The organism is Halosolutus amylolyticus (genome assembly GCF_023566055.1).
GTDB classification, from domain to species: Archaea; Halobacteriota; Halobacteria; order Halobacteriales; family Natrialbaceae; genus Halosolutus; species Halosolutus amylolyticus.
In genome coordinates, this window is record NZ_JALIQP010000001.1 from 1070786 (window position 1) to 1125483 (window position 54698).

Sequence of the window (54698 nt, forward strand, 5' to 3'; positions counted from 1 at the left end):
TGGACGGAGATGTAGGTGCGCCGCCTTAGCTCAGACTGGGAGAGCACTCGACTGAAGATCGAGCTGTCCCCGGTTCAAATCCGGGAGGCGGCATACTTTTGCGGCGAGCAACACCTCGAGCCGTGCATGCGATCCGGGAGGCGGCATCCCGTTCCTATGCCGTTTCCGTTCGATCTGCACTCGATCGACGATCGGGATGACTGCACGGCGAGAGCGACCCGCCCCGGCCGTCACTGTACTGCGGCGATCGTCCGGGGCGCGACAGGACTCCGCGCTCGATGCCGTGTCCGGAATCCACTCCGGTGACGCGATCAAGTATCGAAATGGATACAGGAATCGCGTTCAGCGAGCGTTCTTGTCGATTCACTCTGTAGTTCGACTCGATGACTGACGGAGGACCGCGGATCGGCATCGTGACCGGGACGAGGGCACCCGAACTGACCGACGACGGGCGCGCCGTCGCGTCGGAACTCCGCGATCGGGGGTACGAAGCCGAACCCGTGATCTGGAGCGAGTCGGGGGTGGACTGGTCGCGGTTCGACGGCCTCGTCGTTCGATCGTGCTGGCAGTACTACGAGGACCCGGACGCGTTCCGCGCGTGGCTCGGGACGGTCGAGCGAAACGGCGTCGTCGTGGTCAATCCCCCAGACGTGATCCGGTGGAACGTCCACAAGTTCTACCTGCGGGACCTCGAGACGGCCGGCGTCTCCGTCGTCCCGACCGCGTACGTCGATCGGGGTGCAGACGTCGACCTCGGGACGGTGCTGGCCCGGAACGACTGGACGGACGCCGTAATCAAACCGGCGATCGGGACCAGTTCCAGCGGCGTCTGGCGGGCCTCGACGCCGATCGGACCGGACGCAGCGGACCGATTCGAGGCCCAGCGCGCCGAACGCGATCTCCTGGTCCAGCAGTTCGCACCCGAGGTACTCGACGGTGAACTCTCGCTGATCTTCTTCGGGGGCGCGTACAGTCACGCCAACCGGAGCGTGCCGGCAGACGACGACTTCAGGGCGCATCCGGATTTCGGCGTCTCCACCGCGGCGATCGATCCGGCGGCCGATCTCGTCGCCCAGGCCCGAACTGTCCTGGAGGCCGCCGCTAACGTCCACTCGATCGACCCGTCGGAATTGACCTACGCCCGCGTCGACGGGGTCGAGCGAGGCGGGTCGTTCGAACTGATAGAACTCGAACTGATCGAACCGTACCTTGGTCTCTCGCGGACCGACGGCGCGCTCGATCGGTTCGTCGACGCGATCGACGCGGCACTGTGTCGTCGCTCCGACTCGATCGCCCGCGCCCTGTCGTGACCGGGGCTGCGTCCGATCGCCGCGTCGATGGACGGGACTGGTGCGAGACGGGCGAGAACGGCGGACGCGATCGACGAGGACGAGCGACGGACGAGTGGTCGGCCCTGACTGGACCCGCGGTCACAGCGGCGCTGCACAGCGACCACAGTACCGAAACGCGGGGTCGTTTTTCGCACCACAGTGACGACACGTCAGGCGCGTCCGCTCCGCCGCGTCCTCCTCGAGCGGAGCGGCGGGGCCCCGGTCGTACTCCTCGTCTTCGGTGTAGCGTTCGATCTCCCCGTTCTTCCACTTGCGCCGTCGCTCGAGCCCCTCCCGGAAGATCCGGGCGAGAACCGGGATGCTGACCCCTAACGCGAACAGCAAGAGGACCAGTATCACCGCGGCGTAGAGCTGTCCGGGAGCGACCACACGGTACCTACGACCGCCGATCGGTTAGGTACTGTGTGCGATTCCCGAACAGTATCCCGGCTGGACTCGTCCGTGAGCGGCCGGAATCGTTATAGTATGGCCCGCTGATAGAAGTTGAAGATGAAGGCAGGAGTCCTCGGCATCGTCGATGGCACGTTCGACGTCGTCGACTCGTACACCGAGACCGTCACGGCGGACGGGGCGGAACTCGATCGCTGTCTCGAGATCGATCGCGTGTTCTCTCTGCCGTCCGGAGACATGGCATTCGCTGGTCGTGCCGCTGCCGAGACGCGGACGGATCGGCCCACGACGACGATCGAGAGCGGGGCGATTCACGTCACCGAACGACCGCGGATCGACACGAAGTACACCGAATTCGTCGGCGTCCCCGGCGAGTTCGTCGCCGTCGACAGTGGCGACGGTACGTTCGCGTTCGACCTCATCGGGGCCGAGACCGACACGAGCATCGAGCGCGCGACGCTGGACCTCGACGGGTTCTTCGCGGCCCGCGAGTCGGCGACGCCGTGGAAAGCCGGGTTCCACGGGACCGGCGACAACGGGATGAACGGGATCTTCCACGGCGAGGATCTGCGGACGAGCCACGATATGGACGGCCTCCTCGCGAACTCGAGTCTGAATCAGGTCGGTCTCACCTACGAGTACGCCGGAGCCGACGTGAAGATGACTGGGTCTCGAAGCGGCTACGTGGAGATCTACCGGCCGTCCGAGTTCGACTCCGGGCAGTACCTGACGTACCTGCGCGAGGAGATCCGTCCGTACGTCCGGTGAGTCCGGCTCGATCAGTCCGTCTCCTCGATCTTCTGTCCCCAGAATCCGGGATATTTGGTCACCGTGACGTCGCCCTCGACCCGGGTCTGACAGGCCAGTCGGAGGCCGCGGTCGGGATCGTGCGGCGGGAACGAAAGTCGCTGTTGCTCCCGATCGGTGGGGTCGCTGACCGCCCCGTCGACCGCGACGGCACACGTCCCACAGGTGGCCTTCCCGCGGCAGTTCACGGTATCGGCCATCCCGTTGTGCGGACTCTCGCCGGCCTCGAGAAGCACGTCACGGAGGATCTCCCCCTCGTCACAGTCGATTCGTTGGCCGCGGAACTGAACCGTCGGCATGCCAGCGAGTACGTGCTGTGTGACCGTATGTCTTGGCTGTCGCCGTCGCGGCCGTCGTCGGTATCGTCTTTTTCGCACGGTCGGCCCTCCCAGCCGGCACTCCCACCGACGTCTTATATTTCGACCGCGGGCGAACGACGCCGTATGCAACCGTCAGCGCCAGCCACGCGACGAACGATCGTCGTCGGACTGGGCGCGCTCGTCGCCGGGTGCCTCGACGACGGGACGGAGGACCCGACCTCGACCGAAGACGACACCGACGGTTCGAACGCGACCGGCGGTGACGATGAGGACACGTCCGAAAACGGCGTCGACCCCACCGGCGACGTCGAGCAGGTCGGCGACCTCGCGCTCACGAGTCCGGCGTTCGACGACGGCGGTCGGATTCCCGAGCAATACGGCTACGAGGCCGAGAACGTTAATCCGCCGCTATCTATCGAGTCAGTCCCCGAGGATGTCGACTCGCTCGCACTGATCGTGGACGATCCGGACGCGGTCGAACCGGCCGGGGAGGTGTGGACGCACTGGCTCGTCTGGAACGTCCCGCCCGACACGACGACGATTCCGGAGGACTGGGAGGTTGAGGACGCCGCGGAGGGGACGAACGACTTCGGCGAGGTCGGCTACGGGGGGCCAAATCCGCCGGACGCGGAACACCGCTACCGGTTCAAACTCTTCGCGCTGGAGACGACGCTCGACCTGCCACCCGAAACGGACGCCGACGGCCTCGCGGAAGCCATGGACGGCCACGTGATCGCGGCGACGAAACTCGACGGGACGTACCCGGCCTGAGTAATCGAGCCCGATCGCCGACGCGTGTTCCCGGCGGGTGAACGCTCAACGGTTTTCCGTCGCTTCGCCGTACCGGCGGTGTGAGCAGCGACACCATCGCGAATGAGAGCGACACGTTCGAGATCGGTGAAACGACCGTCCATCGCCTCGGATTCGGAGCGATGCGCCTCTGTGGTGACGAGATCATCGGCCCGCCCGAGGACGAGGAGCGAGCGCGCGAGATGCTCCGGCAGGCGATCGACCTGGGCGTCGACTTCGTCGACACGGCCGACTCCTACGGCCCCGGCGTGAGCGAACGCCTCATCGGCGAGACGATCGGCGATCGCGACGACGTGCTGGTCGCGACGAAGGCCGGTCTCCTGCGCAACCGATCGGGCGAGTGGATCGCCCACGGCGATCCGGACTACGTCCGGAACCAGGTGCTGGCGTCGCTCGATCGGCTCCGGACCGACACGATCGACCTCTACCAGTTCCACCGCCCCGATCCGGACACGCCGTTCGAGGACTCCGTACAGACGTTCGCCGAACTCCAGGACGACGGCCTCGTCCGCTCCGTCGGCGTCAGCAACGTCTCCGTCGAGCAACTCGAGACGGCCCGCGAGCACGTCGACGTCGCCACCGTCCAGAACCGGTACAACGTGGCCGATCGGTCGAACGCGGACGTCCTCGAGGTCTGTGACGAACACGACATCGGATTCATTCCGTGGGCTCCGATCGACGGCGACGACCTCGCCGAACACGGCGACCGCCTCGACGACGTCGCCGAGAACCACGACGCGACGCGACGACAGGTCGCGCTGGCGTGGCTGCTGGAGCGATCGGACGTCGTGCTCCCGATCCCGGGGACGTCGGATCCGGCCCACCTCGAGTCGAACCTCGCGGCCTCGCAGGTGTCGCTGACCGACGACGAGGTGCAGGCGATCACCGGGGCGGCGGACTGATTCCACGCGGCTTCGATCCTCGCGTTGCGGCCGTCGAACCGGTGTCGAATTGCGCGCCGCTTCTCCCGTATCATACGGTTTACTGTACGTCAGTTCCGGCGCAACCGCCGCCCGGATCGCGGTTGCGCCGGTACATCGGTACAGCAATCCGTATCAGCCGTCGAATCGATCGGCGATCCGGTGCGTGAGATCGGTGAGGTAGATCGATCCCCAGACCGCCGCGACGGCGGCGCCGACGACGTCGTAGACGAGGTCGACGATCGTGTCGTTCAGTCCGTGCTGGGCGAGAACCGCGTCGAGGCCGAGCAGGGCGGCGCTCCAGTCGATGGCGAACTCCATGAGTTCCCAGAGGACGCCGAACGCCAGCACGAACACGAGAATGAACGCGAACAGCATCGACGTCGGGAAGTACACCTCGTCCGTGTGGAGGTCGATCGCCCGGACGACGGCGTAGCCGCCCGCGGCGACGATCGTCGCGGAGATCGTGTGCGTGAGGCTGTCCCACGGTCCGATCGCTCCGTACAGGCCAGCCGACCCGAGCGCGTGCAGGAAGACGGCCGCGGTCAGCCAGAACACGAGTTCGGGTTCGAGCGGCAGCCGGTAGTCCCGCTCGAGGACGGCCGGGAGGAACGTGATCGCCAGCGCTATCGCCCCGTTGGCGACCGTCGTCAGGTCGCGAACCACGAGTCCGTAACAGAGAATCAGTGCGAGTGCCGCCTGCATCGCCCGGGAGAGTCGCCGCACGGTCCGTTCGGGCACGTCCAGTCGATCGCGGACCAGCGAGGGGACGGGGTCCGATTCCGACTCGGACGCCGATCGCTGCGGCTCGGACGACCGGTCGGCCGTGCCCGTCGTGGAGTCCTCGGCGAGGCGGTCCGTCGTGGACCGACCGTACCGATCGAAGACGACGCCCGCGAACAGGCCGGCGACCGCCGCGTAAGCGAAGTCGTACATCAGCGCCCGGTTGGCCGCGTCCTGCGATCGCCCGTCCAGCACGTACGCCGTCCCGAACGCGACGTCCGAGACCCACTGGGCGACGTTCCACGCGCCCGCGACGGCGAGCGTCGTGAGCACGACGAACGCGATCGCGAACCCGTGGTTCATCCGGACCGCAGTGAAGCGATCGATCTCGACGGCGACGACGAGTGCGACAGCGGCGACGGCGACGTAGACCGCGATCGTCGTCAGGAACGATTCGTCGAGGATCGTCGCGTCGACGACGGGAAGCAAGACGAGCACCAGCAACTCCCAGGGCGGCACCGCCAGCGGATCCCGGAACGCGGCGACCGGAGCCAGCACGATCGCGATCGCGAGCCCGGTGAAGGCGAACCAGCGGTACGACGCGGCCAGTGCGTGGTTGACTGCCAGTACGGCGAGGATGGTCGTGACGATCCAGCTCAGGATCGCGTTTCGGTGCGGACTGTCGACCATCCCGTCGAGTCGGGCGTCCGCCATACGCTCGCTACGGGGCGGAGCCTCTAAACGCGCGACCTTGCGCGACCCGCGTCTCGTGGTGCGTGCGACCCGACGATCGCTCCCGGTGTCCGCTCACTTGCCCACGAATACCGTCTTCAGGCGGCTCCCGCAGTTCGGACAGCACAGCGTCTGCCACTTCGCCGGATCGAGCCCGCCGATCGTCTTCGTCCGGCGGGCGTCCGCGAAGGGGACCACGGCCCCACAGGTGTCACACTCGAACTCGTCCCCGGTCTCGTCGTGATCGGACATCGACGGTCTGGACGGTACGGGGTCGCCGGTGTTAGCGTTATCTGCGGCGGGTCGATTTTGAGGGCTGGACGCCGACGATCGCGTATGGGCTACGACACCGCGTCGAAGACGGACGTCGACTCCGTCGTCCCCGAGGAGTGGGGCGGCATGTGGTTCCTGAAGGACGCACTCGATACCGACGAACTCGGGTTCACGGTGCTCGAACTCGAACCCGGCGGCAAGGGAAAAGAACACGACGAGACGGAGAGTGGACAGGAGGAGGCCTACTACGTCGTCGAGGGAACCGTCGAGGTCGAACTCGCCGACGAGACGGTCTCGCTCGAGGTCGATACGGATTGCTGTGACGATTCACCGGCGCAACCGCGATCCGGGCGGCGGTTGCGCTGGAACTGACGTACAGTAAACCGTAGAGGAGGCGATCCGGCTCGATCCCGACGAACGCCGCCAGATCCACAACCGCGGCGACGATCGAGCCACACTCCTGCTGGTCGGCGCACCGCTCTGACATCTTCCCACGGCTAACGCTGTGGGGATCCCCTACTGGGGCTGTATCCACGGCAACCCGTCGTGCAGCACTGACGAGCCGGTTGCCGCCCGTTCGCCGCCCGATCGACCGATCGCCCGCCGGACACGACGGAAGAGTGATGAGTTCGTGTGGGAACACTTGGATATGGTCGCAGTCGACGACGTCGAACTCGAACACGGGCTGGCCCGGGTCAACGGGGTCAAGATCCACTACGTTACCGCCGGCGACGCCGACGGCCCGCCGCTGGTCCTGCTCCACGGCTGGCCACAGACCTGGTACGAGTGGCGTGCGGTCATCCCGGATCTCGCGCAGGAATACACCGTCATCGCCCCCGACCTCCGCGGTCTCGGCGATTCGGGTACGCCCCGATCGGGCTACGACAAGGACACCGTCGCGACGGACGTCCGGGAACTCGTCGCCCACCTCGGCCACGACGCCGTCCTGCTCGTCGGCCACGACTGGGGGATGTCGACGGCCTACGCCTACGCCGCCCAGTACCGCGACGAGGTGCGCGCGCTGGCCGTTCTCGACGCCGGCCTGCCGGGAATCAACGAGGAGCACAAGCGACGGCTCTGGCACACGCGCTTCCACAGCGTTCCCGACCTGCCCGAGCAACTCGTCGCAGGCCGGGAGCGGCTGTACCTCTCGTGGTTCTTCAAGGAGGGCGCGTACGATCCGTCGGCGATCGACGCCGACGCCCGGGACGAGTACGTCCGCTGTTACGCCCAGCCTGGCGGCCTCCGCGGCGGCTTCGAGTACTACCGGGCCTACGAGACGGACGCCGAGCACAACCAGCGCCACGCCGAGGACCCGCTCTCGATCCCCGTCCTCGCGCTGGGCGGGACGGAGTCGTTCGGCGAATTACCGATCCGGGACATGGAGGCCGTGGCCGAGGTCGTCGACGGCGAAGTCGTCGATCGGGCCGGCCACTGGATCCCCGAGGAGCGGCCCGGGTGGCTGGTCGATCGGCTGACGTCGTTCTTCGGGGACGCGACGTAACGACGCTGCTCGCTCCCGTCTCTCTCCTCCGCGGTCGATTGCCCCCAGGCCAAGACATACCCGGCGGTACGCACATCGACCACACATGAATCATCGACGACTCGGTTCGACCGGGTACGACGTCTCGGAGGTCGGACTCGGCACGTGGAACATCGGCGGGGACTGGGGCGAGGTCTCGGACGAAACCGGTCGCGACGTCGTTCGCGCCGCCCTCGACGCGGATATCGACTTCATCGACACCGCGGACGTCTACGGCGACGGCCGCAGCGAGCGACACATCGGCCGCGTGCTCGACGAACGCGACGCGCACGACGACGTCGTCGTCGCGACGAAGGCCGGCCGACGGCTCGACCCGCACGAGGCGGATCGGTACACGTACGACACCCTCTCCGCGCACGTCGATCGGAGCCGCGAGTACCTCGGCGAGGACACGCTGGATCTCCTGCAATTGCACTGTCCGCCGACCGAGGCGTACTACCAACCGTCGACGTTCGAGGCCCTCGAACGGCTCCGAGACGAGGGGAAGATCGCCTACGCCGGCGTCAGCGTCGAGAAAGTCGAGGAGGCGCTCAAGGCGATCGAGTACGACGTCGTGGAAACGGTCCAGATCATCTTCAATCCGTTCCGCCAGCGCCCGACGGAGTTGTTCTTCGAACAGGCCAGGAAAGAAGACGTCGGCGTCATCGTCCGCGTCCCGTACGCGTCGGGACTGCTAACCGGCGCGCTCGATCGCGAGCAGTCGTTCCCGGAGGACGATCACCGCAACTTCAACCGCGAAGGCGAGGCCTTCGACGTCGGCGAGACGTTCGCGGGAGTCCCCTACGAGACCGGCCACGACGCCGTCGAAGCGCTCGAGACCCACGTTCCCGAGAGCCTCTCGGTGGCCGAATTCACGCTCCGCTGGATCCTCGACCACGAGGCCGTCTCGACGGTCATCCCGGGCACCACGTCACCGGAGCACGTCCGTGCGAACGCCGCGGTCTCCGATCTCGAGTCGCTGTCCAACCAGGCTCACGGCGCGACACGGGACGTCTACGAGAGGCACGTCGCCGAGCACGTGCACCATCGCTGGTAGGCCGGATCGATGCCGCGCTGATACCACCGTCGACCGGTTTTCGGATACCGGCCGCGACCCGCGCGGAGTTTCACTCATCGATCGCGATACGGCCCGCCCGGACGCGGTACGAGCGCGGAGCATCGGTCCGGAACGAGCGTCCCAGCCGTTACTTCCGCGACGATAACCAGGGGTTGACCGCGACGTTTTCGCTCACCGGATCACCGTCGCCGATCGTTCGTCCCTTCTCTCGGTTCGGCAAGTCGTCCGGAGCGTTTCCGCGATCGCGATCGGATTTCCGTCCCGGTCGCGGTCTCTCCGGTCCGCTCGGCGCACCCCAGTAGTTCCGCCCGGCGTCGAGTTGGCCGTTCGCTGCGTTTAGCGCTCCGAACTCTTCGTTTCCGACGACGTTGTTCGATCGGGCTTCGATCGTCCCCGCATCGACTTCGCCGACGGCGGCGAGTCCGTACTCGTTTCCTTCGACGTCGTTTTCGCGGATGAGGACGCGATCTACGTTCGCGGGGTCGGCGGCGTTGATCATGACCCCGATCGCGTTCGACCGAACGTCGTTCCCTCGAACGTCGAGGTTCGACAATCCGGATTCCACTCCCGAACCGGCGTAAACGGCCGCTCTTGCGCCGGAAATTTCGTTCCCCGATATCGTCGTGTCTCGAACCCACGCTTCACCCCCCGGCCCAGGGTTGACGGCGATCAGCACCGCGCGGCCGCCGTCGCAGTCGTAGATCTCGTTGCCGCGAATCGTGACGTCTCGAAGTCCGGTCGACGCGCTGTCCGCTTCCACGTCGCCGAGTATGGAGAGGAGTCGAATCGATCCACCTTCGAAGCGGCCGACGAGTTCGTTCGACGCGATCGTCACCGACTCTTGGACGCTTTCGATCGGATCGTTCACCCTCGCGTGGAGTCTGATCCCTCGTTGGGAGTCGCCACCGGCGACGATCCGATTCGATTCGACGATCGAGTCGGAGACGTTGTCGAACCGGACGCCGTCAGCGTCGACGTTTTCGATCCGGTTTCGTCGCACCTCCCAGCCGGACATATTCTCGGTGCCGCCGTCGAGCGCGCCGACGCCGTTTCCGGTGAGATCGTGGAGGTAGCAATCGCTGACGAGTACGGACGACGTCTCCCCGTCCGCCTTCACGCCGGTTCCCCAGCTCGATGTTCCGTATCCGCGGACCTCGAAGCCCTCGATGACGACGGCCCCGTCGCTTCCCGGATCGACGAGCCGAAAGCCAGCCGCGTCGTCTCTCCCTTCCCCGTCGAGTACGGGCGCATCTGAACCGGGCCCGACGTCGCTACTCGAACCCGGATCGCCCACGATCCGAACCGGCTTCTCGATCCACACCTGCTCGCCCGCATACGTTCCCGGCTTCACGACGACCGTTCCGCCCGGTTCGACGGCACGGACCGCGTTCTCGATCGTCTCGTAGTCGTCGGGAACCGTGAGCGTCGATTCCGCGGCGGCGGTTCCCGCTCCCACGGCTGCGACTGCACCAACCATAGCACTCTTGAGCACTGTTCGCCTATCTATACTGTACTTTAACATGTCAGTACAACTCGGTAACTAAGACTTAAAGTCTCCGGCGGATCCGGTGCAACGGGTCGGCGTTTCGTTCGGCGACCGGGTCTCATCGCCTCACCCCTTCGATCGCGAATCTACTGTGCGAGTCGTCCGTTTTACTCCCCTGACGACTTCCGCGGTTCGGGAAGGTGCTCGTCGAAACGACGACGCTGCTCCGGGCAGTCACTCCGTTCACGATGACGCCACAGAAGGTCCGGGTGCGAGAATCGAACCGAAGGAAGACGATCGCCTCGCTTCGCTCGGCGCTGCGACTTCCAGGGTTCGATCTCGATCGGACTTTTGACTCCTCCGTGAAGTCGTCGTCAAAAGGTCCGGGTGCGAGAATCGAACCCGCGTCTCAGCCTCCACAAGGCTGAAGGATAACCACTACCCCAACCCGGACACGCGTACATCTCTCTCTAAACGCGGATGGCCTGAAATACGTTACGACTCGGGGACGGGAGTGTGCGACTCCGTACCGCGGGTTTTGGTCCGTGCGATCGTCACTCGCCCGCGACCGGGACGCTTTTCGGCCCGACCCCCGTAGGACCGCCAACGCGTGGCCATCACCGACAAGATCTACGTCAAGAACCACCGCCAGCTCAGCTCCCAGCTCGAGACGAACATCCCCAAGGGCGCGTTCAAAGGGGCGACGCTGGACATGCTCTTCCGCGGCGACGGCCTCGAGAAACTCGACGAGACGACCCGCGATCGAGTGCTCGACTTCGCCGAGGACTTCCTGGACTGCGACTGCGACGACAACCCCTACTGTGGCTGTCCGGAGCGGAAGTTCATCCGGTACCTGCTCGAGTTGCGCGCGCAGGGACTGGGACCCGATGCGATCGTCGACGTGATGACCGACGACTACATGGTGTACGCCTATCCCGGGGACGTTCTCTCATTCCTCGACGACGGCGTTCGAACCCTCGAAGCGGCGGAATCACTCGCGCGCGTCGACGGGGCCACCGAGAAAGCCGACGAGATCCGGCAGTCGAAACGGGATCTCGCGCGGTAGCCCCGCAATCGCGATCTCTCACGGGTGTCCCGTCCGGTCCCGGACTCGATTCGTATCAGTTCGACACGGACAGCCGATCGGCTACCGGAGCTGTGAGGGGCCGTCGGTCTCGTCGAGGTCGTCGAGCAGGAGCACTTCGTTTTCCTCGTCATCGAGACGGTCCTGCAGGTCGGTGACGTAGGCCTTGTATTCGTCGAGTTGCTCCCGGAGGTGGTCGGCCTCGAGTTCGAGCCGCTCGTGTTCGCGGATGAAACTCTTCGAGACCTCGACGGTCGGTGGGAACGCGAGGTCCCCGTCCCCCTCGCCCCCGCCATCTGCCCCCTCGAGACGGGCCTCCGGCACGACCGCGACCTGTCCGTCGTGTTCGACGAGCTGATCGACGTAGTCCCGGAAGACCGCGGACAACGAGATGTCGCGCTCTTCGGCGATGTCCTGGAGCGCCTCGAACGCGTCCTCGTTCACGCGAAACGAGATCGTCTTGTTCTTGTTGCCCATTGATTCGGCTAGTTGACGTTCACCATACTTAATAATTTGTCGGACGGCCGCAGTCGGTCGTCCGGCACCCGAGAGACGGCGCGATCCCACTCGATCGTGGCGGGGATCGATCCAAAAAACCGCGCGGCGTGGTGGTGTGTCAGTCGATGCGATCGGTCAGGCCGTCGCGTCCGTTTCGATCTCTTCGAGGCTCTCGAGCGCCTGGATCACGTCCCGGCGGTAGTTCTCGACGGGCGAGTCGTACCGCTCGCGGGCCATCTGGGCGTACTCGTTCGTGGGCGCGGTCGACCCGCTCTCGGGCGCTTCCTGCTCGGCTTCCCACTCGCGGAACGCCTCGATCCGATCGAGCGTGCGCTCGGCGGTTTCGACGACCCAGCGGTCGCGGGTGTCGTCGTCGACGACCGCGATCGACTCGGGTCGTACGGAGACGTTGACGGTACCGTCGTCGGTCTCGTAGGTGCGGGGTTTGCCGACGATGGAGACGTACGCCGGCGGTTCCGTGTCCCGCAGCACCGAGGCGGCTTCGGGCTGGTACTGGCCGGCGTAGACGAAGAACGTCCCCGTCGGGTCGACGACGCGGCCGCGCCAGTACTCGCTGTCCTCGCCGACGTCCTCGGTCTCGGTCAGGGTGCCGACGATGAACACGCGGTTCGCGCGATCGCCCGTCGGGAGGAGCGCGTAGTTCGGTGCGCGCTCGTCGTCGCTCTCTTTGAATGCGTACGTCGCGTCGTTGAATTCGGAGGCGAAGACGCGGCGGGCGACTTCGCGAGTGAGTTCTGCCTGGCTCATGTCACATCGACCTCGCTTTGATCAGCAGTTCCTCGGGATCCGTCGGCCCGTCGAGTTCGGTGACGTCGTCGGCCAGCACGTACCGGCCGAACGTCGGCCCCTCGATGCGGTAGTAGGTGCCGACGACCTGGTCGCGGATCTCGTCGGCGACGACGGTGGTGTCGAGCGCGTCCATCGCCATGTCCTTGGCCTCTTCGAGGCTGATCCCGGTCAGGTCCTCGGTGGCGTCCTTGTCGAAGATGACCTCGTGGGCGTCGATGCCGTCGTCGACGACGGCCTTGATCCGGAGGTCGAACTCGCCCTCGACCTCGCCGTGTTCGTTACAGCGCCCGTTCTGGAGGACCCGGGTGCAGTCCTCCTCGGGACAGCGCTTGATGAGGCCACTGCCGCTTTGCATGTCCACGAGTGCGCCTTCGATCTCGCTGGTGTCGTTGCCGACCTCGATATCCTCGTCGAGTTCTTCGATGACCGTCGTCGAGTTGAGTTTGACCGAGTACCGGCCCTGGTACTCGTCGGTGACGACGTTGCGCAGTTCGTAGACGCCGCCCTCCTCGAGTGCGGGGAGGTCGGACTTGGCCCACTTGGTGAACTTGATGGTCCCCGTCGGATCGCCCAGTAGGCCGACCTGTGCGACCGAATCGCTCCGTGGATCCCAGAGTTCGATGACCTTCGCCGTGAGGTCGATCCACTGCTCCGGCTCGTCGACGGCTTCGATCTGGACCGCCTCGCTCGATCCGCCCGAGAGGTCCTCCCGATCGAGCCCCGCCTCGTCCAGGTAGTGGTTGGTGACGCTCCGGCGGGCCTCGTCGATCGGGACCGTGTACTCGTCGACGAGCGTTCGCAGGCGCTCCTCGACGTCGTCGACGCTGATGTCGAGATGGTCCGAAAACTGGTCGTGTATGTTGTCCGCGTGCTGTCGTACGTCGCTCATGGTGTCACGCCTCCTCTTTGGTTTCACTGGGAGGCATACGCCGGTTCGTTCCCGATCGTATTTAAAATACCGCCACCGGAGCGAAAGTGAAGCGGACCGCGATTCACGGGCGAACGGCCCGCCGCGACGGTGATTCGGGCGTGACCGCCGTTCGACGGCGCGATCGATTCTCGGGGGACGCGATTCGTTCCCGAACGACCAAACCTGTTTTCGTGCTGGCCGTTAACGACCCGGGCATGGACGTTGGACTCATGGTGACGGCCTTCGGCGACGTGGATCTGGCCGACGTCGCCGTGCGAGCGGAGGAACGGGAGTACGACGCGGTCTGGGTCGGCGAACTCTGGGGAGCCAGCGGCGTCGTCCAGCTGACGGAGATGGCCTGTCGGACCGAATCGATCGACCTCGGGTCGGCGATCCTGAACGTCTATTCCCGGTCGCCGGCCGTCCTCGCGATGACGGCAGCGTCGCTCCAGGACGCCTCGGACGGACGGTTCACGCTGGGCCTCGGAACCAGCACCCCGAAGGCGGTCGCGGACCTCCACGGGATGTCGTTCGATCGCCCCGTCCGCCGCGCCCACGAGACGATCGAGATCGTCCACGAACTCACGGCGGGGACCGGCGACCCGGCCGCTTACGATGGCGAGGTGCTCTCGGTCGCGGACTTCCCGTCGATCGACGCCGATGTCCCGATCTATCACGCGGGGCTGGGACCGGCGAACCGCAGGGTAGTCGGGCGGCTCTGTGACGGGTGGATCCCGCACAACATTCCGTTCTCCGAACTCGACGACGCGTTCGAGGTCGTCGCCGACGCGGCCCGCGAGCGCGACCGCGATCCGGCGGCGATCACGATCGCGCCCTACGTCCCGTCGGTCGTCAGCGACGACCCCGAGGAAGCCCGGGACGTGCTCCGACGACACGTCGCCTACTACGTCGGCAGCGGCGAGGGGTATCGACGAGCGGTCGCGACGCGCTTCCCCGGGGCCGCCGATCGGATCGCAGAGGCGTGGCGAAACGGCGAGAAACGGGCGGCCGCCGGGGCCGTCACCGAGGAGATGCTCGCCGACCTCGGCGTCGCGGGGACGCCCGAGGACGCCCGCGAACAGCTACGGCGCCTCGTCGCGGAGACCGGGATCGACCATCCGATCGTCGTGATCCCCGAACCCGCCTCGAGCGACCAGACCGAACGGACGATCGACGCGCTCGCGCCCGATCGCGCGTAACGGACTCTGCGTCGTCGTCGCGGACCGCGAGGTCGGCGTCATCGGTCGGGTTGCAACGGCGTCCGCTGGTGCTATACTGTTTTCAGCCGGCATCTCGGATCGATCCGGTTCACCAGTCTCGGGTTTCCCAGAAGAAATCCTGTCCAGAACGCTGAAAAACAGATGGGTGGTTTTCGAAGATTCAATACCCTGGTGGTATTCTCCCAGATGTGCCTATCGAAGGAAAAAGTTATTCAATAGTCGGGACTGACGTGTGAATACTCACAGGTGACGTGACATGGTCAAAATGGAAACGGCGGAGCTGGAGACCGACCTGAGTCTGTTCAAATACGACAACCTCGAGCAGTTGCCGCCCCGGTACCGGGACCTCGAGGAGGGAGAACGGACCGAACGCATCGAGGCGGCGCTCGAGGAACTCGGCGACGACGTCGTGATCCTCGGACACAACTACCAGCGACGCGAGATCGTCGAGCACGCCGATTTCGTCGGTGACTCCTACCAGCTCTCGAAAGAGGCCGCGAACGCGGACGCGGAGTACGTGATCTTCGGCGGCGTCACGTTCATGGCCGAGAGCGCGGACATCATCACCGACGACGACCAGACCGTCATCTTGCCGAGCATGGAGGCCTCGTGTCCGATGGCCGGGATGGCCGAGGCCCTGCAGGTCGACAGCGCGTGGGCCGAGATCACCGCGGCCGCGCCCGACGAAGAGATCATCCCGATCACCTACATGAACTCCTACGCGGACCTGAAGGCCTTCTGTGCGAGCCAGGGCGGCCTCGTCTGCACCTCCTCGAACGCGCACAGGGCGTTCGAGTACGCCTTCGATCGGGGTGACAAGGTCCTCTTCCTGCCCGACAAGCACCTCGGGGAGAACACGGCGCATCGGCTGGGCATGCAGGATCGGATCGCCGAGTGGGACCCGTGGGATCCCGACGGCAAGGACGCCGAGGAGGTCGCCGAGAGCGACATCATCCTCTGGGACGGCTACTGCCAGGTCCACGAACGGTTCCGCGAGGACCACATCGAAGACGTCCGTGAGGACCACCCCGACGCAAAGGTCGTCGTCCACCCCGAGTGTCGCCGCGAGGTCGTCGAGGCCGCCGACGTCGTCGGCTCGACGAGCACCATCTGCGAGACGATCGAAACGGCCGACCCCGGCGACACGTGGGCGATCGGGACCGAGATCCACCTCACGAATCACCTGCAACGGTGGCATCCCGACGTCGAGGTCCTCCCGCTGTGTGGCGACGCCTGCATGGACTGCAACGCCATGCGCCAGATCGACCCCAACTACCTCACCTGGGTCCTGGAAGAGCTCGTCGAGGGTCGCGAACGCAACGTGATCGAGGTCGCCCCCGAGGAGAAAGACCTCGCGGAACTGGCGCTCGATCGGATGCTCGAGATCTAACGACCATGACTGACACACCGGACCACGAAACCGCGGACGTCCTCGTCGTCGGCAGCGGTATCGCGGGCTGTGCGGCCGCGCTACAGGCCGCACGCGAGGGAGCCGACGTCCTGCTGGTGACCAAGGCCGAACGGCCCGACGACGCCAGCACCGACTGGGCCCAGGGCGGCATCTCGACCACCCGTGGCGAGCCCGAGAGCCTCAAGGCGGACATCATCGAGGCCAGCGACGGTACCGCGGACCCCGACGCGGTGGACGTCCTCGTCGAGAACGCCGACGACGCCGTCGAGGACGTGCTGCTCGACACGCTCGGAATCGAGTTCGACGAGACCGCTGAGGGGGACTTCGACTACACGCGCGAGGCCGCCCACTCCGAGTACCGCATCCTCCACGTCGACGCCGCGACGGGGACGCACATCCTCCGGCCGTTCCTGAACCACGTCGACGATCACGATCGGATCGAGGTCCGGCAGGACACCGCCGCGCTCGAACTGATCACCCACGAGGGGCGCGTGTACGGCGTGATAAGCGACGAAGAACCGACCGGCAAGCCGATCTACGCCGGCGCGACGATCCTCGCAACCGGCGGGATCGGCGCGCTGTACACCCGATCGACCAACCCGGACGACGCGACCGGCGACGGGATCGCCATGGCCGCGCTCGCGGGCGCGGACGTGGAGGACCTCGAGTACGTGCAATTTCACCCGACCGCGTACGCAGGTGACGATCCGTTCCTGCTATCGGAGGCACTTCGGGGTGAAGGTGCGGTTCTCCGCAACGGCGACGTCTCCGAGTCGAAAGACTCGGAGGCTCGGGAGACGGAGTCTCCCGGTGGCGATCGGTTCATGGACGACTACCACCCGCAGGGCGACCTCGCCCCGCGGGACGTCGTCGCTCGCGCCGTCGAGACCGAACGCGAGGAGACCGGCGAGGTCGTGCTGGACGTCAGCCCGCTCGAGTTCGAGGCGGAGTACCCCGCAATTGCCGAGAAGTGCCGCGATCGGGGCATCGAAGGAGACGAGATCCCCGTCGCACCCTGCGAGCACTTCCTGTGTGGCGGCATCGACGTCGACGATCGCGGCCGAACGAGCCTCGATCGGCTCTACGCCGCCGGCGAGTGCGCCCGGACGGGCGTCCACGGCGCGAATCGCCTCGCGAGTACGAGCCTGCTCGAGGGGCTCGTGTGGGGCCTGCGCGCGGGCAAGGACGCCGCCGGACTCGAAGCCGAGCCGGAGGTCGTCGAAGCGCCCGACCTCCTGGACCGGGACCCCGACCTCCCGGATCGGTTCGCCGCCGAGAAGTTCACCCGCCTCCGGCGGACGATGGACGAGTACCTGGGTCTCGAGCGCGACCCCGAGGAGATCGCCCGGGCAAGCGCCGTCCTCCGGCGGCTCAAGGGCGAGGTCGACGCCTACACGCGGACGCGAACCGCGCGCGACCTCTACGAACTCCGGAACGCGAGCGTCGTGGCGCTGTTGATCGCCCGCGCGGCGAGCGAGAACGCCGAGTCGATCGGTTGTCACTACGTCGTGAGCGACGGGAACGCCGAACCGTCGGCGGAACGGCCGGCGGACGACTGACAACGGACTCCACGCCGAGGAGGCGGTCCCCCGGTTCGACGAATGATTTCTCGAGCAGGTCGTCTACGTCCAGGCCGACTGGCTGATCTTCGTTGTGTATCAGGATCGACGCGTGGAGAGCCGTCGAGTCTGTTGGTGTGTACTCGTTTCGGAAACAACGGGAAAACTATCCGTCGATCGAGAAGACACGTCTAGATCGTCACGTATCCCCTGTATAGAAAGAAGGATCCGAAGAGGAGGAAGGCGACGATTGCTATCCAGACGATCGCCCGATCGAACGCACGGAGGACGAGGGGATTGTGTTCGAACGTCGCGGGAGACGATTCGCGAACCGCTATGGCTCTCAGTTCTGTATGCAGATACCACCCGGCGACACTTAGCAGAAAGACTCCGATGCCCATAACTAGCCAATTAATCCTCGGGACGTGACCGATGGTCTCGTAAAGCCGATCGATCATCCACCGACGTATTGTATAACTGGTACGTAAAGGTGCCGAACACTACACCGATGTCATTCCATGTGCCGCTTTCAGAGGTTCGCCGCCACCCGGATCGGCGCGTGGCGGGCGCCCGAGTCGATATTTACGATCATATGCCGCTGGATGAACAGGTCAGCAAAACGTCTGTCCTCGAACTCAGGCGGGTTCGTTCCGAAACCGTTCGACGGACTCCTCGACGCGATCGAAATCGTCGTCGGTACCTACGAGAAGCGTTCCGTCGACGGCAGCCGCGGTCGCGAGGGCGTAGGCGCCATCAAGTGCCATCCCGTGAGCCTCCTTCAGAACGGCGCCCCTCTCCCAGCACTCCTTCGGATCGTAGGCCGTAACGCCCACCTCCTCGAGACGCTCGAGACTCGCCCGAACGTCGCCCGGAGACGCCCCGACGACGCATATCTGGCCATGGAGAGTCGGCGGCCCGACACCGTCCACTACCGGATGCCGTCGTTCCGCACCCGATCGGACGGCCGAAAACAGGTCGTTTATCCGGTCACGAGTCGCACCTCGGGCACATGATCACCGACGCACAGGTCGAACGCTGGCTCCGCGAGGACGTCGGCCACCACGACGTCACCAATCAGGTACCGGGCGAGACGAGCGGTCGGCTCGTCGCGAAGGAGGACGGCGTCGTCGCCGGCCTCGAGGCCGCGACCGTCGTCTTCGACTACCTCGGGGTCGACGTGCTCGAGGCGCTCCCGGAGAGCACGGCCGTCGAACCGGGCGACGAACTCCTCCGCGTCGAGGGGGCCGCACGCGAGGTCCTCCGGGGCGAACGCGTCGCCGTGAATCTGGTGGGCCACGCCTCCGGGATCGCGACCCGCACGCGGAGCGTGGTCGACCGGGCCCGAACCGAGTCCGACGACGTCCGGATCGCCGCAACCCGGAAGACCACGCCAGGACTGCGTGGCCTCGAGAAACGCGCCGTCGTCGCGGGCGGGGGAGATACCCACCGGCTCGACCTCTCGCACATGGTGATGGTCAAGGACAACCACGTCGCCGAGATGGGACTCGAGGGCGCGATCGAGCACTTCCGGGAGCGGACCTCGTTCGCGACGAAGATCGACGTCGAAGTCGAGACGGTCGACGACGCACCGCGAGCCGCCGCGGCGGGTGCCGATATCGTCCTGTTGGACAACATGTCGCCCGGGGAGACCCGCAACGCGGTCGATCGGCTCCGTGCCGAGGGGCACGACGACGTGCTCGCCGAGGCCAGCGGCGGGATCACCCTGGAAAACGTGGCCGACTACGCGGCCACGGGTGTCGACGTGATCTCGATGGGGAGCCTCACGCACTCCGCGCCGTCGCTGGATCTGTCGTTCCGGACCGGCAAGTAGGCAGTCCGGCCGCGCCCCGATCGCCCTACGCCGACCCGGCCCGCGATCCGGTCAACGACTTCTCCATCGAGACGACGTCCGATCCCCAGGCCGGCTGCTCCGGGCGATCGACCGGTTCGTAGCCCCGACTGTGGTACCACTCGAGCAGGAACGGGTGATCCTCGAACGTCGTGAGCCGGAGCCGATCGTCGCCCCGCTCTCTGGCGAGCGCCTCGGCTCGATCGAGCAACAGGGTCGCGATTCCCTCCCCCTGGCGCTCCGGGACGACCGCGAGGCGTTCGACGCTCGGGACGCCATCGTCGACGAGACGAATCGTCCCGATCAGCGCCCCGTCGTCCACGGCGACGAGGCTGACGCCGTCCCGGTCGAGCCACCTGGCGATCGTCTCGGCGTCGACGTCGGCCAGACGGGTCCGGGAGCCGCGTTCGGGAGCCGTCGCGTACGCCCGCCGGTAGCAGCGGGCGATCGCGGCCGTGTCGTCGCGGATCGCACGACGGATCTCGGGGACGCTGGTCACGGGTGAAGAGAGACGTCGGACGGGTAAAACCGTCTCGAGAGCCTCAACTGCCGGCTTGCCCCTGCATGTCGATCCCGTATCGAAGCCGCACCGCACCTCTCACCGATGCCGGACGACCTCCCGCTGACACCCGACTCGGGCTGGAACGCACTGTCTCTCGACGGCGAGTGGACCGTCCCCGGCGATCGAGACGCGATCGACGTCGAGAACCCCTACACGCGCGAGCCGCGGGCGGAACCCGTTCTGAGGGGTCGATCGGTCCCGCGCGATCGCTCGTCACTCGAATAACGAGAGGAACCGGCCCCAGCCCCAGATCGCCAGCGCGACTACGACCGCGATCAGGAAGCCGATCAGGGGTACGGCCTCGATCGCGGGCCCGCCAGGCGGCACGAGGGAGTCGAGCCAGCCGTACCGGTAGAGGATGGCGAGGCCCACGACGACGAGGACGGACCCGACGACGATCGTCGCCGCCATCCGGTTGTCCTCGACGCGCGATCGATCGCGGTCCGGAGCGCCCATGGTGTCCGTCGCGTGCGGAGTCGTGCCGGTCGCGTGAAACGGTGCGCCCTGCACCCTCCGGCCGATCGGTGGGGGGCTAATCCGATCGACTCGAACGTATCGTCTGGATTCTTACTGCGATCGATCGTCGACGTGACGCTCGCAGAGGACCTGGTAGACGGTCCCGTCCGTCTTGACGTCCCCACCAGGGGTCTTCTTCACGATCGAGATGCCGTACTCCGCGTCCGCGTCGCAGTCGATGCAGGTTCCGCGCGGTCCAGTTACGCCTTCGGTCTTGTGTCCCTGCTCGCGGATCTCGGCGCAGTCGCGACAGAGCCACCACTTGCGGTCCGGCTCCGAGAGTTCGAAGAGCCGATGGGCCATCGTGTGCTGGCTGAACTGTACCGGCGCTCCACAGAAGCGACAGTTCATACGTGAGGACGCCAGTAGCACGGCCAAAATGGTTCTCCACGAATGCTAATGGCCGGTCTGTGAGCGGGTGGACTGGGGTCCGAACTACGTGACGACGAGGCTCGCTATCGCTCGGCAGCTATCTCTCGTATCGCGTTTTCGCATCTTTCGAAGATCTCCTCGTTTCGTTCCGCCACGTATGGACCGAACTCGTCATCAGCAGCGAGTGGCTCGATGATCTCGCCGTTTGCCCTCCCGAGTACCACGACGGGAGCCAACGTCTCCGGATCGTTCAACTGGATCACGGACTCGGATTCAACGCCGTCGACCGAATTGTACGAATTCTTGACGGTCGCCGCGTACATCTCTTGATTCTCGTAAATGTGTCGCAGATTGTATTCGGTTCCGGCGAATCCGAGCGTAAATCGCACGAGATTCGTGGGGTGGTCGTGCGAACTCCCATCGAAAAAGAACTCCCTCATCTTGTTGAATTGACGGATGATCTCGTTCGCGCCAGTCGCCTGCCGCACTGCATATTCGGACTTCAACTCGTAGACGAATCCGTTGGCGTTCGGCCGATCGTCGCTCTCCTCGACGATGTACAGGTCAGCAACCCCACGGTTGCCGTAGTGGTTGTAATGGGCTTCGGGATAGGCGTCGAAGTCGTACTCCATGATCTCGCTCAACTGTCGATGTTCGTCGATGATCGAGTTGGCGAGTTCGTCCTCCGTAATTCCCATCGACAGACACTCCTGCTGGAAATATAATCAATGGTGGCGTTGTGGGACGGCCGATCGATCCGCGTCGTTACCGCAACGGGCGTCGATTCGATCCGTTCGGTTACGACGCGGTCTCCGTCGAATCCCGCCTCTCGAACGTATCACTCGCGGGTGCCAAAGTGCGAGGAAAGGGATTTGAACTACGCCCGAGAACCTGCTCGCTCTGCTCGCAGAACCTCGGTCTAGTTCAAATCCTTCGTTCGATCACTGTCGCTCGCGGGTTGCTCGCGACCATGATGCGAGGGAAGGGATTTGAACCCTCGGACCTCTACAGGAGCGGGTCTTAAGCCCACCGCCGTTGGCCTGCTTGGCTACCCTCGCACAGAAACGCACCCGGATGTAGTGGCCCACCGGGAATGTGCGTTTCGATGTTCGGCCCGGCGCGCGACGCTACCAGTCGACGCTCAGCGTCCCATCGCCGTGCGGATCGGGCGCGATCTCCTCGTCGGTACGCCGATCGACGACGTGGATACAGCCGTCGTCTTTCTTCGCGGGGCAGACCTCCGCGGCGCGGACGTTGTGGTCGAGGTCCTCCTCGCCGATGAAGTAGGTGGTGGGCTGGGCCATGCCGGACTCGATCGACATCTCCCAGGTGTCGCTGACCTCCGCGCACTTGCCCGCGCCGAAGCACTTGTTCGCCTCGAAGATGATCTTGTAGGGCTTTTCCTCGATCGGCGGGGCGTCGCCCGAACCGACGTCGCTGGGGTCCTGTATCTCGGCGTCCAGGTCGCTCATTACGTATCCCTTCGCGTGCGTCGTCTTTCGCGTTACGGTCGATCGGCGGTGCGGGGTCGGGCCACGGGTCGGGCGGGTGCAGTCACCGGGTCGCTCCGGACTCGGGGTCCGCGCTCGCCGCCGGCCTCGGCAAGTCGTAGGTGACGCCGGTCAGGTCGGTCGAGACCCCCCACAGGCGTCGCGCGGTCGCTTCGTCGTACGATCGGTCCGACGAGGCCTGTCGTTCGGGCGCGCCGCGCATGTTCAGGAGGCCGCCGGGGCCGTAGTACGCGCCGCCCTCGACGTCCGGCGCGGTCGCGGCGTACAGCGTCGGGAGCGCGCCCTTCGCGGCCGACTGGGCCATCACCGCGTTCATGACTCCCATCGCCGCTTTCCGGAGTCGCTGGCCGTTCTGTTCGGGGCCGCGAAACTGCAGATTCGTGTCCGCGTAGCCCGGATGGACCGCGACGCTCTTCGCGGTCGCTCCCGCCGTGAGCAACCGTCGCTCGAGTTCGTACGCGAACAGCACGTTCGCCAGTTTCGACTTGCCGTAGGCGTCCCACGGGTCGTAGGAGTCCTCGCCCTGCAGGTCGTCGAAATCGATCGCGCCCCGTTCGTGCATCCCGCTCGAGACGGTGACGATTCGCGACTCGTGTTCGTCGTCGCCCGCCGCGAGGAGGGTCTCGAGTACCAGTCCCGTGAGCGCGAAGTGGCCCAGGTGGTTGACGCCGAACTGGGTCTCGAACCCGTCGTCGGTCTCCGACCGCGGAATCGCCATCACGCCCGCGTTGTTCACGAGGACGTCGATCGGGTCGTCGCCGAGACGATCGGCGAACGCCCGGATCGAGTCGAGACTCGCCAGGTCACACGCTTCGACGCGCAGGTCGGCGTCCGGAACGTCGTCGCGGACGTCGCGGGCCGCCGTCTCGCCGCGATCGGTACTCCGGCAGGCCATGATCACGGTCGCGCCGTTGCGCGCGAGTTCGCGGGTCGCCTCGAGGCCGATCCCGCTGTTCGCGCCCGTGACGACGACCGTGCGGCCCTGCTGGTCGGGAACGTCGTCGGCTGTCCAGCTCATGGGCCGCTTACGGCCCGTCCACTCAAAATCGGTTGGGCACCGGCGATTCGCGAGGGCACGCCGGCGAGTCGCCGACTCACCGATCGTCGTCCATCGCGGGGAGCGTGAACGAGAACGTCGAGCCCTCACCGGGGTCGGACTCGACCCAGATGTCGCCGCCGTGGCGTTCGACGATGCGTTCACAGAGGGCCAGCCCGATGCCCGTTCCCTCGTACTCCTCGCGGCTGTGGAGCCGATCGAAGATGGTGAACACCCGGTCCTGGTCGTCGGGATCGATCCCGATCCCCTCGTCCCGGACCGAGATGACCCACTTCCGGCCCCGTCGCTCGGCGTCGACGTGTACCCGGGGCGTCTCGTCGCCGCTGTAGGCGATCGCGTTCGAGAGGAGGTTCTGAAAGACCTGGCGCAACTGGCTGGCGTCGCCCTCGACCCGGGGCAGGTCCGCCGTCGTGATCTCCGCGTCGCTCTCGTCGATCCGGAGCGACAGGTCCGCGAGCACCTCGTCGACGATTGCGTCCAGGTCGACAGGTTCGAACGGATCGCCGCGCGTTTCCACCCGCGAGTACTCGAGGAGGCCGTCGATCATCTCGCGCATCCGCTCGGCCCCGTCGACGGCGAACTGGAGGAACTCCTCGCCGTCCTCGTCGAAGGCGTCGCCGTACCGGTTCTCGAGCAACTGGAGGTAGCTCGTGACCATCCGGAGGGGCTCCTGGAGGTCGTGGCTGGCGGCGTAGGCGAACTGTTCGAGTCGTTCGTTGGATTCTTCGAGTTTCCGTTCGTACTCCCGGCGTTCGGTGACGTCCCGGACCACGAGCATACCCGCGAAGATCTCGTCGGCGGCGTTCCTGACGGGGAGGGTGGAGGCGTACAGGTGGCGGTCGTGGAACTCGGCCTCGAACGAGTTGGCGTCGCCGTCGAGCGCCGCCTCGAAGTGGGGTTCGATCTCCTCGAGCAGGTGATCCGGATAGATCTCGTACAGGCTGTTGCCGACGCGACCCGCGCTCGAGAGACCGACCTCGTCGAAGAGGTGTCCGCCCGCGGCTGTGTACTCCAGATCCTCGTCGAACAGCGCCACGGCGCCCTCGGGGAAGTTCTCGACGAGCGTCCGGTAGCGGCGTTCGGACTCCGCGAGCTGGCGCTGGGTTTCCGTGCGCTCGGTGACGTCGGTCACGGTGACGACCCCGCGGGTCACCACGCCGGTCTCGTCCCGGATCGGCATCCCCTCCACTTCGATGATCCGGGGTTCGCCGTCGGCGCCGTCGATCTCGTAGACGTCCGGTTCCCGCACCTCCTCGCCGCGGAGCACCCGGCTGAGCGTCATCTCCTCGGGGGCCACTCGCTCGCCCGTGTCGACCCGCCTCACCGAATACCGGTCGTACTCCGCGACGGAGTCGGCGTCGAACACGTCTCCGCCCCAGATCTCCCTGGCGGTATCGTTGGCCTCGACGAGCCGTCCATCGGCGTCCGCGACTACGACGCCCACGGGGAGGATCTCGAACAGCGTCTCGAGTTGCTCGTTGTTTCGTTGCAGTTCCAGTTCGGCTCGCTTTCGCTCCGTGATGTCGGTGAGTGCGCCCGGGAACCGGACCGGATCGCCGGTCTCGTCGCACTCGACCCGGCCGCGAGCGACGACCCACCGGAGTTCGTCGTCGGCGTTCCAGACCCGGTACTCCGTCTCGTACTCGCCACAGGATTCGACCGCCGCCTCGATCTCCCGTTCGACGCGGTCGCGGTCGTCCTCGTGGATGGCTGCGATGAACCGATCGAGGGAGACGCCCTCGCGGGCCGCGTCCGGATCTACCCCGAACGTCCTGGCGAACGACGGTCCCACGACCATCTCGTCCGCCTGGATATCCCACTCCCAGGTCCCGACCGCGCCGGCCTCGGTTGCCGCCTCCAGTTGCGACTTTGCGTCCTGCAGGTACCGCTCGCGTTCCGTCTGCTCGGTGACGTCCTGGGACATCCCCAGCGCGGCGACCACGTCACCGTCGTCGCCACGAACCGGGACGATCTGAAAGTTGTAGACGCGATCGTTGGACGCGGCCTCGAACTCGCTCGACTCTCCGTTCAGTGCGGCCTCGTAGCGCGGGGCGAGTTCGTCGGCCAACTCCGGGGGCAGGACGTCCCGGACCGGTTCCCCTTCGGCCTCTTCGGTAGTGACGTCGGCCACGTCCACGGGATTGCCGCCGACGGTCCGGTACCGCAGGTCCCGGTCGACGAGGGCGACGGCACCGCTGGGGAAGTGTTCGACCAGCGTCCGGTACCGGCGCTCGGACGCCTCGAGTTTGGATTCCAGGCGCTTGCGCTCGGTGACGTCCGCGATGATCCCTTCGATCCCGACGAGGGTGCCCGCCTCGTCGAAGACGCCTCGGCCGTAGTCCCTGACCCACCGTTCCTCGCCGTCGGCGGTCTCGATGCGGTAGGTATCGGAGAACGTCTCTCCCTCGCCCGCCTCCCGCTGGACCGTCTCCCACAGTTTTTGGCGATCCTCCTGCACCATGACGTCCTCGCCCCAGTCGACGTCACCGCGTTCGAGGGCCGCGGGATCGTAGCCGGTTAGCGCCTCACAGGCGTCGCTGACGAACTCCATCGGCCACCCGCGTTCGTTCCGACAGCGATAGACCATCCCGGGAACGTTGTCCATCAGCGTCGAAAGCTGGCGCTCGCGTCCCTTGCGCTCGGTGATGTCGCGATCGGAGACGACGACCGAGACGACCTCTCCCTCGTCGTTCGTGATGGGCCTGAAGACGCCGCTCAGGGTGTACCGACTGCCGGCCGGCCGCGTGAGATCCGCCTCGAACTCCACGTACTCCCCGTCGGCCGCGCGTTCGGTCCAACGCCTGACTTCGGCCCGGACCTCCTCGTCTACCCCCCACCACGGCGTTTCCCAGAACGGCTCGCCGGTCACGTCCGCGAGGTCGGCGTCGACGTACTCCATCGCCGTCCCGTTGACGTCGACGACCGTCCCGTCCGGATCGAGCAGGCCGACGAGGATGTTCGGATCCTCGAAGATCGCCTCGAAGCGACGCTCCTGTCGGGTGCACTCGCGCTCAAGTTCGCGCCGCTCGCGATCGGCCTCGACGGCCGACGCGAGCACGTCCGCGACGCGCTCGAGGAAGGCCGCGTCGGACTCGGTGAACGCCGCCTCGTCGGTCGCGTACGCCCCCAGCACCCCCCACGGATCGTCGTTCGAACCGATGCGCGCGCCGACGCCGCTGACGACGTCGTGATCGGCGAGGACGTCGGGCCTCGAGAACCGATCGTCCGTTTCCAGGTCGTCGGCGAGGACCGACTCTCCGGCCCGGAGCGGATTCCCCGTCGGCGAGTCGCGGTCCGCGGGGACCGTCGCCGCGTCGGCGTCGTCGGGGTGCCAGCCGACACCCTGCCTGATCCCCAACTCGTCCTCGCCGCGGCGCAGTTCGAACGCGGCGCAGTACTCGGCGTCAAGCGACTCTGCGACGGTCGCCGTCGTATCGTCCAGCAACCGGTCGAGATCGTCGGTTTCCAGCGCCTGCTGGGCGAGGTCGGCGACGACTTCGTGTCGTCGGAGCTGCGGGCGTCTCGTGTCGGAGGGCGAAGACGATCCCATTTTATCCACATACCAGCGGTCCGGGCGATAAAAGATCTCGGCCGAACTGCGGCTACAGATCGGTCGGACCGTGGCCACTCGGTCGGACCGCGACTACAGGCTCCGCTGCGATCGGCGGAGCCGAACCGACGTCTCGACGCCGGCTGGCGTCCCTACTCGTAGTCGACCGACACCGACTCGAGGACGACCTCCTCGCGTGGTTGATCGTTCGGGTCGGTGTCGACGTTGCCGATCTCGCGAACGACGTCCATCCCGTCGACGACCTTGCCGAAGACGGAGTGGCGATCGTCGAGGTGTGGCTGGGCGTCGAGCGTGATGAAGAACTGCGAGCCGTTGGTGTTCGGCCCGGAGTTGGCCATGCTCAGGATGCCCTCGTCGTCGTGGCGCAGTTCCTCGTGGAACTCGTCGTCGAACTGGTAGCCGGGGCCGCCGCGACCGGTTTCGGTCGGGTCGCCACCCTGGATCATGAAGCCCTCGATGACGCGGTGGAAGGCGACGTCGTCGTACAGCGGTTCGCCCTCGACTTCCTCGCCCGACTCGGGGTCGGTCCAGGTCTTGCCGCCGGTCGCGAGGCCGACGAAGTTGTCGACCGTTCGCGGCGCGCGCTCGTCGTAGAGTTCGACCTCGATGTCGCCACGGTTCGTGTGCAGGGTGGCAGTAACGTCTCCCATGTCTTCGGCGACGACGGGCCGAGTGAAAACGGTAGTGGTCTCGCGCCGGTCACCGCCTGCGAGGTATCCTGCCGGCCGTCGCTTCCTCGGACGGATCGCCGGCCGTCGCCTCCCGCAGGTACATACCGCGGGAGATGGTAGGCCCGGCCATGACTGCCGGGACCCACACCGCCGAGTCGGTGACCCTCGCGAGGCTCCCCTCCGGCGTCGAACTCACGACCACGGTCCACACCTACCGCGGGGCGGGCGGCGGGCCGACGCTCTACGTGCAGGCGGCCCAGCACGGCCGCGAGATCAACGGCACGGAGGTCCTCCGCCGGTTCCACGATCGGCTCCCCCTGCGATCGCTGTCGGGAACCGTCGTCGCCGTCCCCGTCGTGAACCCGTTGACGTTCGATCGGGTCTCTTACACGACGCCGGAGCAACTCGACAGCGTCAACTCGAACATGAACCGGGTCTGGCCGGGCAACCCCGAGGGGACCCTCCACCAGCGGATGGCCGCCCGCCTCTGGAAGTACGTCGAACGGGCCGACGCCGTCGTCGACCTCCACACGGGCAGTCCGGACATGCTGCCCCACGTGGTCTACCTCGAAGGTGACGAGCGCTCGCGCGAGGTCGCGCGAGCCTTCGGGACCGACCTCCTGCTCTCCGAGCAGGCCGACGAGGACGCGTCCGAGGAGTGGCATCGCCGCGGCTTCGACGGCAAACTCCGCGTCGCCGCCGCACAGGAGGGAATCCCCTCGATCACGCCGGAACTCGCCCACAACAAACAGATCGTCGAGGACGTCGTCGAGACGGGCGTCGAGGGCCTGCTCGACGTCTGCCGATCGCTCGACCTGCTCCCCGGCGAGGTCCCCGATCGAGATCGGACGATCGCCCGGAACCACCTGGGACAGGTGTCCGCGACCGACTCGGGACTCTTCCGGCCGCGACCGTCGCTCGAGGTCGGCCAGTTCGTGCCGGCCGGCGCGGATCTCGGGACGGTCTACGACCCGACGACCTACGAGGCGCTCCAGGCGGCGACGGCCGATCGGGACGGCTTGCTCTACGCGCTCACCAGGGAAGCGACGGTCACGGCCGGCGATCAACTCGCGAGCGTCGCGCTGGTCCGGGAAGAGAACGAGTAGGAACGACCCCGGACGCAACGCGATCCGCGAGGCCGATCGGCTCAGTCGGCCACCAGGTCGGCGACTTCCTGCAGCGTCGACACCTCGTAGGTGGGCGTCGTCGAGAGCGCCACGTCGCTGCAGTGCGAGCGACGGACGAACGCCGAATCGAGTCCCGCCCGGTGGGCCGCGATCACGTCGCTCTCGCTGTCGCCGACGTAGAGGGCCGACCCGGCGTCGAGGTCGGCGAGCGCCCGTTCGAGGTAGTGGGGATTCGGTTTCTTCAGGCCGAGACTCTCGATCGTCTTCGGTCGGCCGTAGTAGGTGTCGACCCACGGCTCCAGGTCGAAAAACCACAGGACGAACTCGATCGTGCTGTGGTGGTTGTTGCTCACGATTCCGCAGTCCTGGTCGAGATCCGTGACCGCCGTCACGTCCCCGTAGCGGTCGCGAGACCCCGCACGGAACTGCTCGAACTGCGATCGCTCGTCGTGGCGCTCGCGTGCGTCCCAGAGCGAGGTCATCTCGATGTCGTAGGTCGAACAGATCTCCCGGAGTCGATCGACGGTCACGCCGGCGACGAGGGCGTCGACGTCCCGCTGGTCGGGGTCGTCGACGCCGAGTTCTCGGTACGCGGCCCGTACTGCCTCGGTCTGGGTTTCGAACGCGGGCGGTTCGACCAGGACCCCGTCGCTGTCGAACAGGATCGAATCGTATGCTATCACTTGTGTGGACAATCCAGCGGAACGAAGTAATTGTTTCGTCGACCAGGAACCGAGGGCTGTCCAGCACGCGCCGATCGCCGATCAGCAGGTCGAGAAGCCCCCGTCGACGACCAGACCGTGGCCGCTGACGAACGAGGCCTCGTCGCTCGCGAGGAACAGGATCGCGTCGGCGATCTCCTCCGGTTCGCCAAGGCGCTTGAGCGGGTAGTCCTCGGCCATCGCCTCGCGGGCCGCCTCGGGGTCGTCCTGGGCCGCCAGGTACTGCTCCAACAGCGAGGTGTCGGTAAAGCCCGGACAGACCGTGTTCGCTCGTACCCCGTAGGGGCCCGCCTCCGCGGCGATCGCACGGGTCAGGTTCAACACTGCACCCTTGCTCAGCGAGTAGGCCGCCTGCTTCGGGAGGCCGAGGATGCTCGCGAGCGAGCCGACGTTGACGATCGAGCCGCGGCCCTGTTCTTTCATGTGCGGGAGGGCGGCGTGACAGCCGTTCCAGACGCCCTTGACGTTGACGTCGATGACGAAGTCCCGCATCGAGTCGTCGGTGTCCTCCAGGCGGGCCGAGGGGTGGCCGGTCCCCGCGTTGTTGACGACGACGTCGAGGCCGTACTCCTCGGCCACCGCGTCGACGACCGCGTGGAACTGCTCGCTGTCGGTGACGTCGAGATCGTAGAACTCAGCCTCGGCACCCGACTCCCGGAGGCTCTCGGCGACGTCCTGCCCGCCGTCGGTGTCGATGTCCGTCACGATCACCCGCGCACCTTCCTCGGCGAACCGCTCGGCCGTCGCCTTCCCGATGCCCGACGCCGCACCCGTGATAAGCGCTGTCTCGTCTTCGAGTCGCATACGACCGCAATCGGACGGATGATACATAAATTCGTTCATTATTTAACCGATAATCGAAGACGATGTTTGCAGGAATCGCCTCTTTAGGAAACAGTGGTAAGAACGTCGGCGAGGGACGGCCGCACCTCGCCGACGGCGTCGTTCCAGCGGACCGGACCCGGAACTCGATCGGAGGATCGAGCGGTTCCGCGTTCGTTCGACCGTCTCCCGTCGTGCTCTTATGTGTGTGGGTGTCTAGCTAGTATCACGCTGTGAGGAGAATACGATGTCCGAACTGCAAGGGAGCGAGCGGGAACGAGGTCGGAGGGGAGTTGCTCGGCCCCGAAGTCAAACGCGAATTCGAATGTGAAAACTGCGGTCACACGTGGGCCACGGTGGTCTGATGACGTGTCGGCCGTCCCGATCGCCGCGTCGAGAACGGTGCCGTCACCGGTGCCGGCGAGAGGGCGATCTCAGTACTCGCGCAGTTCCTTCAGCACCGCCTCGGCGCTGCCGTCCGCGATCGCGTCGCGGGCCGCCTCCAGTCCGGCGTCCAGGTCGTCGACGTCCCGGCGGGCGTACATCCGGAACGCGGCGTTGAGCGCGATCGCGTCGGCGAACTGGTCGTCGCGATCGCCGGCCAGCACCTCTTCGGTGATCGTCGCGGAGTCGGCGGTCACGTCGTCGACGTTCAGGTCTTCGCTCTCCATCTCCATGCCGTAGTTCGCGGTCTCGATCTCGTAATCCTCCAGTCCGTCGCCTGCTCGCGGCTCGTCGCCGCTCGCATCGTCCGAGGCGCTACGCGCCTCGCTCTCGTTCCACTCGGCGACCTTGGTGTAGCCGGGACGGATGTCGTCGTAGCCTTCCATCCCCTGGAAGAAGATCGCGCGCGAGTAGCCCAGTTCCGCGCTCTCGTCGATCAGTTCGACCATCTTCTTCGCGAACGCGAGGTGGTAGAACGAGCCGAGGTGGACGTCGGCGTTCGCCGGGTTGGCGACCGTCTCGATCGTGTTGACGAACGTGCGCACGCCCATCTGGTCGCGCCGATCGTAGAGGTCCTGCACGCCAGGGTTGAACGCGGGCTGGTAGTAGAAGCCGAACCCGGTCTCGTCGGTCATGTCGGCGCTCTCGGCGGGCGTGAGGTCCGTCCGGACGCCGAGTTCGTCGAGGACGTGCTTGTACGCCGTGGCCTTCTGGGTCGGGACCCGATCGCCGGAGTGGACCACGACGGGCGTACCCGCCGCGGCGGCGACGAGGCCGGCCCCGACGCCGAGCAGGGCGGAGGTGTGCTTGCCGTCGTAGTTCGCGCCACAGTCGATCGGATCGCAGTCGGGTTCGGCGGTGACGACCGACTCCTCGCGCATGACGTCGGTGTAGGCCGCCAGCTCCTCGGGGGTGTTTCGCTTCCAGCGGTTGGCCAGCCAGAAGGCACCGAGGGTCGTCTCGTCGGGTTCCCCCGCGAAAATGCGCTGCATCGCTTCGCGCGCCTGCTCGCGGCTCATGTCGTCGGCCGACTTCGGGCCGGAGCCGACGACCGCGGTCATCAGCCGTTTGAGCGGCCACTCGCCGAACTCCTGGGATGTCTGCGCCATGGGCGGCAGTTCGGATGGAACCCGCAAAAGCGTCCCGCTTCCGGCGTCTCCGCTCCCCATCAAATGGGGGGTGGCGCGGTGAACTCCCTACAGCGTGATCGCCATCATCACCTCGTCGATGTACTCGTCGCCGAGTTTGTAGTGGTCCTCGCGCACTGCCTCGGTCTTCCAGCCCCGATCCTCGAAGAACTCGATCGCGTCATCGTTCGTCGAGGGGACGCTCTGGTAGACCTTCTCGTGGTCGCTCGATTCGGCCCACTCGAGAGCCCGGTCGAGCAGTCCGCTCCCGATCCCGATGCCGCGGTACTCCTCCAGGACTCCAACGGTGAGTTCCGCAGTGTGGGCGAGTTTCTCGAGGTTCGGGACGTGCAGGTGGGCCCAGCCGACGACCTCGCCGTCGACGGTCGCCACGAAGAACATCCGGGACTCGAACTCGTTGTGCCGGAGCAGGACGTTCTCGTGGTCGAGTTCGTCCGCGACGCTCTCGGCCTCGATGTAGGTCATCTCCTCGACGACCTGCCGCATCGCGCCGACGATGCCCGAGAGATCCTCCTGTCTGGCCGGCCTGATCGTGACGTCGACGTCCTCCGCCGTGAACTCCTCGCCCGCCGCCTCGACGTCGATCGCGATGCGCAGGGTACCGTCGTCGTCCTCCTCGAGGTAGCCGTCCCGCTTGAGGATCGCGACGTTGTGCTGGAACGCACGTGAATACTGGGGATCGCCCGGCGGATCCGCCGGGAACAGTTCCTCGCGTGCGTCCTCCCGATCGACCGCGCCGTGGGCCTCGACGTAGTCGTAGATCTGTTCTCGCTCGTCGCCCTCGATCGAGATTGGTTCGGTGAGCTCCATGCATGCTGATAACGATACCCACAGTAATAATCGTTGTAGTCGGTTCTCCGTCGCCGCGGGTCGAACCCCGTTCGATCGGGCCCACCGCCTGCGGAGAGCCGAAACCCATACAGTGACGTTCTCCCTAGACCCGCCAATGAGCAGTCTCTCGGGGGACTGGCGCGAAGCGATCGACGACGTCGACGCCGCGATCGTCGACGGCTACCAGAGCGGGTTCCCGATCGAGGAACGGCCGTTCCGTCGGGTCGGCGCGGAACTCGGGATCGACGAGTCGGCCGCGCTCGATCGGGTCCGGACGCTCTCGGATCGGGGTGTCTTCCGCCGGTTCGGGGCCGTCCTCAACCCGCCGGTGATCGGATCGTCGACGCTCGCCGCGGTGCAGGCTCCCGACGATCGGTTCGACGAGATCGCCGAAACCATCAACGACTACCGGCAGGTCAACCACAACTACGCCCGCGACCACGAGTGGAACATGTGGTTCGTCGTCACGGCCGGGTCGCGGGAGCGGCGCGACGAGATCCTCGCGGAGATCGAGGAGCGAACCGGCTGTGCCGTGCTGAACCTGCCGATGCTGACCGACTACTACATCGACCTCGAGTTCCCCGTGGTCAACGCCGATCGGTTCGCACGAGAATCGCTGGAAGAGGGAACCGATTCATCCGCTACTCGCATCAGCGAGGAGGCCGCGGGCGACCTCTCGTCGTTCGAGGCCGACCTCCTGCTCGCGATCCAGGACGGGTTCCCGCTCTCGCGGACGCCCTATCGCGACGTTGCCGATCGGATCGGGACCGACGTGGACGACGTGCTCGCGGGGATCGAGCGGCTTCGAGACGACGGCTGTATCAAGCGCATCGGCTGCATCGTCAACCACGTCGTCACCGGCTTCGACGCGAACTGCATGGTGGTCTGGGACGTGCCGGACGAGCGCCTCGACGACTGGGGTGAGCGCGTCGGCTCTCTCCCGTACGTCACGCTCTGTTACCACCGGCCGCGCCGGCCCGAGCACGACTGGCCGTACAACCTGTTCACGATGATCCACGGGCGCGACCCTGCCGCCGTCGACGAGAAGATCGACGAACTGGCCGCCGACCACCTGCCGGTCGAGCACGAACGCCTCTACTCGACCGAGACGCTGAAGCAGACCGGCGCTCGGTACGAGGACCTGGTCGGACGCTGATCGGCGAAGGCTTATCGAACCCGGCGTAGTCGTCCGGCGTGTGACCGATGCGACGATCACGGAGTCGCCTGCCGACGCCTATCGCGGCGAGCCGACCCGCGGGAAACTCCTCGAAATCGCGGCCTACTACCTGTTCATCGGCATCGTCGGGTTCGGCGGGCCGCTGGTCCACATCGCGATGATGGAGGCCGACCTCGTCGGCGAGGACAGCCGCGAGTGGACCGACGAGTCGACGTTCATGGAAGGGCTCGCGATCTGCAACATGCTTCCCGGCCCCGCGTCGACGCAACTCGGGATCTTCATGGGCTGGCTCTACGCCGGGAACCCCGGCGCGATCGTCGCCGGCTTCTTCTTTATGCTCCCGACGTTCGTCGTCGTCGTCTTCTTCTCGTGGCTCTACTTCGCCTACCAGGCACTGCCGTCGGTGACGGCGCTGTTCTACGGCATCAACCCGGTCGTGATCGGGTTGATCGTCGGCGCGTCGTGGTCGATGGCCCGGAGCGCCTTCGCCGAGGGACGGCGCGACCTCGAGTTCCAACTCGGCGACGAGACGGTGTCGATCGACTACCTGCTGGTCGGATTGCTCGCCGCCGCGATCGTTGCGACGGCTACGCTCGGCACGAATCCCGTCGTCCAGTTCGTCGTCGCCGGCGCGATCGCGGTCGCGATCTACCGCTCCTCGTGGGTCCGGGCGAACTGGCGGCGCGTCTCGCTGTGGACGATCGGCGGCGGCGTCGCCGGCGTCGCGTTCGCGCTCCGGGATCGGCTGTTCGACCTCCTCGGGCCGGCGGCGCGGCGGACGATCGAGGCCAGCCCGCTGTGGGGACTCCTGCTCGCGATATGGGCGAACCCGTGGGTGAAGCTCTTCGCGTTCATGGTCTACACCGGGTCGTTCATCTACGGCGGCGGACTCGTCCTCATCCCGTTCATCGAACTCTACGTCGTCGGGGAGTTCGGCTGGATGACCGGCCGCGAGTTCGTCGACGGGATCGCGATCGGACAGCTCTCGCCCGGGCCGGTCGTGATGACGACCGCGTTCGTCGGCTACAAGCTCATGCTCGACACGTATGGGCTGGTCTCGATCGCGATCCTCGGCGCGTTCGTCGCCATGGTCGGCGCGTTCGGCCCGTCGTTCGCGTTCATCATGGGGTTCTTCCCGTACTTCGCGCGGGTCCGGGAGAACGACGTCGTCCAGTCGGCGCTGATCGGCGTCAACGCCGCGGTCGTCGGCGCGATCCTCGGCGCGACCGTGACCCTCGCCGCGGAATCGTTCGTGGACTTGTTCACGGTCCTGCTCGCCGCCGTGACCTGCGTGCTGTTCGTCCGCGGGCTCCACGCCGCCTACCTCATCGTCGGCGGCGGCGCGATCGGGACGGCGTGGTTCTTCCTCGTGCTCTGACCGGCACGCCGTGCTCTGACCGGCACGCGGCCGTTCGCGCTCGCACGATCGCGATCCGGCCGGCGATCACTCGATCGCCGCGGCCACGAGTTCGATCGGCGTCGGCGGCTCCTCGTCCGCGCCGGGGCGGTTCTCGAGTTGGGTTCGGCAGGAGGCCCCGGGAGCGACGACCCGCTCGCCGTCGCTGTCGGCGACCTGGTCGTAGAGGATGCGGGCGATCGCGTCGCTCATCGAGGCGTGTTCGGTCTCGTAGCCGAAGCTCCCGGCCATCCCGCAACAGCCCGAGTCGAGGGGGTCGACGGCGTAGCCCGCCCGCCGGAGGACGCCGACGGCGTGATGATCCTTCCGGGTCGCCTTCTGGTGGCAGTGGCCGTGGTAGGTCAGGGTTGGCCCGCTCTCTGGGTCCCGGTCGAACGCGATCGAGTCGTCCAGCCGGAACGTATCGAGGTACTCGCAGACGCCGTAGGTGGCGTCCGCGACCCGGTCGACGGACTCCCCGGTGAGCAGGTCGCGGTAGTCCGACTGGAACATGACCGCGTCGGAGGGTTCGATCACGACCACGTCTCGGCCGTCCTCGACGAGGGGCGCGAGCGTCCGGACGTTCGTCCGGGCGGCCTCGCGGGCCGTCTCGAGGAACCCCTTCGAGAACGCCGGCCGGCCGGTGTCGCCGAGGTCGTCGGGGACCGTCACGTGGACGTTCGCCGCCTCCAGCACGCGGACGGCCGCCTTGCCCGCCTCGGGGTGGCTGTAGTTGGTGTAGGTGTCGGGGTAGAGGACGACGCGCCGATCGGCCGCGTCGGGATCGACCTGCGCCCCGCCGCGGTACGCGAACCAGTCCCGGAACGTCGTCGCGTGGAACGTCGGGAGCGGGCGATCGGCGGCGATGCCGACGGTCGCGTCGAGCAGCGTGCGAGCACCCGGGAGTTTCGGGAGGACGTTCGAGAACGGCGCGAGTTGGGACCCCCACTTCGAGAGGGTCGCGACGTTGGCGAAGAGCCGATCGCGGAGCGTCGACCCGTTTCGCTGGTGGTACTCGTGAGTCACTTCGGCCTTGAGCTTCGCCATGTCGACTTCGCTCGGGCAGTCGATCGCACAGCCCTTGCAGCCGATGCACAGCCCCATCACCTCCTCGACGAACTCGTCGGTGAACGCATCGCCGGGCGCCAGATCGCCGCTCATCGCTCCCCGGAGCGCGTTCGCCCGCCCGCGGGTGGCCGTGATCTCCTCGCGGCTGGCGCGGTAGGTCGGACACATCACGCCGCCGGTCGTGGACTGCTCGCCGCGGCAGCCGCCACAGCCGTGACAGAGTTCGACCATCCCCTGCATTCCGTTGTCGTTGGTCCACTCGAGTTCGGGGTCGAACCCCGCCTCGAACTCGTAGTCGGGGTCGAACCGCAGGTGCTCGCGCAGGTCCGTGGGGTCGTCCTCCCGGAAGACGACCTGTCCGGGGTTGAGGAGCCAGTCGGGGTCGAACGCCGTCTTGAGGTCCTTGAAGATCTCCCAGAGCCGATCGCCGTACAGCTTCCGGTTCCACTGGGTCCGGGCGCGGCCGTCGCCGTGTTCGCCGGAGACCGAGCCTCCGAGTTCGACGACGAGGTCCGTCACGTCGTCCGCGATGCCGTGAAGCTGGTCGAGGCCCACCTCGGTCTTCGTGTTCACGAGCGGGCGGACGTGGAGCACGCCGGGACCGGCGTGGGCGTAGAAGCTCGCATAGGTGTCGTGAGCCTCGAGAATTGCTTCGAAGCGTTCGACGAACTCCGGGAGCTTCGCGGGTGGAATCGCGGTGTCCTCGATGAACGAGATGTGCTTCTCGTCGGTCGTTCGCGAGAGCAGGATCGGCAGGCCGGACTTGCGGAGTTTCCAGAGTTTCGCGCGCTCCGCGTCGTCGTAGGCCTCGAGCGCGTCGATCGCGAGCGGCTCGCTATTACTGCTCGGCGCGTCCGCGGCTGGTTCCCCGGCAGGCGTCGCCGATGGAACGCGATCGGCCAGCAGGCCGGCGACCTGCTCCCTGCCGTGATCGGCGTCCGCGGCGTAGAACTCCACGAGGAGGACGGCGTTCGTCCCCTCGGGGAGCATCCCGGTGACGGGGCCGAACTCCGCGGTATCGCGGGCGAGGTCGATCAGCACGTCGTCTAGCACTTCGACCGCCGCGGGATCGTGTTCGAGGATCGTCTCGACGTCCCGCATCGCCTCGTGGAGGTCCCGGTAACAGAGCAGGGAGACCGCCTTGGTTTCGGGTACCGGTTCGAGCGAGACCGTCGCCTCGGTGACGATCGCGAGCGTCCCCTCGCTGCCCGCCAGGAGCCGCGCGAGGTTGACCGTGCCCGGCTCGCCGCCAGCTTCGGGGGTTTCACCGCCTTCGGTTCGCGACGACTCCGCCGTCGCGCTCTCCTCACTACCCGGCAGCGGCTCGCCCCGGACCTCCGCGACGAGCCGATCGAGGTTGTAGCCCGAGACGTTTCGCTTGAGATCGGGGTACGTCTTCTCGATCAGGTCGGCGTCTTCCGCGAGGATCCGATCGATCTCGGCGTAGATCCGACCCTCCAGGTCGCCGTCGGGATCGGCCCGCCGGGTGATTTCCTCGAGCGTGACCTCGCTGAACGTCGTCACCGTGCCGTCGGCGAGAACGGCCTCGCACTCCTCGATGTAGGCGTCGGTCTTGCCGTACACGAGCGAGTGCGATCCAGTCGAGTTGTTCCCGATCGCGCCCCCGATCGCGCTCTTGTCGCCCCAGGCGGGGTCGGGTGCGAACTTCAGGTCGTGGGACGCGAGGGTCTCGTTCAGCGTCCCGAGGATCGTGCCCGGCTGGACCGTCGCCGTCCGGGACTCGGGATCGATCTCACGGATCTCGTTCATGTGTCGCGTGAAATCCAGCACGACGGCCCGGTTGACCGTCTGGCCGGCGAGGCTCGTCCCGCCACCCCGCGGGAGAACCGGAATCCCCCGATCGGCGCAGTACTCGACGATGCCGACGACGTCGGCCGTCGACTCGGGGGCGGCGACCGCGATCGGGGTCACCTCGTAGGCGCTCGCGTCCGTCGCGTACAACTGGCGCGAGTAGGAGTCGGCACGCACCTCGCAGTCGACGACCGCCGTCAGGTCCGCGACGAGCGCCGGGCGATCGACGTCGTCGCTCCGGTAGTCGTAGTTCGCACGCCGGTCGGCGGCCGGGTCGGCGCTCGGCTCCGTGGCCATACCTGCCTCTTGCCACTGGGCGGCTTAAACGGTCGGCATTATCGGCAGACGGCTGACGACGGAGAGGGAGTGATCGAAGGAAACCGTGGCCCCGTCGTTTTCCCACGTGCGCCCCCGGGGCCCCGTCCGGGTATCGGACGGTAAACGAGCGTAGGCGCTCGCCGGTCACGAACTGACTGCCTAACTGGTTGGGCAGATCTCCGCTCGGCTCGCGCCCCGCGGATCGCTCACCGATGGCCGATCGACGATGTGCGATAAAGTACCAATATAGAATTATGAGAACATAACATACATGTTGTACGATTGATTGTGGCCTGAATATGTCCCCATCCGACTGACAATGTCGGCAATATCGCCTTCTATCCGGGATTCTGCTTCTGCTCGGCAGCTATTTTGAACCATCGTCTAAATCCGTCTGTAGTCGACTAAGATAGCGCTATATCCGTCTAAGCCGGTGTTCGATCGGCAGTTGGTGATTCTATTGGCTGAGCGTTCGAAAACATTCTCTATCTATCTACTCTTCAAATTTATATGGAAGTTTGTATATCAACTAGGTGGTTTTTCTTCGGTGAGGATGCCCGTTCGCCGGGACCTTTCGTTCGGGTGGATCGCCGCAGGAATTCGCCACGCCTGCGTTCGGGCCGCTCGTACGGACTCCTGTACGCCAGTTCCGGCGCAATCGCGACCGTCCGGCGGTTGCGCCGGGAACTCGGTACCGCAGACCGTCTCAGTCGAACGTCGGGGATCGCCCCTCGAGGAACGCCTCGACGCCTTCTTCGTGGGCGTCCGTTCCGTACGCGAGCGTCTGGACGTGGGCTTCCCGATCGAGTCCGTCGCGCCACGATCGGCCCAGGTTGTCGTGGATCGCCCGCTTTGCGAGCCCGACGTTCTCGGTCGGCCGGGCCGCGAGCGTCGCGAGGAGGTCGTCGACCCGATCGTCGAGTTCGTCGTCGGGCACCGTCTCGTTGACGAGTCCCAGCCGTTCGGCCTCCGCGGCGTCGACCAGTCGGCCGGTGAGCGCGAGTTCCTTCGCTTTTCGCAATCCGACGAGTCGCGGCAGCGTCACCGTGGCGCCCGCGTCGGGAACCAGGCCGACGTTGACGAACGACGCGCCGAATCGGGACGACTCGCCGGCGTAGGCGAAATCCGACGCCGCGACCAGCGAGAGCCCCGCACCGACGGCGTCGCCGTCGACTTTCGCCACGATCGGGACGGGACTCGTCAGCGCCCGCTCCGCGACGCGGCCGAGGGTGGTACGGACGCGATCGTACGCCTGCTTCGGGGTTTCCTCGCGCTCGGCCATCGCCTCGACGTCGCCGCCCGCGCTGAACGCCTCGCCCTCCCCCGCGAGGACGACGGCGTCGAGTTCGGTCGGGTCCAGATCCGCAAGGGCGTCCGCGAGTTCGCGCGCGACCGTCGCGGTGAACGCGTTTCGAACGTCGGGTCGGTCGAACGTGAGGTGCCGGACGCCATCAGCGTCGTGGACGTGCATGTGATATCGTGCGTCGGCGGGCGACTTCAACGTCCGCGTGGTCACGCGACCGACCGGCCGGCCGAGCGCGATCGCTCCCGGTGGTCTCCGCCGACCCCGGTCCGCCGGCGATCGGCGGTCAGGTCACTCCTTGCGGTGAATGAGGAACTTCATGTCGCCCTGGAAGACGACGGTATCGTCCTGGTTGGTCATCTCGGTGTCGAGGACGACGATCCCCGCGTCGTCGTGGTCGACGTCGTTCTTTTCGGTGACCTCCATCTCCAGCGAGATCGTGTCCCCGATGTAGACCGGGTTCGGAATGTCCATGTAGTTCATCCCGAGGAAGGCGTAGGCCGTCCGCTCGACGATCCCCGATCGGTAGACGAACCCCGTCGCGTGGACGAACGTCATCGGACCGTGGGCGATGCGGCCGTCGAACGGGCCGTCTTCGGCGTACTCCTTGTTGGTGTGAAGCTCCGTCCAGTCCCCGGCCAGCGCCGAGTGCATGACGAAGTCGGTCTCCGTGACGGTGCGTCCGACGCTCTGGAACTCCTGTCCCTCTTCGAAGTCCTCGAAGTGATGCGGTTCGTAACTGTATGCCATACGTAGACATCCAAACCACCGTACAAATAAGTTACTTCGACTGATACGGTTTACTGTGAGTAGTTACCGCCGTGCCGAGACGGATCGTCGGTCTCGACCGGTGAGTACGCGCTTTGCTCCAGCACCGAAGAAAATAGTCACAGTAATCCGTATGAGGGATGCGGCGGATCGTCGGGAGATTGATACTGGATTTCCCGATGGACGACCGTCCGGCCACCCCGGCGTGTGCGGATCCAGCAGCGACTGGTCTCCGGAGACCCTCGTCGACGGCGGCCGTCGTCGTCAGGCACGTGGCGGCTGGCGGACCGATCGACTACCGACTCCCCCGGCGCGATCGGGATCAGCGGCCGACCGCGGCCGCTACCGGTGATCGTAGACGCGCTTGACTTTCCCCACCTCGGTCCGTTCGATGCCGCCGGGATCGGCGACGATCAACTCGTCCGGCGTGAACGAGAGGACGTTCTCGAGTCGGGTGAGCACGCGGTCGCGCAACTCCGCTTCGGCGACGTCGACGTCCGGTTCGCGCTCGATCGTGAGTTCGAGGCGATCGAGGGCGTCCTCCCGGTAGAGGTCGATCCGGTAGTACGGCGCGATCGCGTCGAACTCGAGGACGACCTCTTCGATCTGGCTGGGATAGAGGTTGACCCCGCGGACGATGAGGAGGTCGTCGGCCCGGCCGGTGATGTTGTCCATGCGAACCATCGTCCGGCCGCACTCGCACTCGTCGTACGTGAGCGTGGTGAGGTCGCCGGTGCGATACCGGATGGCCGGCAGGGCCGCTTTCGACAGCGTCGTCAGTACGAGTTCGCCCTCCTCGCCCTCGGGCAGGGGTTCGCCGGTTTGCGGGTCGATCACCTCGGGGTAGAAGTGATCCTCCCAGATATGGAGCCCGTCCTGGGCCTCGTGACACTCGTTGGAGACGCCGGGGCCGATGATCTCCGAGAGGCCGTAGATGTCGATCCCGTTCGCCCCGAGTCGCTCTTCGATCTCCTCGCGCATCGGATCGGTACAGGGTTCGGCACCGAAGATGACCGTCGAGACCGGCAGTTCCGTCGGATCGATCCCCATCTCTTCGGCCGTCTCGGCGAGGTACAGGGAGTACGAGGGCGTACACGCGATCGCGTCGCTCTCCAAGTCCTGGAGTAACTCGACCTGTCGCTGAGTCTGGCCGCCGCCGATCGGGATGACCGTCGCCCCGAGTTCTTCGATCCCGTAGTGAAGGCCGAGGCCCCCCGTGAACAGCCCGTAGCCGTAACCGTTCTGGACCGTATCACCCGGTTCCACGCCGGACGCGACGAGGCTCCGGGCGACGACCTCGCTCCACACGTCGAGGTCCTCGGCGGTGTAGGAGACGATCTTCGGCTTGCCTGTCGTCCCCGACGAGGCGTGGATGCGGCGGATGTCCTCGTCGTCGACGGCGAAGAGGCCGTCGGGGTACTCGTCGCGGAAGTCCGCCTTCGTCGTGAACGGCAACTGCTGGATGTCGTCGATCGTCTGGACGTCCCCCGGCGCGACGCCGGCCTCGTCGAACGCGTCCCGGTAGTACTCGACGTTCTCGTAGGCGTTGCGGACCGTCTCTCTGAGCCGTTCGTTCTGCAGTTCCCGAATCTCTTCCCGCGGTGCCGTCTCGATCTGCGTGTAACTCATCCTCGTCCACCACTCTTCCGTGCCCCGACAAAAATCATGTGGTGTGTACACACCCGACTGTGCGGAACGACGTCGCTCTCGACCGGTGACGGGGCGGTGATCGAGTTCGGCGACGAGCGTCGCCGCACTCGAGTGCCCGTTCGTGCGTTGCCCCGATCGCGTCGCCGTCGATCAGTGGGCCGCCGGTCGTTCCGCGGGCGGCAACTGCACCGTCTCGACGATCGGTTCGTCGAACGGAAGCCGCATCCGGAGATCGTTCCCGCTTCGATCGATCGTCTCGAACCCCATCCGTCGGTAGACGTGTACCGCCCGCTCGTTCGTGGCGTCGACGTCGAGCACGAGCGCCTCGTGGCCCGCGTCGGCGGCGTAGGCGATCACGTGCCGACAGAGTTCGGTCCCGATGCCGCGGTCGTGGTACGCCGGATCGACGAAGACGACGAACTGGGGTTCCACGCTCGAGCACGGCGAGTAGGCCGCGTGGCCGACGACCGACCCGTCGTGGACGGCCACGACGTTGAAGCCGCGTTCGACCAGGCGCTCGAGCCACGAGGCGATGCGCTCGCGGCCGACGGGCGGAACGCCCATCGATCGGTGGGGTTCGGGATAGTCGACGTACATCGAGGCGAGCGCGTCGAAACGCGGTGGCTCGAACGGTTCGACCAGGATCGGTTCGCCGTGCTTGTCGACGAACCGGGGACAGCGAGGGGGACAGCCCGTCGCCCCTTCACAGTCTCCCGGGTCCCAGGCGGGGCAGGTGTCGATCGTCATCGGCGGTCACGGGTGTGAATTGGGCCCACACGTTCATCACTCTCGTCCCGTTTATGTATGGGTTTTATACAAGTCGGCCGGTGAGAGAGCGGTCACCCGTCGCGGTGCGGACGACTCGTCGCTACGGTTCACCCTCGGGACTGACGGTCACTACGGGCCTGTCGGTTCCGAGGATGACCGACTGCGTGACGCTGCCGAAGATGACCTTCCCCGTCGGCGTGCGTTTCCGTCCCGAGAGGCAGATCATGTCCGCGTCCGTCTCGTCGGCCGCGGCGATCAGTTCGGGTGCCGGTTCCCCGCTCGCCTCGTAGTACTCGTAGTCGACGCCGCGTTCGTCGAACGACGCTGCGACGTGCCGGACGCCGTCGAGTTGCTGGACCGATCGCCCCTCGGGGTTCTCCTGGAAGACGTGTGCGAGTATCGCCGTGATTTCGTCGGCCGCACCCGGCATGGACTCGATCGTCGACGCCTGTGTGGTCGCCCGTTCCACGTCGGTGTCGAGTCCGACCAGTATCCGGTACATGCCCTGTGGGTCGTTCGCACGATGCATAACGATCGGCCGCTACTTGTCCGGGTTTTATACCATCCCGATCCGCGGTGAGTCGCCGTCCGTCGGCCCCGTCATCGTCGGATCCGTCGGCGTCCGGAGTCCCGTGACGAGGCCCGATCGCCGGGCGTCGTTCTGTACCGTTCGGGCGCGATTCGTTCGGGTCACGGGCCGGACTCGGAGAGTCTTGCCGGCAGTTAACATATAAAACCACGACAAACGGGGGTCTATTTTTATGAGCTATTATAATTATATACTGCACGTATGACCAAGGGTGGCACGGGTCACGGCCGGAGGCGAGACGTTCTCAAAGCAATAACTGCGGGAAGCGTCGCCGGACTGACTGGGTTGGCCGGTTGTGTCGGCGATCCGGAAGAGGTCTCGGAGGGTGACGACGGGGAGTTCGATACGGTCCAGTTCGGCGTCCTCGAGCCGTTCACGGGCGAGTTCAGTGACCTCGCCGAAGAGCGACACCAGGGGACCGAACTCGCGATCCAGCAGATCAACGAGAGCGACGAGTACGACTTCGAAATCGAGTACAGCGAGTACGACACGCAACTCGATCCGGCGACGGCGACGCAGCGGGCCCAGGAGGCGGTCCAGTCCGACGACGCGGGGTTCATTACCGGCTGTATCTCGAGTTCCGCCGCGCTCGCGATCAACGATTTCGCGCTCGAGAACGAGGTGGTGTACACGCCGGGCGCGGCCGACGTCTCGATCACGGGGGACAACTGCAACGAGTACGTGTTCCGGTTCGAGACGAACACCGCACAGATCGCCGAGGCGATGGCCCAGTGGACCGCCGACGAACTCGGCGATCGGATCTTCTACCACATTGCGGACTACGCCTACGGCGAGTCGGTCCTGAACGAGGTCGAGACGCGGATGGAGTCGATCAGCGACTCCTACGAACAGGTCGACGTGACCCGATCGGACCCGGGGTCGACCGACTTCGAGGCGTTCATCAGCCAGATCACCAACGCGACCGACGACGCCGACGCGCTCGTCGTGGGGATGACCGGTGCCGACCTCGCGATTTTCCTCTCGCAGGCCAGCGAGCGCGGGCTCCAGGACGACATTCCGATCGTGACGACGACGGGATCGTTCCGCGCCGTGCGGGCCGGTGCCGGCGCGGGTGCGTACAACACCTACAGCGGGGTTCGATACGTGCCCAGCATCGAGACCGGTGACAACCAGGCGTTCGTCGAGGCGTACGAGTCCGAGTACGACGCCGTCCCGGACAACTTCTCGCGCGTCGGCTACGAGTCGATCCGGATGGTCGCGAACGGGATCCGCGAGGCCGGATCGCGCGATCCGACGACGGTCGCGGAGACGCTCTCCGGACTGGAACACGAGACGATCTTCGGCCCGAACGAGTTCCGGGAGTGCGATCAGCAGGCGATGAATCCCGTCTGGATGGGCGAGTGCGTCGAACCGGACGGCGGCGACCTCGCGGACGTCGAACTCCTGACGGACCTCTCCGGGGAGGACGCGGCACCTGACTGTGAGGACACCGACTGTGGCCTGTAACGAGTGTGGAGCTGTTTCCAGATAACCATGCTCGGAGAACTCTTCCAGGTCCTGTTCGACGGGTTGACGATCGGCGTCGCCTACGTGTTGCTCGCCGCCGGACTGTCGGTCATCTTCGGCGTCATGCACGTCATCAACTTCGCCCACGGGGAACTGTTCGCGCTCGGGGCGTACTTCGCGCTCGCACTCGTCGCCCCGTTCGGTGGGGCCGGCTTCTTCCTCGCGTTGCTCGTCGCCCCGCTGCTGGTCGGCGTCGTCGGCGTCGCGATCGAACGCTACACGGTGCGGCCGCTGTACGGTCGGAATCCCCTCTATCACATCCTGCTCACGTTCGGCCTGGTGCTGGTGATAAACGACCTGATATACCTCGTCTGGGGGACGGGGAGCACCAGCCTCGCCCTGCCGGCGGTGCTCTCGGGATCGATCGACGTACTCGGGCTCAATACCAGCGTCTACAACGTGTTCATCATCGTCTTCGGGAGCGTCGTGGCGCTGGCCGTCTGGGCGGTCCTCGAACACACGAAGTACGGGCTGATCATCCGGGCCGGGTCCCAGGACCGGCAGATGGTTCGGAACCTCGGGATCGACATCGATCGGTACTACTCGCTGGTCTTCGGCGGGGGTGCGGCGCTCGCCGCCGTCGCGGGCATCATCCTCGGCGGCTACAGGACGGTCAGCCCGGGGATGGGGATGTCGATCATCATTCCGGCGTTCGTCGTCGTCGTCCTCGGCGGCCTCGGCAGCTTCAGGGGCGCCGTCGTCGGCGGTCTCCTCGTCGGGATCATCCAGACGTTCCTGCGTACCTACGTCCCGTTCTTCGAGGGACTGGTGATCTTCCTGCTGATGATCGCCGTCCTCCTCTTTCGGCCCCGCGGACTGTTCGGCGTCGAATTCGAAGAAGAGGGCGGCGGCGACCTCCTGACCGGCACCGACGGCGGGATACTCGACCCGCGGACCCGGACCCGCCTCGGACTCGCGGTGGTCGGCGTGCTCGCGGTGGTTCCCCTCGGGGTTGGGACGCTGTACTCGTCGTACGCGGTCACGTTCGTGATCGAGGTCCTTATCTGGGCGCTGTTCGCGCTCAGTCTGGACTTCGTGATGGGCTACACGGGACTGGTCTCGCTCGGCCACGCGCTGTTCTACGGGCTCGGGGCTTACGCGGTCGCGATCGCCTTGCTCTACGTGAGCGGTTCCGCGATCGTCGCGATCGGGTTCGCGATCGTCGTCTCCGCGGCGATCGCCTGGTTCGTCGGCTACCTCTCGATCCGCGTCTCCGGGGTCTACTTCGCCATGATCACGCTCGCCTTCGCCGAGTTGTTCTACAACGCCCTGTACCGGGACCCGCGCGGGCTGACCGGCGGTTCGGAGGGCCAGTTCGGGCTCTCGACGTACTACGGGATCGCCGGGATGGGAGTCTCGCTCGACGACGTCGCGCTCTTTCTCGGTCCCGTCGTACTGACCGGGCAGTCGCTGTTTTACTACATCGCGCTCGCGAGTCTGGTCGCCGCGTTCCTGCTTACCAGGCGGATGCTCGAGTCGCCGTTCGGCGCGGTGCTCAAGTCCATCCGCGAGAACGAGCAGCGGGCGACGTTCCTCGGCTACGAGACGACCGTCTACAAGCGGCGCGCGTTCGTCGTCAGCGGCGCGCTGGCCGGCGTGGCCGGCGGGCTCTTCACCCTCAACGCGGGGTACGCGACGCCGTCGTTCGCCTACTGGCTCCACTCCGGCGAGGTGATCGTGATGGTCATTCTCGGGGGGCTGGGAACGCTCTACGGTCCGATCGTCGGCGCGGCGGTGTTCTTCGGCCTCGAGGGGATACTCACGGACTTCACGGGCAGGTGGCGGCTGGTGCTCGGGACGATCTTCGTCCTGTTCGTCATCTTCCTTCCGCGCGGACTGGTGTCGCTCCCGGCCCAGGTCGCCCCGTACGTGATGGGCGGCTCCGGTCCCGGCCCGGACGCCACCGAACCCACGCCGGACGAACCGGGCGTCAGAGGTGACGACTGATGGCTATGGAAACGACCACATCCGAACGATCGACGACCGACGAACCGATCCTCCGGACGGAGAACCTCGTCAAGAAGTTCGGCCAGTTCACGGCGACCGATCGGGTCGACCTGACGGTGAGACGGGGCGAGTTCCGGTGCATCATCGGCCCGAACGGCGCGGGCAAGACCACGCTGTTCAACCTCGTCAGCGGTGCGCTCCCCGTCACCGACGGGTCGATCTACTTCGACGGCGAGGAGATCACCACCCTGTCGCCCTCGCAGCGAGTGCGCCGCGGGATCGGCCGCTCGTTCCAGATCTCGAACATCTTCGGCGGACTCACCGTGCGCGAAAACGTCAGGCTCGCCGCGCAGTCGATCGGCCGCGACCAGTACAACGCCGTCGAATCGCTGTTCAAACCGACCGACCGGTACGACGAGATGAACGACCGGACCGATCGGATCCTCGACCGGGTCGGCCTCGCCGACGTCGCCGACGAAACGGCGGACGCGCTCGCCTACGGGGACAAGCGACGGCTCGAGATCGGGGTCGTGCTCGCGACCGACCCCGATCTCGTCCTGTTCGACGAACCGACCGCCGGCATGAGCGTCGAGGAGACCCAGGAGACGATCGACCTGATCGAGGAGGTGCTGGTCGACCAGACGCTGTTGCTCATCGAGCACGACATCGAACTCGTGATGGAACTCTCCGATCGAATCACCGTGTTGAATCGCGGGCAGATCCTCGCCGAGGGGACGCCCGAAGAGATCGCCGAGAATCAGGACGTACAGGACGCCTACCTCGGGGGGATGGTCGAATGAGCGACGAGCCGTTGCTCTCGGTCGATCGGGTCGACGCGGGGTACGGCGAGACGCAGGTGCTCCGGGACCTGTCGCTGTCGGTCGAGGAAGGCGAAATCGTCTCCCTGGTCGGTCGAAACGGCGCGGGGAAGACGACGACGCTGCGGACTATCATGGGCATCCTCACTCCCTCGAGCGGGCAGGTCACGTACCGTGGCGAGGACGTTTCGATGCTCGACGCGACGACGACGGCACAGCGCGGGGTCGCGCTCGTACCGGAAGAACGACGGATCTTCCCGGAACTCTCGGTCAGGGAGAACCTGGAACTCGCCGACCACGGCGGGGCGTCCGGCGTCGATTCGCTGTCGGTCGAGGCGGCGCTCGACACGTTCGAGAACCTGCAGGCGCGCGCCGGGAACCCCGGGTCGTCGCTGTCGGGGGGCGAACAGCAGATGCTCGCGATCGCGCGCGCCCTCGTCGGCGGTGCCGACCTCGTCCTGCTCGACGAACCGACCGAAGGGCTCGCACCCTACATCGTCCAGGACGTGATGGACATCGTCGCCGACCTCAACGAGCGGGGGATCACCGTCCTGCTCGTCGAACAGAACGTCCACGTCTGCCTCGAACTCGCCGATCGCAACTACGTGATCAACCAGGGCGAGATCGTCTACGAGGGCACCTCGGACGATCTTCGGGAGAGCGAGGAGGTCCTCGACAGGTACCTCGGCGTCACCGCGTAACCTTCGGGAACCGCATTCCGGCCCCTTCTGCCGGACGATCCGTCCTCACGGCTTGTAGACGCGACCGCGGAACGTCGCGACCCGATCGTCCCCGTCGTCGGTGACGACGACCTCGAACTCGGCGGTGCGGCCGCCGTCGTGGGTCTCCTCGGCGGTCGCCGTGAGGACGGTTCCGACGTCGACGGCGTCGAGGTAGGAGACGTTCGTCTCGAGGGCGACCGCCGTCTCCCCGTACGAGTTCGAGGCGGCGGCGAACGCGGCGTCGGCGAGCGAGTAGATCGCACCGCCGTGGGGCGTTCCGTGGAAGTTCGTCAGGTCGTCGGTGATCTCGAGTCGCGTCCGCGCACGTCCCGGTTCGAGGTCGACGAGGTCGATCCCGAGCGTCTCGCAGTAGGGGTCGCTCTCGATGTGGCTGCGGATGGCCTCGGTGTCTGTCATATCGTCTCACACTGACGTCCACGAAAATGTATCTACTGGATCCGGAACCTCGTCATCCGATCGGCCGACGGCCAGTCGATCCGAAAGCCGATCGCTTGCCGCCAGTCGATCCGAACTCCTACCGGTAGATCTGCCGGAACAGCGCCGCTTCGCCGCGGCGGAGTCGCTCGAGAAACGCCGACTTGCTGATCCCGAGTTCCGCGGCGACCTCCTCGGAGGTCGTCTCGCGCGGGATCGCGAAGTACCCCATCTCGAGGGCGGTGCGAATGCACTCCTCCTGGGCCGGCGTGAGATCCCACCGCTGACTGGGCGACTCCGTCGCTTCGGACTGGAGCGGATAGACCCGCTCGAGTTTGACGCCGACGGTGTCGCCGGCCGCCTCCATGACGCCCTTGAGGACGTCTCGGCCGACGACCGCGCCGAAGATCATCGCCGCGCCGTCCCGGTATCGCAGCGTCTCGACGATCAGTCCTCCGTCGATCAGTCGGTGGACGACGCAGGGCTGTTTCGACAGGCACCGGTACCGGTTCCGACCGTCGGTCTTCGAGACGTGCAGATACGAGATCCGTTCGTCCTCGTCTAAGACCGCCGTCAGCCGATCGCTCGTCGGGGAACTGAACTGCAGGAGGTCGTAGCCGTCGCTCCGGCGCTGTGGCGGTTGGGCGCTGATCTCGACGTCGACGGAAGCCGCCTGTGACGCCTCCGCGAGCGGACAATCGTCGTTTTTGACCCGAAATTCGACCGCGAGACATTCGTCGATCATCCCGATCGTCTACACGCGTCTCTCTCGCCCCGATACTTAAAACCTCGTTATATGGCGGTCAATTTCTAAGGGTCTATCCGTCGTGTATTTTCGTGAAACAATGGAGCTCGACACAGTGAAAGATCGGGCGGGGCCGCGGGAGTTCAGCCCCGCCGACGATCTCCCCGAGGAGTACCGGAAGGCGGCGACGCGGATGATCGAATTCCACGCCAACAGCGAGATCATGGGCGCGTACCTTGAGCGGCCGTTCATCCGCCAGGCGCCGAGTATCGATCGGAAACTGGCGTTCTCGGCGAAGGTCCAGGACGAGATCGGCCACGGTCAGTTGCTCTACCGCGCCGCCGAATCGCTCGGCGTCAAGACCCGCGAGGAGATGCTCGACGACCTGGCCAACGGCGACGGAAAGTTCCTCAACTGCTTTCACTACCCGATGGAGTCGTGGCCCGAGACGGCGATGATCGCCTTCTTCGTCGACGGCGCGGCGATGCGTCGCCAGGCCACGCTCCGGCGGACGAGCTGGGAACCGTACGCCCACGCGATGGACAAGGTGTGTTTCGAAGAAGGGTTCCACGTCAAACACGGCGAGGACATCCTCGCAACGCTGATGAGCGGTTCGCGGAAGGAACAGCGGATGACCCAGGAGGCCTTCGAGACGTGGTGGCCCCGCATCATCCAGTTCTTCGGGCCGACCGACGACAAGAGCACGCACCACGACTTCGCGGCCTCGGTGGGGCTGAAACAGCAGTCCAACGACGAACTCCGGACTGCTTTCCTCAACCAGTACATCCCCAAGGCGGAGAAGTACGGCCTCGAGATTCCCGACGAGCCCCGCATCCGCGAGAACGACGAGGGCGATTACGAGGTCGTCGAGAGCGACCTCGCCTGGGACGAGTTCTTCACGATCGCGAAGAACGAGTACGAACCCGGGCTCGGCCAGATCGACGGCCGCAAGGCCGCACAGGAGGCCGTCCAGTGGGTCCGCGACACGATCGAATCCGACGCCACAGCCGCCGGCGGCCACGCGCCGCAGGCGGCCGACTGATCATGATCTGGGAAGTGTTCCGACAGGAGAAGACCGGGGAGTACCACACCCACTGCGGCAACGTCCACGCGCCCGATCGGGAGATGGCCAAGCAGTTCGCCGCCATCCAGCACGGCCGGCGCAAGCCCACGAATAGCCTCTGGGTCGTCCCGCGGGACGAGGTCGGCGAGATCGACGCCGAGGACGTCGCCTTCGGCGGGACGACGGACAAGAGCTACCGCTGGGCGACGGCGTACAGCACGACCGGGCAGGACGCCCGCGAGGTCATCGAATCGGAGGACGAACAGGCGACGGCCGAACGACAGCGGGGTGACGACTGATGTCGCCGACGCTCGACGATCCCGCCGACCTCGACGAGCGCGAACGCACCGCGCTCGAAACCCTGCTGAAGCGACTGGGCGACGACGAGTTCGTCCTCGCCGAACGGTACACGGAGTGGCAGGTCCGCGCGCCCAGCCTCGAGTCCGACCTCGCGCTGGCGAACAACGCGCAGGACGAACTCGGCCACGCCCGCCTGTGGTACGACGTGCTCGCCGACCTCGGCTTCGAGGAGCGCGACCTGGTGTACGAGCGCGACCCCGAGGACTTCCGGCACAGCACGCTCGTCGAGCGGCCGTTCGCGGAGGGCGACTGGGCCGACGCCGTCCTCCGATCGTACTGCTACGACGTCGCCGAGGACCTCCGTCTCGGGGCGCTGGAAGACTCCTCGCACCCGAAGGTCGCCGATCGCGTCGGCAAGATCCGGAGCGAAGAGGAGTACCACCGCGAACACGCCCAGAACTGGCTCGATCGCCTCGCCGACGGCGAGGAGGGCCACGAACGCCTGCAGGACGCGCTCGATCGGCTGTTCCCGCACGCGCTGACATTGTTCGAACCGTGCGCGCCGCCACGCGGCGCGAGTGCGAGCGGTGATGAACCGCGAGCAGTGGACGTCGAGGCGGACATCGTCGACCTCGGCCTTCGCGACACGACCCTCGAGGAACTGGGCGAGGAGTGGCTGTCGATCGTCGTTCCGTACCTCGAGTCCCTGGATCTCACCGTTCCCGCGAGCGGCCGATCGGACGCGGACACCGACGAGTTCGAGTTCGAAGTTACCCGCGAGATGCTCCCCGAGGCGCGCGGCCGGGACGGTTCCCACACCGACGCGTGGTTCGACCTCTACGACGAGTTCACGCACACGTACCGCGACCTCGGGCGAAGCGACACGACGAAAATCATGGACACCCCAGAATGAGCGGCGAGAGTCCGGCCCCAGGCGCGAAATCGAACTTCACCTCCGATCCGGAGGTCGAGGCGACGCCCTGCGCGTACACCGACTACCGGGAGGGCGAGACGATCGACGACCTCCCGGCGACGGGCGAGGACGCGACCGGCGTCGAGGCCGACGTGTGGGACGCCCTCTACGGGATCGAGGACCCCGAGATGCCGATCAGCATCGTCGACCTCGGGCTGATCTACGGCGTCACCGTCGCGGACGGCGTCGCGACCGTCGACATGACGCTGACCTACTCGGGCTGTCCGGCCCGGGACATGCTCACCGACGAGGTCGAGACGCGTGTCGGCGCCGTCGACGGCGTCGCCGACGTCGACCTGCGACTGGTGTGGAGTCCGGGCTGGACCGTCGAGATGGTGACCGAACGGGGCAAAGACGATCTGCGGGAGTTCGGGCTGAGCATATGAGACGCACTCCGGATCCCAGCGTGACGACGAGCGGCGACGACAGCGGCGCGGAGTGCCCCTACTGCGAGTCGACCAACACGGTCCGCGAACACCCGAAAGGACCGTCGCTCTGTCGGTCGATGCACTACTGTCACGACTGCGAACAGCCCTTCGAGAAGTTCGAGTAGCCGTGGTCGCCTCCCGAAAGTCACTCGACCTGGTACGCCGTCGATTCCTGACTTCCAGTCGAACGAAGAGTTTTGATACTCGATTACGTGTATGAGAAACGAACACATGTCTGCGACTGTCGAACGAACGTCCCGTGAGGAGTTACGGGAGTTACAGAACGAACGGCTCCGCGAAACCGTAGCGCGCGCCTACGAGCGCGTCCCGTTCTATCGCGAGACCCTCGACGAAACCGGCGTTTCGCCGTCGGATATCGAAACGGTCGACGACCTTCGGGATCTGCCGTTTACGACTAAATCCGACTTCCGTGACGAGTATCCGGATGGGCTGTTCGCCGTCGACGACGAGGAGATCCGCCGTATCCACGCCTCCTCCGGCACCACCGGCAAGCCGAAGATCGTCGCCTACACCGCCGCCGACCTCGACCGCTGGAACGAGGTCATGGCGCGATCGATGGCGGCGGCGGGCATCGAACGGGGGGAGACGTTCCAGAACGCCTACGACTACGGGCTGTTCACGGGCGGGCTCGGATTCCACGGCGGCGCGGAGGAACTCGGGACGACGGTGATCCCCGCGAGCAGCGGGAACACCCAGCGACAGGTCGAACTCGCGCGCGATCTGGGGAGCGACGCGATCGGCTGTACGCCGTCGTACGCGCTGTATCTCGCCGAGACGGCCGAAGAGATGGGCGTCGACCCGCGGAACCTGTCGATCTCGACGGTTCTCTACGGAGCGGAACCCTGTACCGAACCGATGCGCGAGGAGATCGAAACGCGGCTCGACGCGACGGGGATCGAGAACTACGGCCTCTCCGAACTGATCGGGCCGGGCGTCGCCGTCGAGTGCCACGAGGCCCAGGCGGGGATGCACATATGGGAGGACCACTTCTACCCCGAGGTGATCGACCCGCAGACCGGCGAGGTGCTCCCCGAAGGCGAAGAGGGCGAACTCGTGTTGACGTCGCTGACGAAAGAAGCGCTTCCGGTACTCCGGTATCGCACCGGCGATCTCACCGCTCTCACCGCGGAGGAGTGTGACTGTGGCCGGACGATGGTCCGGATGGACAGCGTCACCGGTCGCGCCGACGACCTCCTCATCGTCCGCGGGGTCAACCTCTACCCCAGCCAGATCGAGGACGTCGTCCTCGAGTTCGACGCGGTTGCCCCCCACTACCGGATCGACCTCTACCGGGAGGACGCCCTCGATCGGTTCGAACTCACGATCGAACTGGTGGCGGGCTTTGCCGGTGACAGGGACCGACTTCGTACGGACGTCCTCGCACGGCTACAGAACGCGCTGTCGATCACGCCCGATACGCTCGAACTTGTCGAACACGGGTCGATCGAGCGCACCGAGGTCGGGAAGGTAAAGCGCGTCTACGACCACCGGTAACGACGTCGGGGCAAACGGGTCCACTATCTGGCACATTTATTATCGCTCGGCGGCCAACCGTGTTGCATGGACATCGAAGCCTTCTTCGAAGGCATGCCGTTCGCATCCTTGCTCGGAATCGACGTGACGGAGTGTGCCGACGGCCACGCCGAGGGGCGCCTGGAGATGACGGAGGAACTCTCGTGGAACGAGGAGGAGTTGATGGCCCACGGTGGCGTCACCTTCACGCTCGCGGACACCGTCGGCGGGGCCGCGCTGGTCTCGCTGG

The 54698-nt window shown here is 66.2% G+C and carries 57 protein-coding genes, 3 tRNA genes and 1 pseudogene (1 of these 61 cut by a window edge); 28 read left to right on the forward strand and 33 right to left on the reverse strand.

The features are described 5' to 3' along the window. The first annotated feature begins 19 nt into the window (after positions 1-19). A tRNA-Phe gene (locus MUN73_RS05155) sits at positions 20-93 on the forward strand. Positions 94-383: 290 nt separating this feature from the next. Further along, the gene (locus tag MUN73_RS05160) at positions 384-1310 is read left to right on the forward strand and encodes an ATP-grasp domain-containing protein (RefSeq protein ID WP_250139364.1); all 927 of its coding nucleotides are present in this window, start codon (positions 384-386) and stop codon (positions 1308-1310) included. 120 nt (positions 1311-1430) lie between these two features. Here the strand turns inward: MUN73_RS05160 and MUN73_RS05165 are convergent, their stop codons facing one another. Then, complete coding sequence (locus tag MUN73_RS05165) at positions 1431-1721, reverse strand: DUF7577 domain-containing protein (RefSeq protein ID WP_250139365.1); 291 nt, start codon at positions 1719-1721, stop codon at positions 1431-1433. Positions 1722-1841: 120 nt separating this feature from the next. On the opposite strand from MUN73_RS05165, the gene MUN73_RS05170 reads away from it, so the two are divergent. Next, positions 1842-2510, forward strand: coding sequence for a hypothetical protein (locus tag MUN73_RS05170; RefSeq protein ID WP_250139366.1), 669 nt, complete (start codon positions 1842-1844; stop codon positions 2508-2510). Between the two features lie 11 nt (positions 2511-2521). Here the strand turns inward: MUN73_RS05170 and MUN73_RS05175 are convergent, their stop codons facing one another. Beyond that, complete coding sequence (locus MUN73_RS05175) at positions 2522-2848, reverse strand: 2Fe-2S iron-sulfur cluster-binding protein (protein ID WP_250139367.1); 327 nt, start codon at positions 2846-2848, stop codon at positions 2522-2524. Between the two features lie 384 nt (positions 2849-3232). Here MUN73_RS05175 and MUN73_RS05180 point away from each other — a divergent pair, with 384 nt between their 5' ends. Together MUN73_RS05180 and MUN73_RS05185 are read left to right on the forward strand one after the other, a co-directional pair. Then, a complete protein-coding gene (locus tag MUN73_RS05180) occupies positions 3233-3640 on the forward strand; it encodes a YbhB/YbcL family Raf kinase inhibitor-like protein (RefSeq protein ID WP_250139614.1) in 408 nt (135 codons plus the stop codon). 80 nt (positions 3641-3720) lie between these two features. Continuing rightward, on the forward strand, positions 3721-4581 hold the full coding sequence (locus MUN73_RS05185; RefSeq protein ID WP_250139368.1) for an aldo/keto reductase: 861 nt from the start codon (positions 3721-3723) through the stop codon (positions 4579-4581). Positions 4582-4734: 153 nt separating this feature from the next. Here the strand turns inward: MUN73_RS05185 and MUN73_RS05190 are convergent, their stop codons facing one another. Together MUN73_RS05190 and MUN73_RS05195 are read right to left on the reverse strand one after the other, a co-directional pair. Then, positions 4735-6036 carry a DUF2238 domain-containing protein gene (locus MUN73_RS05190; RefSeq protein ID WP_250139369.1) on the reverse strand — a complete coding sequence of 434 codons (1302 nt, stop codon included), beginning with the start codon at positions 6034-6036 and terminating at the stop codon, positions 4735-4737. Between the two features lie 93 nt (positions 6037-6129). Further along, on the reverse strand, positions 6130-6306 hold the full coding sequence (locus MUN73_RS05195) for a hypothetical protein (RefSeq protein WP_250139370.1): 177 nt from the start codon (positions 6304-6306) through the stop codon (positions 6130-6132). Positions 6307-6390: 84 nt separating this feature from the next. Between MUN73_RS05195 and MUN73_RS05200 the strand changes: the two are divergent. The 3 genes and pseudogenes from MUN73_RS05200 to MUN73_RS05210 all read left to right on the forward strand — a co-directional run bounded on the left by MUN73_RS05200 (position 6391) and on the right by MUN73_RS05210 (position 8906). Further along, a pseudogene (locus MUN73_RS05200) lies at positions 6391-6811 on the forward strand (cupin domain-containing protein). Between the two features lie 165 nt (positions 6812-6976). Next, positions 6977-7831, forward strand: a complete 855-nt coding sequence (locus tag MUN73_RS05205; RefSeq protein WP_250139372.1) for an alpha/beta fold hydrolase — start codon at positions 6977-6979, stop codon at positions 7829-7831. Positions 7832-7916: 85 nt separating this feature from the next. Further along, positions 7917-8906 carry an aldo/keto reductase gene (locus tag MUN73_RS05210; protein ID WP_250139373.1) on the forward strand — a complete coding sequence of 330 codons (990 nt, stop codon included), beginning with the start codon at positions 7917-7919 and terminating at the stop codon, positions 8904-8906. A 148-nt stretch (positions 8907-9054) separates the two neighbouring features. Here the strand turns inward: MUN73_RS05210 and MUN73_RS05215 are convergent, their stop codons facing one another. Together MUN73_RS05215 and MUN73_RS05220 are read right to left on the reverse strand one after the other, a co-directional pair. Further along, a complete protein-coding gene (locus tag MUN73_RS05215) occupies positions 9055-10404 on the reverse strand; it encodes a right-handed parallel beta-helix repeat-containing protein (RefSeq protein ID WP_250139374.1) in 1350 nt (449 codons plus the stop codon). Positions 10405-10794: 390 nt separating this feature from the next. Next, positions 10795-10866: transfer RNA gene (locus MUN73_RS05220), tRNA-His, on the reverse strand. Positions 10867-11023: 157 nt separating this feature from the next. On the opposite strand from MUN73_RS05220, the gene MUN73_RS05225 reads away from it, so the two are divergent. Continuing rightward, positions 11024-11479 (forward strand): DUF5814 domain-containing protein, encoded by a 456-nt coding sequence (locus MUN73_RS05225; RefSeq protein ID WP_250139375.1) that lies wholly within the window; start codon positions 11024-11026, stop codon positions 11477-11479. A gap of 81 nt (positions 11480-11560) precedes the next feature. Here the strand turns inward: MUN73_RS05225 and MUN73_RS05230 are convergent, their stop codons facing one another. The 3 genes from MUN73_RS05230 to MUN73_RS05240 form a co-directional block, all read right to left on the reverse strand. Continuing rightward, a complete protein-coding gene (locus tag MUN73_RS05230) occupies positions 11561-11974 on the reverse strand; it encodes a DUF8146 domain-containing protein (RefSeq protein ID WP_250139376.1) in 414 nt (137 codons plus the stop codon). 156 nt (positions 11975-12130) lie between these two features. Further along, the gene (locus MUN73_RS05235) at positions 12131-12763 is read right to left on the reverse strand and encodes an RPA family protein (RefSeq protein WP_250139377.1); all 633 of its coding nucleotides are present in this window, start codon (positions 12761-12763) and stop codon (positions 12131-12133) included. A gap of 1 nt (position 12764) precedes the next feature. Further along, positions 12765-13694, reverse strand: coding sequence for a replication factor A (locus MUN73_RS05240; protein WP_250139378.1), 930 nt, complete (start codon positions 13692-13694; stop codon positions 12765-12767). Positions 13695-13930: 236 nt separating this feature from the next. On the opposite strand from MUN73_RS05240, the gene MUN73_RS05245 reads away from it, so the two are divergent. The 3 genes from MUN73_RS05245 (at position 13931) to MUN73_RS05255 (ending at position 17905) form a co-directional block, all read left to right on the forward strand. Then, a complete protein-coding gene (locus MUN73_RS05245) occupies positions 13931-14914 on the forward strand; it encodes an LLM class flavin-dependent oxidoreductase (RefSeq protein ID WP_250139379.1) in 984 nt (327 codons plus the stop codon). A gap of 277 nt (positions 14915-15191) precedes the next feature. After that, positions 15192-16325 (forward strand): quinolinate synthase NadA, encoded by a 1134-nt coding sequence (gene nadA, locus MUN73_RS05250; protein WP_250139380.1) that lies wholly within the window; start codon positions 15192-15194, stop codon positions 16323-16325. A gap of 5 nt (positions 16326-16330) precedes the next feature. After that, entirely contained in the window at positions 16331-17905 is a 1575-nt protein-coding gene (locus MUN73_RS05255) for an L-aspartate oxidase (protein ID WP_250139381.1), read from the forward strand. Positions 17906-18096: 191 nt separating this feature from the next. On the opposite strand, the gene MUN73_RS05260 is transcribed toward MUN73_RS05255, so the two are convergent. Next, positions 18097-18363 carry a hypothetical protein gene (locus tag MUN73_RS05260; RefSeq protein ID WP_250139382.1) on the reverse strand — a complete coding sequence of 89 codons (267 nt, stop codon included), beginning with the start codon at positions 18361-18363 and terminating at the stop codon, positions 18097-18099. A gap of 177 nt (positions 18364-18540) precedes the next feature. Further along, entirely contained in the window at positions 18541-18834 is a 294-nt protein-coding gene (locus MUN73_RS05265) for a PIN domain-containing protein (RefSeq protein ID WP_250139383.1), read from the reverse strand. Between the two features lie 80 nt (positions 18835-18914). On the opposite strand from MUN73_RS05265, the gene nadC reads away from it, so the two are divergent. Then, positions 18915-19736, forward strand: a complete 822-nt coding sequence (gene nadC, locus MUN73_RS05270; RefSeq protein ID WP_250139384.1) for a carboxylating nicotinate-nucleotide diphosphorylase — start codon at positions 18915-18917, stop codon at positions 19734-19736. 25 nt (positions 19737-19761) lie between these two features. Here the strand turns inward: nadC and MUN73_RS05275 are convergent, their stop codons facing one another. Continuing rightward, positions 19762-20253, reverse strand: coding sequence for a GNAT family N-acetyltransferase (locus MUN73_RS05275; protein ID WP_250139385.1), 492 nt, complete (start codon positions 20251-20253; stop codon positions 19762-19764). A 105-nt stretch (positions 20254-20358) separates the two neighbouring features. Here MUN73_RS05275 and MUN73_RS05280 point away from each other — a divergent pair, with 105 nt between their 5' ends. Further along, on the forward strand, positions 20359-20541 hold the full coding sequence (locus tag MUN73_RS05280; protein WP_250139624.1) for a hypothetical protein: 183 nt from the start codon (positions 20359-20361) through the stop codon (positions 20539-20541). Here MUN73_RS05280 and MUN73_RS05285 read toward each other — a convergent pair. The 8 genes from MUN73_RS05285 to MUN73_RS05320 all read right to left on the reverse strand — a co-directional run bounded on the left by MUN73_RS05285 (position 20530) and on the right by MUN73_RS05320 (position 27993). Continuing rightward, a complete protein-coding gene (locus MUN73_RS05285; protein ID WP_250139386.1) occupies positions 20530-20772 on the reverse strand; it encodes a hypothetical protein in 243 nt (80 codons plus the stop codon). The two genes, MUN73_RS05280 and MUN73_RS05285, sit on opposite strands and share 12 nt — an antisense overlap. Before the next feature lie 111 nt (positions 20773-20883). Then, complete coding sequence (locus tag MUN73_RS05290; protein ID WP_250139387.1) at positions 20884-21183, reverse strand: hypothetical protein; 300 nt, start codon at positions 21181-21183, stop codon at positions 20884-20886. A gap of 104 nt (positions 21184-21287) precedes the next feature. After that, the gene (locus tag MUN73_RS05295; RefSeq protein ID WP_250139388.1) at positions 21288-21902 is read right to left on the reverse strand and encodes a hypothetical protein; all 615 of its coding nucleotides are present in this window, start codon (positions 21900-21902) and stop codon (positions 21288-21290) included. Between the two features lie 276 nt (positions 21903-22178). Continuing rightward, positions 22179-22262, reverse strand: a tRNA-Leu gene (locus MUN73_RS05300). Between the two features lie 69 nt (positions 22263-22331). Further along, positions 22332-22676: a ferredoxin gene (locus MUN73_RS05305; protein WP_250139389.1), complete on the reverse strand. Its 345-nt coding sequence runs from the start codon at positions 22674-22676 to the stop codon at positions 22332-22334. An 82-nt stretch (positions 22677-22758) separates the two neighbouring features. Beyond that, positions 22759-23733 carry an oxidoreductase gene (locus tag MUN73_RS05310; RefSeq protein WP_250139390.1) on the reverse strand — a complete coding sequence of 325 codons (975 nt, stop codon included), beginning with the start codon at positions 23731-23733 and terminating at the stop codon, positions 22759-22761. A gap of 76 nt (positions 23734-23809) precedes the next feature. Continuing rightward, on the reverse strand, positions 23810-27322 hold the full coding sequence (locus MUN73_RS05315) for a PAS domain S-box protein (RefSeq protein WP_250139391.1): 3513 nt from the start codon (positions 27320-27322) through the stop codon (positions 23810-23812). Between the two features lie 152 nt (positions 27323-27474). Further along, entirely contained in the window at positions 27475-27993 is a 519-nt protein-coding gene (locus tag MUN73_RS05320; RefSeq protein ID WP_250139392.1) for a peptidylprolyl isomerase, read from the reverse strand. A gap of 149 nt (positions 27994-28142) precedes the next feature. Here MUN73_RS05320 and MUN73_RS05325 point away from each other — a divergent pair, with 149 nt between their 5' ends. Then, the gene (locus tag MUN73_RS05325; RefSeq protein ID WP_250139393.1) at positions 28143-29120 is read left to right on the forward strand and encodes a succinylglutamate desuccinylase/aspartoacylase family protein; all 978 of its coding nucleotides are present in this window, start codon (positions 28143-28145) and stop codon (positions 29118-29120) included. Between the two features lie 41 nt (positions 29121-29161). On the opposite strand, the gene MUN73_RS05330 is transcribed toward MUN73_RS05325, so the two are convergent. The 4 genes from MUN73_RS05330 to MUN73_RS05345 form a co-directional block, all read right to left on the reverse strand. After that, complete coding sequence (locus tag MUN73_RS05330) at positions 29162-29824, reverse strand: HAD family hydrolase (RefSeq protein WP_250139394.1); 663 nt, start codon at positions 29822-29824, stop codon at positions 29162-29164. Positions 29825-29905: 81 nt separating this feature from the next. Beyond that, entirely contained in the window at positions 29906-30667 is a 762-nt protein-coding gene (locus tag MUN73_RS05335) for an SDR family NAD(P)-dependent oxidoreductase (protein ID WP_250139395.1), read from the reverse strand. A 452-nt stretch (positions 30668-31119) separates the two neighbouring features. After that, the gene (locus MUN73_RS05340; RefSeq protein WP_250139396.1) at positions 31120-32238 is read right to left on the reverse strand and encodes an anthranilate phosphoribosyltransferase; all 1119 of its coding nucleotides are present in this window, start codon (positions 32236-32238) and stop codon (positions 31120-31122) included. 87 nt (positions 32239-32325) lie between these two features. Further along, positions 32326-33087: a GNAT family N-acetyltransferase gene (locus MUN73_RS05345; RefSeq protein ID WP_250139397.1), complete on the reverse strand. Its 762-nt coding sequence runs from the start codon at positions 33085-33087 to the stop codon at positions 32326-32328. Between the two features lie 136 nt (positions 33088-33223). Between MUN73_RS05345 and ahbB the strand changes: the two genes are divergently transcribed. Beyond that, a complete protein-coding gene (ahbB, locus tag MUN73_RS05350) occupies positions 33224-34264 on the forward strand; it encodes a siroheme decarboxylase subunit beta (RefSeq protein WP_250139398.1) in 1041 nt (346 codons plus the stop codon). 40 nt (positions 34265-34304) lie between these two features. Beyond that, complete coding sequence (chrA, locus tag MUN73_RS05355; protein WP_250139399.1) at positions 34305-35663, forward strand: chromate efflux transporter; 1359 nt, start codon at positions 34305-34307, stop codon at positions 35661-35663. A gap of 66 nt (positions 35664-35729) precedes the next feature. Here the strand turns inward: chrA and MUN73_RS05360 are convergent, their stop codons facing one another. From MUN73_RS05360 to MUN73_RS05390, 7 genes are all read right to left on the reverse strand, one after another. After that, positions 35730-38858, reverse strand: a complete 3129-nt coding sequence (locus MUN73_RS05360; RefSeq protein ID WP_250139400.1) for an FAD-binding and (Fe-S)-binding domain-containing protein — start codon at positions 38856-38858, stop codon at positions 35730-35732. Between the two features lie 727 nt (positions 38859-39585). After that, complete coding sequence (locus MUN73_RS05365) at positions 39586-40350, reverse strand: enoyl-CoA hydratase/isomerase family protein (RefSeq protein ID WP_250139401.1); 765 nt, start codon at positions 40348-40350, stop codon at positions 39586-39588. Positions 40351-40473: 123 nt separating this feature from the next. Then, positions 40474-40932, reverse strand: coding sequence for a MaoC/PaaZ C-terminal domain-containing protein (locus MUN73_RS05370; protein WP_250139402.1), 459 nt, complete (start codon positions 40930-40932; stop codon positions 40474-40476). A gap of 360 nt (positions 40933-41292) precedes the next feature. Continuing rightward, on the reverse strand, positions 41293-42579 hold the full coding sequence (paaK, locus tag MUN73_RS05375) for a phenylacetate--CoA ligase PaaK (protein WP_250139403.1): 1287 nt from the start codon (positions 42577-42579) through the stop codon (positions 41293-41295). Between the two features lie 171 nt (positions 42580-42750). Then, the gene (locus tag MUN73_RS05380; RefSeq protein ID WP_250139404.1) at positions 42751-43347 is read right to left on the reverse strand and encodes a GNAT family N-acetyltransferase; all 597 of its coding nucleotides are present in this window, start codon (positions 43345-43347) and stop codon (positions 42751-42753) included. A gap of 121 nt (positions 43348-43468) precedes the next feature. After that, the gene (locus MUN73_RS05385) at positions 43469-43870 is read right to left on the reverse strand and encodes a universal stress protein (protein ID WP_250139405.1); all 402 of its coding nucleotides are present in this window, start codon (positions 43868-43870) and stop codon (positions 43469-43471) included. A gap of 54 nt (positions 43871-43924) precedes the next feature. Beyond that, positions 43925-44062, reverse strand: a complete 138-nt coding sequence (locus tag MUN73_RS05390) for a hypothetical protein (RefSeq protein ID WP_250139406.1) — start codon at positions 44060-44062, stop codon at positions 43925-43927. A 96-nt stretch (positions 44063-44158) separates the two neighbouring features. Here MUN73_RS05390 and MUN73_RS05395 point away from each other — a divergent pair, with 96 nt between their 5' ends. From MUN73_RS05395 to MUN73_RS05410, 4 genes are read left to right on the forward strand one after another with little or no spacing between them, the layout of a single operon-like run. Beyond that, positions 44159-45424, forward strand: coding sequence for an ABC transporter substrate-binding protein (locus MUN73_RS05395; protein WP_250139407.1), 1266 nt, complete (start codon positions 44159-44161; stop codon positions 45422-45424). Between the two features lie 27 nt (positions 45425-45451). Beyond that, on the forward strand, positions 45452-47431 hold the full coding sequence (locus MUN73_RS05400) for an ABC transporter permease (protein ID WP_250139408.1): 1980 nt from the start codon (positions 45452-45454) through the stop codon (positions 47429-47431). Beyond that, on the forward strand, positions 47431-48231 hold the full coding sequence (locus tag MUN73_RS05405; protein ID WP_250139409.1) for an ABC transporter ATP-binding protein: 801 nt from the start codon (positions 47431-47433) through the stop codon (positions 48229-48231). The genes MUN73_RS05400 and MUN73_RS05405 overlap by 1 nt, the downstream gene beginning before the upstream one ends. Then, positions 48228-48950 (forward strand): ABC transporter ATP-binding protein, encoded by a 723-nt coding sequence (locus MUN73_RS05410; RefSeq protein ID WP_250139410.1) that lies wholly within the window; start codon positions 48228-48230, stop codon positions 48948-48950. Before MUN73_RS05405 ends, MUN73_RS05410 begins: the two co-directional genes overlap by 4 nt. 45 nt (positions 48951-48995) lie before the next feature. Here the strand turns inward: MUN73_RS05410 and paaI are convergent, their stop codons facing one another. Together paaI and MUN73_RS05420 are read right to left on the reverse strand one after the other, a co-directional pair. Further along, positions 48996-49388 (reverse strand): hydroxyphenylacetyl-CoA thioesterase PaaI, encoded by a 393-nt coding sequence (gene paaI / locus MUN73_RS05415; protein WP_250139411.1) that lies wholly within the window; start codon positions 49386-49388, stop codon positions 48996-48998. Positions 49389-49506: 118 nt separating this feature from the next. Continuing rightward, complete coding sequence (locus MUN73_RS05420; RefSeq protein ID WP_250139412.1) at positions 49507-50151, reverse strand: helix-turn-helix domain-containing protein; 645 nt, start codon at positions 50149-50151, stop codon at positions 49507-49509. Positions 50152-50251: 100 nt separating this feature from the next. On the opposite strand from MUN73_RS05420, the gene paaA reads away from it, so the two are divergent. From paaA to MUN73_RS05455, 7 genes are all read left to right on the forward strand, one after another. Then, a complete protein-coding gene (gene paaA / locus MUN73_RS05425; protein WP_250139413.1) occupies positions 50252-51193 on the forward strand; it encodes a 1,2-phenylacetyl-CoA epoxidase subunit PaaA in 942 nt (313 codons plus the stop codon). Between the two features lie 2 nt (positions 51194-51195). Next, on the forward strand, positions 51196-51513 hold the full coding sequence (gene paaB, locus MUN73_RS05430; RefSeq protein ID WP_250139414.1) for a 1,2-phenylacetyl-CoA epoxidase subunit PaaB: 318 nt from the start codon (positions 51196-51198) through the stop codon (positions 51511-51513). Continuing rightward, the gene (paaC, locus tag MUN73_RS05435; protein ID WP_250139415.1) at positions 51513-52427 is read left to right on the forward strand and encodes a 1,2-phenylacetyl-CoA epoxidase subunit PaaC; all 915 of its coding nucleotides are present in this window, start codon (positions 51513-51515) and stop codon (positions 52425-52427) included. Before paaB ends, paaC begins: the two co-directional genes overlap by 1 nt. Further along, positions 52424-52873 (forward strand): 1,2-phenylacetyl-CoA epoxidase subunit PaaD, encoded by a 450-nt coding sequence (paaD, locus tag MUN73_RS05440; RefSeq protein WP_250139416.1) that lies wholly within the window; start codon positions 52424-52426, stop codon positions 52871-52873. The genes paaC and paaD overlap by 4 nt, the downstream gene beginning before the upstream one ends. Then, the gene (gene paaE / locus MUN73_RS05445; RefSeq protein ID WP_250139417.1) at positions 52870-53040 is read left to right on the forward strand and encodes a 1,2-phenylacetyl-CoA epoxidase subunit PaaE; all 171 of its coding nucleotides are present in this window, start codon (positions 52870-52872) and stop codon (positions 53038-53040) included. The genes paaD and paaE overlap by 4 nt, the downstream gene beginning before the upstream one ends. Positions 53041-53146: 106 nt before the next feature. Next, positions 53147-54430 carry a phenylacetate--CoA ligase PaaK gene (gene paaK, locus MUN73_RS05450; RefSeq protein ID WP_250139615.1) on the forward strand — a complete coding sequence of 428 codons (1284 nt, stop codon included), beginning with the start codon at positions 53147-53149 and terminating at the stop codon, positions 54428-54430. Positions 54431-54496: 66 nt separating this feature from the next. Beyond that, positions 54497-54698: the start of a PaaI family thioesterase gene (locus MUN73_RS05455; RefSeq protein WP_250139418.1), read on the forward strand. 227 nt of this gene lie beyond the right edge of the window; 202 of the gene's 429 nt are visible here — the first part of the coding sequence; the start codon lies at positions 54497-54499; its stop codon lies beyond the right edge, outside the window.

What these genes read in the sequence shown, in the direction of transcription:
- paaD (WP_250139416.1), top strand. Translation starts at nt 52,424, where the DNA reads ATGAGCGGCGAGAGTCCGGCCCCAGGCGCGAAATCGAACTTCACCTCC.
- MUN73_RS05395 (WP_250139407.1), top strand. Translation starts at nt 44,159, where the DNA reads ATGACCAAGGGTGGCACGGGTCACGGCCGGAGGCGAGACGTTCTCAAA.
- MUN73_RS05320 (WP_250139392.1), bottom strand. Translation starts at nt 27,993, where the DNA reads ATGGGAGACGTTACTGCCACCCTGCACACGAACCGTGGCGACATCGAG.
- MUN73_RS05305 (WP_250139389.1), bottom strand. Translation starts at nt 22,676, where the DNA reads ATGAGCGACCTGGACGCCGAGATACAGGACCCCAGCGACGTCGGTTCG.
- paaA (WP_250139413.1), top strand. Translation starts at nt 50,252, where the DNA reads ATGGAGCTCGACACAGTGAAAGATCGGGCGGGGCCGCGGGAGTTCAGC.
- MUN73_RS05340 (WP_250139396.1), bottom strand. Translation starts at nt 32,238, where the DNA reads ATGGCGCAGACATCCCAGGAGTTCGGCGAGTGGCCGCTCAAACGGCTG.
- MUN73_RS05240 (WP_250139378.1), bottom strand. Translation starts at nt 13,694, where the DNA reads ATGAGCGACGTACGACAGCACGCGGACAACATACACGACCAGTTTTCG.
- MUN73_RS05260 (WP_250139382.1), bottom strand. Translation starts at nt 18,363, where the DNA reads ATGATCGATCGGCTTTACGAGACCATCGGTCACGTCCCGAGGATTAAT.
- MUN73_RS05190 (WP_250139369.1), bottom strand. Translation starts at nt 6,036, where the DNA reads ATGGCGGACGCCCGACTCGACGGGATGGTCGACAGTCCGCACCGAAAC.
- MUN73_RS05285 (WP_250139386.1), bottom strand. Translation starts at nt 20,772, where the DNA reads ATGGGCGCTCCGGACCGCGATCGATCGCGCGTCGAGGACAACCGGATG.
- MUN73_RS05410 (WP_250139410.1), top strand. Translation starts at nt 48,228, where the DNA reads ATGAGCGACGAGCCGTTGCTCTCGGTCGATCGGGTCGACGCGGGGTAC.
- MUN73_RS05380 (WP_250139404.1), bottom strand. Translation starts at nt 43,347, where the DNA reads ATGACGATCGACACCTGCCCCGCCTGGGACCCGGGAGACTGTGAAGGG.
- MUN73_RS05175 (WP_250139367.1), bottom strand. Translation starts at nt 2,848, where the DNA reads ATGCCGACGGTTCAGTTCCGCGGCCAACGAATCGACTGTGACGAGGGG.
- MUN73_RS05310 (WP_250139390.1), bottom strand. Translation starts at nt 23,733, where the DNA reads ATGAGCTGGACAGCCGACGACGTTCCCGACCAGCAGGGCCGCACGGTC.
- MUN73_RS05335 (WP_250139395.1), bottom strand. Translation starts at nt 30,667, where the DNA reads ATGCGACTCGAAGACGAGACAGCGCTTATCACGGGTGCGGCGTCGGGC.
- MUN73_RS05255 (WP_250139381.1), top strand. Translation starts at nt 16,331, where the DNA reads ATGACTGACACACCGGACCACGAAACCGCGGACGTCCTCGTCGTCGGC.
- nadA (WP_250139380.1), top strand. Translation starts at nt 15,192, where the DNA reads ATGGTCAAAATGGAAACGGCGGAGCTGGAGACCGACCTGAGTCTGTTC.
- MUN73_RS05325 (WP_250139393.1), top strand. Translation starts at nt 28,143, where the DNA reads ATGACTGCCGGGACCCACACCGCCGAGTCGGTGACCCTCGCGAGGCTC.
- MUN73_RS05365 (WP_250139401.1), bottom strand. Translation starts at nt 40,350, where the DNA reads ATGCACGTCCACGACGCTGATGGCGTCCGGCACCTCACGTTCGACCGA.
- MUN73_RS05235 (WP_250139377.1), bottom strand. Translation starts at nt 12,763, where the DNA reads ATGAGCCAGGCAGAACTCACTCGCGAAGTCGCCCGCCGCGTCTTCGCC.
- paaK (WP_250139615.1), top strand. Translation starts at nt 53,147, where the DNA reads ATGTCTGCGACTGTCGAACGAACGTCCCGTGAGGAGTTACGGGAGTTA.
- MUN73_RS05245 (WP_250139379.1), top strand. Translation starts at nt 13,931, where the DNA reads ATGGACGTTGGACTCATGGTGACGGCCTTCGGCGACGTGGATCTGGCC.
- MUN73_RS05360 (WP_250139400.1), bottom strand. Translation starts at nt 38,858, where the DNA reads ATGGCCACGGAGCCGAGCGCCGACCCGGCCGCCGACCGGCGTGCGAAC.
- paaK (WP_250139403.1), bottom strand. Translation starts at nt 42,579, where the DNA reads ATGAGTTACACGCAGATCGAGACGGCACCGCGGGAAGAGATTCGGGAA.
- MUN73_RS05210 (WP_250139373.1), top strand. Translation starts at nt 7,917, where the DNA reads ATGAATCATCGACGACTCGGTTCGACCGGGTACGACGTCTCGGAGGTC.
- MUN73_RS05160 (WP_250139364.1), top strand. Translation starts at nt 384, where the DNA reads ATGACTGACGGAGGACCGCGGATCGGCATCGTGACCGGGACGAGGGCA.
- MUN73_RS05385 (WP_250139405.1), bottom strand. Translation starts at nt 43,870, where the DNA reads ATGTACCGGATACTGGTCGGACTCGACACCGACGTGGAACGGGCGACC.
- MUN73_RS05205 (WP_250139372.1), top strand. Translation starts at nt 6,977, where the DNA reads ATGGTCGCAGTCGACGACGTCGAACTCGAACACGGGCTGGCCCGGGTC.
- MUN73_RS05405 (WP_250139409.1), top strand. Translation starts at nt 47,431, where the DNA reads ATGGCTATGGAAACGACCACATCCGAACGATCGACGACCGACGAACCG.
- MUN73_RS05215 (WP_250139374.1), bottom strand. Translation starts at nt 10,404, where the DNA reads ATGGTTGGTGCAGTCGCAGCCGTGGGAGCGGGAACCGCCGCCGCGGAA.
- nadC (WP_250139384.1), top strand. Translation starts at nt 18,915, where the DNA reads ATGATCACCGACGCACAGGTCGAACGCTGGCTCCGCGAGGACGTCGGC.
- MUN73_RS05195 (WP_250139370.1), bottom strand. Translation starts at nt 6,306, where the DNA reads ATGTCCGATCACGACGAGACCGGGGACGAGTTCGAGTGTGACACCTGT.
- ahbB (WP_250139398.1), top strand. Translation starts at nt 33,224, where the DNA reads ATGAGCAGTCTCTCGGGGGACTGGCGCGAAGCGATCGACGACGTCGAC.
- MUN73_RS05295 (WP_250139388.1), bottom strand. Translation starts at nt 21,902, where the DNA reads ATGGGAATTACGGAGGACGAACTCGCCAACTCGATCATCGACGAACAT.
- paaE (WP_250139417.1), top strand. Translation starts at nt 52,870, where the DNA reads ATGAGACGCACTCCGGATCCCAGCGTGACGACGAGCGGCGACGACAGC.
- paaI (WP_250139411.1), bottom strand. Translation starts at nt 49,388, where the DNA reads ATGACAGACACCGAGGCCATCCGCAGCCACATCGAGAGCGACCCCTAC.
- MUN73_RS05400 (WP_250139408.1), top strand. Translation starts at nt 45,452, where the DNA reads ATGCTCGGAGAACTCTTCCAGGTCCTGTTCGACGGGTTGACGATCGGC.
- MUN73_RS05280 (WP_250139624.1), top strand. Translation starts at nt 20,359, where the DNA reads ATGCCGGACGACCTCCCGCTGACACCCGACTCGGGCTGGAACGCACTG.
- paaC (WP_250139415.1), top strand. Translation starts at nt 51,513, where the DNA reads ATGTCGCCGACGCTCGACGATCCCGCCGACCTCGACGAGCGCGAACGC.
- MUN73_RS05370 (WP_250139402.1), bottom strand. Translation starts at nt 40,932, where the DNA reads ATGGCATACAGTTACGAACCGCATCACTTCGAGGACTTCGAAGAGGGA.
- MUN73_RS05315 (WP_250139391.1), bottom strand. Translation starts at nt 27,322, where the DNA reads ATGGGATCGTCTTCGCCCTCCGACACGAGACGCCCGCAGCTCCGACGA.
- MUN73_RS05230 (WP_250139376.1), bottom strand. Translation starts at nt 11,974, where the DNA reads ATGGGCAACAAGAACAAGACGATCTCGTTTCGCGTGAACGAGGACGCG.
- MUN73_RS05420 (WP_250139412.1), bottom strand. Translation starts at nt 50,151, where the DNA reads ATGATCGACGAATGTCTCGCGGTCGAATTTCGGGTCAAAAACGACGAT.
- MUN73_RS05345 (WP_250139397.1), bottom strand. Translation starts at nt 33,087, where the DNA reads ATGGAGCTCACCGAACCAATCTCGATCGAGGGCGACGAGCGAGAACAG.
- paaB (WP_250139414.1), top strand. Translation starts at nt 51,196, where the DNA reads ATGATCTGGGAAGTGTTCCGACAGGAGAAGACCGGGGAGTACCACACC.
- MUN73_RS05290 (WP_250139387.1), bottom strand. Translation starts at nt 21,183, where the DNA reads ATGAACTGTCGCTTCTGTGGAGCGCCGGTACAGTTCAGCCAGCACACG.
- MUN73_RS05170 (WP_250139366.1), top strand. Translation starts at nt 1,842, where the DNA reads ATGAAGGCAGGAGTCCTCGGCATCGTCGATGGCACGTTCGACGTCGTC.